We start from the raw sequence: 42,803 nt of genomic DNA on the forward strand, positions 1-42,803 counted from the left end.
CGTAAGTTTTTCAGAGATTTAGAATGGTTGGTTTATTTACGCCGTTCTGTACTAGCAGTGCTTCCTGAATGAATCAGGCATAATTGTATCTTGCAAATTGGCACCATTGAGGTTAGCACCTTGGAGATTTGCACCTCTGAGGTTAGCACGCTGAAGATTTGCACCTGCTAAATTTGCATATCTTAAATTAGTCCAACTTAAATCAGCATTTGTCAAATTAGCTTCACTCAAATTAGCCTTGAATAAGTATGAACTTCCCAAATGGACTCTAGTTAAATTAGCTTTATACAAATTTGCTTTGTAAAGGTAAGCTGTCATTACTTCCGCTTCATACAAATTTGCTTCACTCAGGTCAGTAGCAATTAGATTAGCACCAATCAAGTTAGCAAAACTAAGGTTACTGCGGATGAGTTTGGTTGCTGCTAAATCTGCATCATTTAACATAGCGTTGCTAAAATCAGTACCAATCAAATTAGCATCTGTGATCACAGCACCACTGAGATTGGCATTACTCAAATCAGCACCGATTAAATTTACCTGGCTTAAATCTGCCTGTGTCAGGTCTGCACTGCTGAAATTAGCAATACTCAAGTTAGCCATACTCAGATTAGCTTCAATTAGCTTGGCTTGAGAAAGGTTAGCATTGGTTAAATTTGCACTAATCAAATTTGTTCGTACTAGTACAGCGTGACTTAAATCTACTTTGGTTAAATTGACCCCTTGGAGGTTTGCACCCCGGAGGTTTTCTTTTTGCAGATTAGCGATGCTCAGGTCTATTTCAATTTGGGGATTTTGCTTTCTCCACTCTATCCAGGTAATTGCACCTGCTTGAAGTAAGGCTAAATGCTCTTGAATCGCCATTTTTGCTCCTTTATTCCTGACGCTGACTCTGGGGTGTGCGACCAGGTACATTTTCAATCGCTGTTAAAGCTCCTGCTGCACCGGCTAAGATATCTCGTTCATGTCCACCTAAATAAAGCCTGCCAAAGCTACCTACGGCTTGAACTTCCAAAATGTTAATTGCTGCTGCTTTCTCGGCTTCATTGGCAGCTAGTGCAGCGTAAGCGGCTGGTTCAACTTCTAATACATATAGAGTTTGTCCTGCGAGTAGCAGTTGTCCTCTGCGTGTGCGGTTAATCAGTTGGGTTTGGTAAGCGTCAATGTTGCGAATAATCTGGCTAGAAACTACACGGGGTTTGAGACAGTCTTCTTTTTTGACTCCCAGCATGGCTAAAATGGCTTGGCCTGCGGCTCGTGTTTCCCCTTGAGAGCCAGAATGAATTTCTAAGAGTCCATACAATCTTTCTACAACCTGTACTCCTGGACGGACAGAAGCCGATTTAAGGGCAACATCTGTAATTTTATTGATTTCGATACCTGGTGAAATTTCAATCCACAGGGATGTATCCCCTGGTAATGGCAGGAACCCTTGGGCTACTGTTCCCATATATGCGGCGTGTTGAGGTTGCAGATTGTCTAGAAATACAAAACTGCGTAGTTCTATGCCCAAGGTTTCGCTCTCCAGTCATGAGGGTAAATGTTGTCTATATGCAATATATGAGTTTACCGATAAAAGCTACATGAGCAAAATAGAATCTGAGGTTTAAGATACTGATTAATTATTCTGCTGCTCTGCTTCCTCACCCTTTAGCTTCCCCAGATGTGGCAAAATAAAGAATTGTAATAACAAAAGTATTGTTAAGGTAATTTAGTGACTTCAACTGCTCAAACTACAGTAAGTGCGCGTCGCGCGGTCTTTCCATTTACAGCAATTGTCGGCCAGGAAGAAATGAAACTGGCGTTGTTGTTAAATGTGATTGATCCCAAAATTGGTGGTGTAATGATTATGGGCGATCGCGGCACCGGCAAATCTACAACCATCCGTGCTTTGGCAGACCTGCTGCCAGAAATCCCCGTAGTCGCCAATGACCCCTTCAACAGTGACCCCAATGACCCGGATTTGATGAGTGATGAAGTCCGTCAATTACTAGCAGCAGGGAGGGAAATTCCCATAGATCACAAAAAGGTGCAAATGGTAGATTTACCATTAGGCGCAACAGAAGATCGAGTTTGCGGTACTATCGACATTGAAAAAGCTTTATCTGAAGGTGTGAAAGCTTTTGAACCAGGACTACTGGCTAAAGCTAACAGAGGGATTCTTTATGTTGATGAAGTCAACCTATTAGATGACCACTTGGTAGATGTACTCCTCGACTCTGCTGCTAGTGGTTGGAACACCGTGGAACGGGAAGGTATTTCTATCCGTCACCCAGCGCGGTTTGTGCTGGTTGGTTCGGGAAACCCAGAAGAAGGTGAATTGCGTCCTCAACTACTCGACCGTTTTGGAATGCACGCAGAAATTCACACAGTGAAAGAGCCTGCTTTGCGGGTGCAAATCGTCGAAGAACGGGGAGAATTTGACCAAAATCCTGCTGTATATTTAGAACAACACAAAACTCCCCAGGAAGCATTACAACAGCAAATTGTTAATGCTCAGGAATTATTACCAAAAGTTAATCTTGATTATGACTTGAGGGTGAAAATTTCGGAAGTTTGTTCAGAATTGGATGTAGACGGTTTGCGGGGGGATATTGTCACCAACCGCGCTGCTAAGGCTTTAACCTCATTTGAAGGACGGACAGAAGTTACAGTTGATGATATTCGACGGGTAATTACATTATGTCTGCGTCACCGCCTGCGGAAAGACCCCTTGGAATCCATTGATACTGGCTATAAAGTTGAAAAAGTGTTTTGTCGCGTTTTCGGTGTGGAATTACCAGAAGATTCAGCACAGAAAAACGGCACAGGCATGAAAGCTGGGGCGAGGTAGTCTGAATCAGGATTTTTTGTCTGAATCAGGATTTTTAGGATTTTAGGATTTACAGGATTTATATTATCAGATGTTCAGATATCAGGAAATTCTGTATATTCTCTTATTTATAAATTTGCTGATTTTGATAAAAATACCTGATATGGCTAACGTCATCTTATCGGATACAGTATTTGTTAAATTATCAGGATGAACAGGATTTTTCTTGTCTGAATCAGGATTTCAGGATTTAGAGGATTAAGAAATTTACCAGATATTAGGAAATTCTGTATGTTCTCTTATTTATAAATTTGCTGATTTTGATAAAAATACCTAATATGGCTAACGTCATCTTATCAGATACAGTATTTGTCAAATTATCAGGATGAACAGGATTTTTATTGTCTGAATCAGGATTTTCAGGATTTTGAATTTATGACCTACCTTACCCAAATGTGGCAAAATGAAACTGGGTTTATACTGCAAACGGGTCAAACTTGGACTTATGTCATACTGACCGTAACGTAGTGCAGGGAAGTATCTCGGAGATTCTAGAGCCTACGGCACGCTACGCGAACACTTCGTTCAGAATGACACTTTTAACCCGTTCTTAGTATAAGTAGTTGGTAATGGGTAATTGGTAAAATGTTTACCAGTTCTCAGTTACTTCATGTGACTGGGTATCAGTATTTATGGTTTTGTTGATTTAATTTGGACTCTTGAGAACAAAATCACCCTGTATCAGCCGTAATTATTTGAAAAATATAAGTTATTACTATAAAAAACGATTAACTTATGAAACTAAGCTTGTGCATGATTGTCAAAAATGAGGAAATTAATCTACCCAAATGTTTACAAAGTGTCAAAAATGTGGTAGATGAAATTGTAGTTATCGATACAGGTTCAACTGATCAAACACCTCAAATCGCTGCACAATTCGGCGCAACAGTACATTATTTTCAATGGTGTAATGACTTTAGTGCTGCTCGTAATGAAGCTTTAAAATATGTGACAGGAGACTGGATTTTAGTATTAGATGCTGATGAAAGTATGACACCAGAAATAGCGCCTTATCTGCAAGAAGCTATTAATATAGAAGATTATTTATTAATTAATCTTGTCCGTCAAGAAGTTGGTGCAACTCAATCACCTTATTCTTTGGTTTCTCGTCTATTTCGCAATCATCCAGATATTCGTTTTGAACGCCCTTATCATGCCTTAGTTGATGATAGTATTCAGTCAATTTTAGCTCAAGAAGATGATTGGCAAATTGGCTATTTACCAGGTGTGGCTATTCTTCATGCTGGATATAAAAAAGCTGTAATTAATCAGCAAAATAAATATGCAAAAGCCGCAGCAGCTATGGAAGAATTTTTTGCAGCTAATCCCCATGATGCTTATGTTTGTAGTAAATTGGGAGCTTTGTATGTGGAAATGGGTAAAATTAATGAGGGAATGGAATTATTAAATAATGGGTTAAATCAAGCAATGGGAAAACGCAGTTCCACAGAAAAAACACATTTGCGCTGGCTGAAAGATTCTCAATTAAAGAAAGTTGAAAATTCTATTAATCAAAATATAAATGAAACCAATTATGATATTTTGTATGAATTAAATTATCATTTAGGAATTGCTCATACGCATTTAAAGAATGTACCTCAAGCTATTTTCCATTATCAAGCTGCTGTGAAATTACCAATTTATCCTCTGTTGAAGTTAGGAGGATATAACAATTTAGGCAATTTACTCAAAGCTACGGGAGATTTTCAAGGAGCGAAAATTGCTTATGAAACAGCTATTAAAATTGATCCTAATTTTATAACTGGTTATTATAATTTGGGGATGGTATGTAAAGCCATGAATTTATTTGCTGAGGCGATAGATTGTTATGACCAAGCTATACAATTAAATCCTGATTATGCGGAAGCTTATCAAAATTTAGGGGTAGTGCTGCTGAAAGTCGGCGATGTTGAAAATAGTTTGGCAGCTTTTGAATATGCGATCGCACTCCATGAACCAAAAAACCCCCAGGAAGCGCAAAGATTACGTCAAGGTTTGCAGGAAATGGGAATAATGGGTAATGGGTAATGGGTAATGGGTGATTGGTAATTGGTAATTGGGGAATAGATCATCCTCAACCACCTTGTAACCCGTGACTTTTTTCATACTCAAGTACAAACTAAAGTCATGGTAACACTAGTGACTTTAGTAACTAGTAAATTTACAATTCAACTCATAGGATTGGTGGTATGAGAAGTCAAACAACAACAAGGTTTGATTTACTCAACCGGAAATAAGCTGTTGACAGGAGAATTTTAATGAAAAAAATCATTACTGGTATCATGTTGGCTATACCTTTAGCCATGAGTATTTTACCAGCACCAGCATCAGCAATCGAGATTATCGTCAAACCTCAACGCAATACCAGACAGGTACAAGTTGTTGAACGTCGAGTTCCTAACCGGAGAACAGTTGTTAATACCAGACGACGTAGGGTATGGGTTCCTGCTCATTGGGAACAACAAGGTAGACGCAGAATTAGAGTTCCTGGTCGCTATGAATGGAGAAATTAATTAGTTAATAGTCAGAATTTTTTAATCCCCCTCACCCATCTCATTAATCAGGGTTGGGGGGATCTCGTTTGTCTCATCATTATAGGGAATTGATGAGTTAAATTCGAGAGCGCACAAATTTCTCTAATCTATCCATTCCCTTTTCAATCGTCGCCATATCAGTAGCGTAGGAGAGGCGAATGTTATGATCAGCACCGAAAGCTACACCGGGAATAACTGCAACTTGATGTGCTTCTAATAAAGCGTTGCAAAATTCTAGGGACTTTAACCCGGTTTTGCTGATATCCGGGAACAGGTAAAAAGCACCATCTGGTTTAGCTGTACTCAATCCAGGAATGGCGTTAAGTCTTTCAAACATTACCTGACGACGTTTAGCGAAAGCTTGACGCATTTCTTCCACACAATCTTGGGAACCTTCCAAAGCTGCGATCGCACCATATTGAGCAAAGGTACAGACATTTGATGTACTATGCCCTTGAATGGTACTGGCGGCTTTAATGATTTCCACAGGGCCTGCTAAATATCCCAGTCTCCACCCAGTCATTGAGTAAGCTTTCGCAAACCCGTTACTAATTAAGGTGCGGGCAAAAATTTCCTTGCCGAGAGAACCGATGCTAATATGTTCTACACCGTCATAGAGAATCTTTTCGTAAATCTCATCAGAAACAACTAAGATGTCTGCATCAACTATTACCTGCGCCAAAGCTTTAATTTCTGACGGCGTGTACACCATCCCTGTGGGGTTAGATGGGGAGTTGAGGATGAATAACTTAGTTTTTGGGGTAATGGCGTTTTTGAGTTGTTCCGGGGTAATTTTGTAGCCCGTGGAAGCATCTGTATTCACAATCACTGGTTTCCCAGCCGCCAAAATCACCATTTCGGGATAACTGAGCCAGTATGGTGCGGGAATAATTACCTCATCATCAGGATCAATTAGCGCCATCATCAAATTATACAGAGAATGTTTACCGCCATTAGTGACGATGACATTTTCTGATTTATAATCAAAACCGTGATTATTTTTGAGACTTTGGGCGATCGCTTCCCTTAATTTTGGTTCTCCAGCTGCGGGACCATATTTGGTTTTCCCTTCATCCAAAGCTTTCGCGGCTGCGGCTTTGATATGGGCTGGAGTGTCAAAATCCGGTTCTCCGGCGCTAAAACTACAAACATCTATACCCTCGGCTTTCATAGCCTTAGCTTTAGCTGCGATCGCTAAGGTGATGGAGGGTGTTACCTGACTTACTCTTGCTGCCAGCTTCATTCTACTTTATTCGACAAATCTCTATCCTATCTAAGGATATCTCAGAATCCCGTCCACGATTTGCCTTTTGAGATTTTCGTCATCACAAAATTTAGCAATCAGTAAATTTTTGTAGCCACCGAAGTGATGCAGAGAACACAGAAATTAACGCACTATCAATTAACTCTGTTGAAGAGTTATTTTGAATATTTGGCGTAAAAGATTGTTTGTCTTTTCCTGGTAAATCCTGGTAAATAAGTAATTACACACATAGTTTTTCTGTGCGCTACTGCCTATTCCCTCCACGAATAAATCTAACTAATGATGACGGACGTATAGTTCTAGCATAACTTGAATAAAGATAGTATTATGAAGAACTGTTTCACTGTGCAACATTCCTTCAGGCTGTCAATATGTCAGAAAACCTAGCAGCATCTTTAAACGGTAGTCTTCCGTACCACCACAACAGCCAGAATACTATTCGCATTCGCGGTGCTAGGCAGCATAATCTGAAAAATATTGATTTGGAGTTGCCGCGCGATCGCTTGATTGTCTTTACTGGCGTTTCTGGTTCGGGTAAGTCGTCTTTGGCTTTTGATACCATTTTCGCGGAAGGACAGCGGCGTTATGTGGAATCTCTCAGCGCCTACGCACGGCAATTTTTGGGTCAGTTGGACAAACCGGATGTGGAAGCAATTGAAGGTTTAAGTCCGGCGATTTCTATCGACCAAAAATCAACTTCCCATAACCCCCGTTCTACGGTGGGGACGGTGACGGAAATTTACGATTATATGCGGTTGTTATATGGTCGTGCTGGTGAACCCCATTGTCCGATATGCGATCGCTGTATTGCTCCCCAAACCATTGACCAGATGTGTGATCGGATTATGGAGTTGAGCGATCGTACCCGCTTCCAAATTCTCGCTCCTGTCGTCCGGGGTAAAAAGGGGACTCATCGCAAACTTTTATCTGGTTTAGCCGCGCAAGGATTTGTACGCGTGAGGGTAAATGGAGAGGTGCGAGAACTGTCTGATTCTATTGAATTAGATAAAAATATTACACATACTATAGAACTGGTTATTGATCGCTTAGTCAAAAAAGACGGAATCCAAGAGCGTTTGGTCGATTCTCTTTCTACCTGCCTTAAGCAATCTAACGGAATTGCCATAATTGAGGTATTAAATGAGACATCTGATAAGACAGCGCTGGAGCGACCTGATAGTAAGTATATAGCAACCCCAGGGGAAAATCAAGATATTTCCCAACAAGAATTACCGTTAGAAATGGTGTTTTCCGAAAACTTTGCTTGTCCAGAACATGGTGCAGTAATGGAAGAATTATCACCACGTTTGTTTTCTTTTAACTCACCCTATGGTGCTTGTCCCCATTGTCATGGTATCGGAACTTTAAAAAGATTTTCCTCCGACTTAGTGATACCAAACCCAGATTCGCCCATGTATGCGGCAATTGCCCCTTGGTCAGAAAAAGAAAATTCCTATTATTTAGAGTTACTTTATAGTCTGGGACAGACTTATGGATTTGAATTGCAGACCCAGTGGAGTAAGTTAACCCCAGAACAACAACAGATAGTTTTGTATGGGGAAGAAAAACCTAAACGCACCAACAGTTCACCAGAGGCTAACGCAGAGAAGCAAAAATCTACAAATTTTAAAGGCGTAATTCCGATTTTGCAACGCCAATATGAAGGCGGTTCAGAACTAGTTAAGCAAAAGTTGGAAGAATATTTAATTGATCAACCTTGTGAAGTTTGCGGTGGCAAGCGATTAAAACCAGAAGCTTTAGCAGTGAAATTAGGACAATTTGGAATTTTAGATTTAACCAGCGTCTCAATTCGTGATTGTCGGGAAAGAATAGAAAACTTAAAATTGAGCGACAGACAAACCCAAATTGGTGACTTAGTTCTCAGAGAAATTAAAGCCAGATTGCAATTTTTATTAGATGTGGGTTTAGATTATCTCACCTTAGATCGTCCTGCCATGACTTTATCAGGTGGTGAAGCCCAACGCATTCGGTTAGCCACACAAATCGGTTCCGGACTAACAGGAGTTCTTTACGTTTTAGATGAACCCAGTATTGGTTTACATCAAAGAGATAACAACAGATTACTGAAAACCTTAACCAAATTACGCGATTTAGGAAATACCTTAATAGTCGTTGAACATGATGAAGAAACCATTCGCGCCGCTAACTATATAGTTGATATTGGACCAGGTGCCGGAATTCACGGTGGTCATATAGTTGCCCAAGGTGATTTAGAGGCATTATTAACAGCAGAAGATTCTTTAACTGGTGCTTATTTATCAGGCAGAAGAATAATTAATACTCCAGCTACCAGAAGAGAAGGTAATGGCAGGACTTTAACGATTAAAAATGCTCGTCGCAACAATCTCCAAAATATTGATGTCGAAATTCCCTTAGGAAAACTTGTCTCCGTAACGGGTGTTTCAGGTTCAGGAAAATCTACCTTAATTAACGAATTACTTTATCCAGCCTTACAACACCATTTACTCAAAAAAGCTCCTGCACCAAAGGATATAGACGAAATCAAGGGTTTAAACTGCGTCGATAAAGCGATCGTTATCGACCAATCACCCATTGGCAGAACTCCCCGTTCTAACCCAGCTACCTACACAGGGGTTTTCGATATCATTCGTGATGTCTTTTCCCAAACCATCGAAGCTAAAACCAGAGGTTATAAACCAGGACAATTTTCTTTCAACGTTAAAGGTGGACGTTGTGAAGCTTGTAGCGGACAGGGTGTAAACGTGATTGAAATGAATTTTCTCCCTGATGTTTACGTGCAGTGTGAAATTTGCAAAGGTGCAAGATATAACAGGGAAACATTACAAGTTAAATATAAGGACAAATCAATTTCTGATGTTCTCAACATGACAGTTGAAGAAGCATTAAATTTTTGTCAAAACATTCCCAAAGCTGTAACTAGATTACAAACTTTAGTTGATGTCGGTTTGGGTTATGTGCAGTTAGGACAACCAGCCACAACTTTATCTGGTGGGGAAGCGCAACGAGTGAAATTAGCCACAGAATTATCTCGACGTGCAACAGGGAAGACACTTTATTTAATAGATGAACCAACCACAGGTTTATCTTTTTATGATGTCCACAAATTGTTAGATGTTTTACAAAGATTAGTGGATAAAGGAAATTCAATTTTAGTCATTGAACATAATTTAGATGTAATTCGTTGTTCTGACTGGGTAATAGATTTGGGTCCAGAAGGTGGAGATAAAGGAGGAGAAATTATTGCAGTAGGAACCCCGGAAGATGTAGCAAAAAATAAGAGGTCTTATACTGGGCAGTATTTACAGCAAGTATTAAAGCAGTATCCAGTAGTTGTCTAAATGGAAAAATATCTTCGACTTCTGAAATAATCTATTTAAGAAGGAAGAAGTGGTGGATCTAGTTTTTGAAATTTAAGGATTGACAAGATTACAAAAATGATTTAGGATACAGCACTTTCATGACCAATAAGGACAGGTTTAATATTGATTTTTCAATTTATTTCCTTAATTATTGTACCTAACCGTTATGCAAAGTGTTGTAGTATCATTTATATGATATGGATGAAATTATCAAATAAAATATTTTTATGACTAAAAATAGTATTTCTAAGTCATGGCAATTAGCTGAAAAGGTAATTTTTGCAGCTTTGCAAATTCTCAAAGAAAATGAAGGAGAATTACAAGGTAAGCAAGTAATTGAAGAAGTGGAAAAAAGAGTAAATTTAGATGAATGGGCAAAATATAGATATGAAAAAACTGGTAAAATTCGATGGCAAAGTATTTTACATTTTTATACTATAAGTTGTGACAAAGCTGGTTTCTTACTAAAGAATAAAGGGATTTGGTATTTAACACCAGAGGGAGAAAAAGCTCTGGATTTAGGAGAATCTCAACTTTTAAAAATTGCCAATCAATCCTTTAAAGAATGGCAAATAAAAAAGAAAAATAGTACAATTTTAAATCATGATCCAGAAATAAGTAATGAATTAGAAACAGATAATGAAGTTGATAAAATCAGTGAATTAACTATTAGTGAATATGAAGAAATTGCAGTGGAAGGATTAAAGAAATTTGTGGGAAATTTGAATCCTTATGAATTTCAAGATTTAGTAGCTGCTTTACTAAGAGGAATGGGCTATTATACACCTTTCATTGCACCTAGAGGAAAAGATGGTGGTTTAGATGTAATTGCTTATCAAGACCCATTAGGAACAGTATCACCAAGAATTAAAGTACAAATCAAACATCGAGAATCACCTGCATCAGTAGATGAAATTCGACAATTGAGAGGAGTATTACAAAAAGACGGTGATGTGGGAATTTTTGTTTCTACTGGTGGTTTTACTGGTGATGCTAAAAATGAAACTCGCAGTTCTCATACTCATATTGAATTAATAGATTTTGATAGATTTATTGGTTTATGGCAACAATTTTATGAAAAGTTGCCAGATGAAGATAAGAAAAGATTACCGCTTACTCCTATTTACTTTCTAGGAATAGAGTTTAGGAATTTTTAGGTAATTCAGGCAGCGATGAATTTGATTTTAGAAATAAAAGATATTTAAAAGGAGAAGCTTAATGAATGATCAGGAGTTAGAAATTCTCCTCAATGATATGGAATCAGACCGGGTGGAACGTAAAGCTTCAATATCCGATAGAGGTAAACTTTGTGAAGCAATTTGTGCATTCGCTAATGATTTACCCAATCATCAACAACCAGGAGTTTTATTTATTGGGGTTAATGATAATGGAACTTGTGCAAATCTGACCATAGATGATAAACTTCTGCTGACACTTTCAGGGATGCGAGATGATGGCAACATCTTGCCTTTTCCATCAACGATTGTCCAAAAACGCAATATTGGCGGATGTGAACTAGCAGTTGTAATTGTAGAACCATCGGATGCCCCACCTGTACGTTTTAAAGGACGAGTTTGGATTAGAGTCGGTCCCCGCAGAGCTACTGCAACAGCAGAAGAAGAACGCCGTTTATCTGAAAAAAGACGTTCAAAAGATTTGCCTTTTGATTTACGACCTTTAACATCTGCTAGTTTAGATGATCTCGATTTAGAAATTTTCCGTCGAGTTTATTTACCCTCATCTTTAGCAAATGATGTTTTGCAAGAAAATCAACGTTCAGTTGAACAACAACTCAAATCAATGCGGTTTGCAACAATTGATGCGTTGCCTAAACCAACTATTTTAGGTGTATTAGTTATTGGTAATGATCCTAGACAATTTGTTCCCTGTGCATATATTCAATTTCTCCGCATTGATGGTATTGAGTTAACTGACCCAATTAAAGACCAAAAAGAAATTGGTGGCGCTCTTCCAGATTTGCTGAGGATGCTAGATGAAATTTTTCAAGTTAATATCTCAGTAGCAACAGATATTACTGCCCAACCAATTGAGTTACAACAACCTGATTATCCCATAGTTGCTTTACAACAACTAGGAAGAAATGCCGTCATGCACCGTACCTATGAAGGGACAAATGCACCAGTCAGAATTACATGGTTTAATGACCGGATAGAAATTCAAAATCCTGGTGGACCTTTTGGACAAGTAAATAAACAGAACTTTGGACAATCAGGGATAACTGATTATCGTAATCCTCACCTTGCTGAAGCCATGAAAAACCTTGGTTATGTGCAGAGATTTGGTTTAGGAATTGAACTTGCTCGTCAGCAACTTCTGAAAAATGGTAATCCCCTTCTAGAATTTACTGTGGAAGATGCCCATGTTTTGGTAACACTGAAAAGAAAATCATGAGTGCAAAAATAATTGCTTTCTTTAATAATAAGGGAGGAGTTGGAAAAACTTCCTTAGTCTATCATTTAGCATGGATGTATCAAGACTTAGGACTGCGAGTAGTTGCTGCTGATTTAGATCCCCAAGCTAACCTTACTACTGCTTTTTTAGATGAGGAACGCTTGGAACAAATTTGGTTAGGAAATAGTGAACCAACAACTGTATTTGATTGCGTACAACCATTATTGAAAGGTATTGGTGATATTGATCATCCACATTTAGAATATGTCCAAGAATCTGAAAATTTAGCTCTTTTAGTTGGAGATTTAGCACTTTCTGGTTTTGAAGATGAACTTTCAGCACAGTGGCCTAATTGTCTTGGTGGAGGTGGTCAGGAAAGAGCTTTTCGAGTAATATCTGCTTTTTGGAGAATTCTTCAACAAACAGCCGTTAAACATAAAGCAAACGTAATATTAATGGATTTGGGACCAAATTTAGGAGCAATAAATCGTGCAGCTTTAATTGCTGCTGACTATGTTGTTGTTCCACTTGCACCAGATTTATTTTCTCTCCAAGGTTTGCGTAACCTTGGACCTACATTAAGAACTTGGCGTGCAGAGTGGCAAGAAAGATTATCTAAAACAAATTCTTCAGGTAAAAAGAGTATAGCAAAAGATTTACAACTTCCCAAAGGAACAATGCAACCTATTGGTTACATTGTTTTACAGCATTCAGTCAGATTAGATCGTCCAGTTAAAGCTTACGAACGTTGGATTGCTCGTATTCCCACAGTTTATAGAGAAGATGTTTTAGATCAGCCTGGTGAAAATAATATATCTATCGAAAATGATCCAAACTGTTTAGCCTTACTCAAAAACTACCAAAGCTTGATGCCAATGGCTCAAGAAGCTCATAAACCGATGTTTTACTTAAAACCTGCTGATGGTGCTATTGGCGCTCATACTAAGGTAGTGAGAAACGTTTACGATGACTTTAAAAAACTAGCTTATAAAATAGCCGAAAGAACACAAGTGGATATTCCAGAAATCTTATGAAAATCAATCCTGTTTATCCTTTCATCTTGTAAATCCTGATTCAGATAATGTTGAAGATTTTGAGGGTTCAATTTTGTGGCTGAAATTTCACCAACACAAAATTGAGAACTAACCGAAAAGCGCATTGATATAGATAGTCGTAGACATCGCTCAATCTAATTTAGATAATTGATGCTTTCTACTTCTGTTGATACAATCTTCCAGCGACCATTAGATTTTCTGAGAATATTTTTAGCCACCAACACATTATCTCTAAATGCGGGTCCTTTACTTTTTTTAGTAGTCTGAGTAATTCTAACTATTGCTTTATTATCAGAAATTTCTATGATTTCAAATTTGTTAATTTCGTATTTCAAATCATAGGTATGGAAAAGTTTTTGCGTCAACTGTCTAGTTTGCTCGTAGTCTGGAGAGCTTTCATCAATTGCAGACATAGACAAGTCAACATCTTCTGTGTTCAACCCTCTGAAGTTGTCGTCAAAGACAGCCCTAATTTCTGCTGCATTATTATCTTGCTGAGTAACAGGTGTTATAGAAATAGGTTCTATAGTTTTGGTAGTTGTTGTACTACCACTTAAACTGGAAGATTTATCAGTTGCACTATCAGAATTTATATTGCAACCAGTGATGAATAGTCCTAACACAGCCAGAGAACATAGATACTTACAAATCTGTATATTAAAAGCTAACATCGGGGATAAAACCTATATTTTCAATCAGAACATATTATCAAGTATATTGTAGATTAAATATCTGGTATTGCTAAATTTAGGTATGAATTTCAAAAATTAAATAATTCAAATTCCTATTCTCCACAAATCTGCAACACACAGCGTTGGTGGAGCCTCTTGTAGAGAAGGTGGTTCAATCAATACCCACCCCCAACACCAACGCAAAATTTACAATAACAAAAAACACCAAATCACTCCCCCTGCTGCCAAAACTGCCTTAAAATCTCCCCAGGTTCCCTATCCCAAGTATCAATATGCTCATAAATTAAACCCTGATTATTCAACTGATAAGTCGAATAACCATTAAAAAATAACCGCGCTTTCCAGGGAACACGCAAAATCCCGCGTACCGTCCACTTTGCTAAAATCGTATCTTCCCCCGACTCAGACACATCATGTAAATCAAAAGCAATTTCTGTAAAAAATAATTGAGCATGAAAACGCAGAGTCCAAAAAATAATCCGATAATTAAACTTACCCTTAAATTTATTCACCGGGTCACGAAAAAAGATATCCTGGGTATAGATATCATAAGAAATATCTTTCTTAAACAATGTCGGTAAATCCTGTTTAAGAATTTCAATAGTTTGTTCCATTTGCAATTTCATTGATTTTATCCCTTAAAAATTTTTCTTAACCGTTTTTCTAATCTCTGCAAAATAGAAGTAGACCGGTGATAATTCATGCCAAAATCCTGTAAATCCGCCAATTTAGGAAAAGAAGCCGACTGAGCATAGTGTCCCTTTTTCAAAACCTTCGCTAACTGATCATTATTTTCCTGCAAACCTTCATAAAAAAAGCATACTTCTCCATTAATTCCTAATTGACGATGATATTCAATCACCCGTAATAAGTAATCTGGAGTAATTCTATATCTTCCTAATTTGATTAAAATTCCTGGTGCTAGTTTTGGTAAAATAGTATCTGTAAATTGCTCCTTTACCAACCTATTAAGAATACATTTATAACTGAGAAAGTCACGACGATAAATTTGAGGATGGATAATATCAACAATTCCTCGCTTTAACCAAGTTGGTGAATCTTGCAAATATTCCTGCAATCCCCAATCATAAATATTAGGAGCCATTGAAACTAATAAATCTGAATTTATCGCTTTCACTTCTTGATAAAGCAGTGCCAAAACATCAGTTAAAATATTGGCACGCCACTGTAACCAATTTTTATCCTTGTGGTTTTTGGGTGGATATTTTTGAAACTCTCGGTGGTAGCGGGTTATAGTTCCTTGATCATAGCCTCCTTCAGATGGTAAAGCTGGAAAACGATCATCTCCTTGGACACCATCAACATCATAATTTTTGACCACTTCTAATACTAAATTTAATAAAAATTCTTGCACCTGAAAATCAAAAGCATTCAACCATTCAAAGCCATTTTTTTTTAATAAATTACCCTGGTAATCATAGGCTCCCCATTCTGGTTTTTGTTTTAATAAAATCCCTCCATTTGAATTGTAAGAACTGGCAAAACCATATTCAAACCAAGGTATAACTTTTAAACCCACTCGTCGTGCTTCTGCTACTAATTCTGCTAAAGGATCACGACTAAGGAAATTTGAGTCAATTTCTATACCAAATGTCTTCCACATTGTGGGACTAGGATAAAGGGTGACACCTTTACTCCAAACAACGGGAAACACCACATTAAATCCCGTTTCAGCCAGAAAATTCATCGCTTCAGCAATGCTTTGTTTTGACTTGAGAACTTGACTATCGGTTGCGGTTAACCAGACACCACGTATTTCTACTTTACTCATTTACACCCTAACTTTTAGTAGATGTTTTCCTGAAAAATACTTTGTATGATTCCTCTTACTAATAATTTTCGTAATTTTAACAAAATCAAAATCTATGTCTATTATCGAAGATTCTTGGATACACGCTTATATAAACACCAACGATATTAAACTGCACTATGTCACCCAAGGGGAAGGCCCTTTAATGTTAATGCTGCATGGTTTTCCTGAATTTTGGTATTCTTGGCGATATCAAATTCCTGAATTTGCTCAAAATTTTAAGGTTGTTGCTGTTGATTTACGTGGTTATAACGATAGCGATAAACCCCAAGCGCAATCAGCTTATGTTATGGATGAATTTGTCAAAGATGTTGAGGGAATAGTGCGGGGATTAGGATATGAAAGTTGTATTCTAGTTGCTCATGATTGGGGTGGTGCGATGCCTGCGGCGAGCGAAGCTATCGCTTGGAATTTTGCCTATGCTCACCCAGATATGGTAGAAAAACTAATTATACTCAACCTCCCCCATCCCGCTAAATTTTCCCAAGGCTTAACCACTCCTCAGCAACTCCTACGCAGCTACTACATTTTCTTATTTCAATTCCCTTTGATTCCCGAATTACTCCTCCAAGCCTCAGACTATGAAGCCATAGCCAAAGTTATTCAAGGTACAGCCTTCAATAAAACCGCCTTCACTACAGCAGATATTGAAGCTTATAAAAACGCTGCTGCTAAACGTGGCGCACTCACAGCTATGTTGAACTATTATCGCAATATTTTTCAACAACGCTTCCTCAACAAAAATTGGAGTATTCTCGAAGTCCCCACCTTGATGATTTGGGGAGAACAAGACACCGCACTGGGTAAAGAACTTACCTATGGGACAGAAGAATATGTCAGGAATTTACAAATCAAATATATTCCTAATTCTGGTCATTGGGTTCAGCAAGAACAGCCAGAGTTAGTTACAGAGTATATGCAAGAATTTCTCCTCCAAAAAAATAGTGCCAACTCTTAAATCTACAAGCTTTTCACTAGGATAAAATACTCATTTACTACTCAAGCTAAACTATGCTGGATGATGCAACTTAAAAATATTTAACACTAAATTTAACAGCATTAATTTACCTAATTTCACCACCCAAACATAGTTCAAACCTAATGCTAGTAATAGTTATAGCCTGACTAGCCAATTGCTAAAACATCACATCTGGCTTGTGAGGTAAATCAACATATTCTAGCCATTTAGTGAGATAATGGAGTAGTGAGGGAAAGAACGGATGCTACTCCATTATTAAGGGGGAAATTTTATGAAACGTCAGCTATTAGCGGTTATAGCCTTAGTCACTCCCCTATTTTTAGCTAACTCAGTTCAAGCTGGGAATACACAAGACCTACAAAGGCTATTGTCAACTGGGGAATGTAGAAATTGTCAGCTATCAGGAGTTAACCTCAGTGGTACTCATTTAATTGGTGCAGACTTACGAGGAGCAAATCTCCAAGGAGCTAACCTAAAAGATGCTAACCTTGAAGGTGCTGACCTAACAGGAGCAAATTTAGCAGGTGCTAATTTAACATCAGCTTTTGTCACTAACGTGAATTTGAAGCAAGCTAATCTCAATGGTGCAAACCTCACCAGTGCGACTATTAACGATTCCAATGTGTATCAAGCATCAATGAATGACTTAACTATTACCGATGCGGAAATATATAACACTGGTATCGGTATTGGTGGTGAAGACGTAGAAATACCTGATTGGGATTAAGTTTAGCTGGAACTCCTGGATATTTTAGGGGTGACTAGTACTTAAAAAAGCAATCATCACAGACATACCCGGACAAGTAGAAACGTTCCATAGAACTTCTCTATAAGAGTTCTAGGAAACGCAGATTTAATTTTCACGCTCTTGTCTATTAGAAAACCTCTGCTTTTATAACTATCAAGCAGAGGTTTTTTGGTTTTAGTTGTAATCTCAAATCATCAGATTTTAACTTAATGCCTGAGCAACAACTTCTGAAAGAGACTTATTAGCAGCTTTTTTCAACACATCTACCTTGTCGTTACGTTCCCAAGGTAAATCTAAATCACTACGCCCTAAGTGACCGTAAGCCGCGATGTCCTGATAAAAACGTCCGCCTCTTTCACTTGGTAGGTTGCGTAAATTGAAAGCGTGGATAATTCCTGCTGGACGCAGTTCAAAGTTGTCTTTGACTAGTTCCAGTAAAATTTCATCATCCACTTTACCAGTCCCAAAGGTATCCACAAAAATGCTGACCGGTCGGGCTACACCAATGGCATAACTTAACTGGACTTCACATTTTTCTGCTAACCCAGCCGCCACAATATTTTTTGCTGCATAACGAGCAGCATAAGCAGCAGAACGGTCTACTTTAGTGGGGTCTTTACCAGAAAAAGCACCACCACCATGTCGTGAATAACCACCGTAGGTATCGACAATGATTTTCCGTCCTGTAAGACCAGAGTCGCCTTGAGGTCCACCAATAACAAACTTACCAGTAGGATTAACTAAAAAACGTGTATCCTGATTTGGCTTAATCTCAATATCGCCAAAAACAGGTACTACAACTGCATCCCACAAGTCTTCTTTAATTTTAGCTTGCACCGCAGCATCATCAGTAATATCCCCAATATTAGGTGTATGCTGGGTGGAAATCAAAATCGTATCAATACCTACGGGTTTACCATCCTCATAGACAACGGTAACTTGGGTTTTTCCATCAGGACGCAGGTAAGCTAAATCACCTGTTTTCCTGACTGCTGCCAGTCTCCGGGCAATGCGGTGAGCTAAACTAATAGGCAAAGGCATCAATTCTGGTGTTTCGTTGCAAGCAAAACCAAACATGATACCTTGATCACCAGCACCAATGCGATCGAATAGTTCTTCACTATCCTCAGCGCGAGTTTCTTGAGCAGTATTTACACCTTGAGCAATATCAGGTGATTGTTCATCTAAAGCTACCAAGACGCTGGCACTATCAGCAGAAAAGCCGTTAATTGAATCAGTATAGCCAATTTCAGCAATTTTCTTCCGTGCCAAATTGACAAAATTCACATTGGCTTTGGTGGTAATTTCACCAGTAATCAGCACTAATCCCGTATTAACTACTACTTCAGCAGCAACCCGGCTAGTCGGGTCTTGCGTCAGTAGAGCATCCAGAATGGTATCTGAAATTTGATCACAGATTTTATCTGGATGACCTTCAGTAACAGACTCAGAGGTAAATAAATAGCGACGAGACAATGGAAATTCCTCCTTGAAGAATTTTGATCACTGACTAAAAAAAAGTGTATTTAGTTCAGCTACTAAATACTAATTTATGAAATCATAACAAGATTTACACATTTACAAAAAAAATGGGTTAGTAGAAAGCTACCAAGTATGAGATTGATTTTATATATACAAAAAAAGGGAGTACACCCATAGATGTCCCCCTTTTGTGTTTACAAACATTGTTTGCTTTAGACTTGAACTGCTAACTTTGCTTCTTTAGCTGTCAATCGCTCATAAGCAGCACGCATTTTCAACCCTGTCAGCACTTGGAATAAACCAGTACCGTTATTGGAACCTGGATACTCACGGTGTTGAAGCAATAAGTGTGTCATCTCACCTTGATACGTGGTAGATGTATTGCTCAAATGAGTTTCGATATAAATTACTTCTTCCAAGTTATCAAATTGACCGTCTACTTCTAACACAGAGACGTAACGACCGTAGTAAACATCGGAACCGTAGTATAGTTGCATTCCAGGGTAGGAACAAGTGAGCTTACGTCCACAGGGAGTCCATTGAATCGTTGAACCTTCATCAAAGAGATAGGTTGGCTCAAAGCCTTCTTTACCTTCCCGTTGTAGCATACGTACCCGTAAAACTTTGCGCTCTGTGTCGTTTTTGATTAAGTTTGTGGGTAATACTTGTAAAACTACATCTGCAAATTCTCTTTGTGGTTCGATAAACTTTTCAAAATCAGGTTTACGAGAGTTGATTTGTGCTAAGACATCTTCATAACGATGTCCTCGTTCCGCCATATCTCGCTGAATTTTCCAGGCAATTTTAACTTCATCGCTGATGTCAAAGTAAACACTGAAATCAATTAAGGCTCTGACTCGTTCATCATATAAAGGATGCAGCCCCTCAACTACTATAATGTGGTTTGGCTCAATCCGTTCTGCTGGATCTAGTAGGCCGGTTTCGTGGTTATAAATCGGCTTATCAATTGCTTGACCTTCTTTTAGTGCTTTAATTTGCTCATACATGAGGTCAAAATTGTTAGCCCTGGGGTCAAGTGCAGTTATCCCTGTTTCTTTGCGTTGTTTGCGGTCTAGGCAATGATAATCATCCAAGCAGATGACTGTCATTAGGTCTTCACCAAACAAATCTATCAATCGACGCAAAAATGTAGATTTACCGCATCCAGAGTCTCCAGCTACTCCAATCAGTACCACGCGTTCCGGCTTAGTCATAAATCTCCTCTAAATACTAAATGTCAATCAATATTTTTTTTCACACGGCAGATTTTTGAAGCCAGGTGTTTACCTCAATGATAATGTCCTGTGTTCTTGCTACCCAGCACGAAATTAGTATATTAGGTTAGTTGGCAACAAAGTTATATTTGTTACTTATTGGAACTATCCTGACTCTTGGCTGGTAAGTATTTAATCCTAGTGATATATTAGATTTTAACAGAAAGATGCATTCTGTAACAAGATTTGCTGTTAAAAATAATCTATTGGTGTACCAATTCAGAATGAATAATTTTTTCTGGGTTGATTTTTAACTCATTGAGATTGTGCAACTTTTGTCAATAAGTAATAATACTGTAAATATTGCATCAAGGGTGTAGAAAGACAAGTTTGTAGGGAGATAAATATAGGTATACCTTTGGACACAGATATGGGTCTGACGGGGCATAATTTTGTGATAAAACCTGTTATATTAATCAGGTGTAAAATTATATGTATTACGGTGAACTAACTTCCCAATAGATTATGGCTAGAAGCGGATAAATCTGATTGACTGGATATTTATCTAGAAAAGATAGTTCACGAAAAAAAGATTAAATTGATTCACTATTAACATTCTGTCCAAGACTTATCCTCTACTTTAGAAGGTGAACAGGTGTGTTTTTTACCATACCCATATGTCTTGGCCGAGTGTACTTAGCAAGGCATCATTTAATGATGCCGTTTTCCCAGACGGCCAGTTTTGTGCAACAAAAATCCGGTAAACTAAAGCTGGCATAGGATGGGAATGTTTTTTTGATAAACGGTTAAGTAAATATCGGAGTGGTAGAAAGAATGTACAATCAAGGTGCTGTTGAGGGTGCTGCCAATATAGAATCAGGTAGCCGCGTCTTCGTTTACGAAGTGGTTGGTTTGCGTCAGAGCGAGGAAACTGATCAAACGGACTACCCAATTCGTAAAAGTGGCAGTGTGTTCATCAGAGTGCCTTACAACCGCATGAATCAAGAAATGCGACGGATCACTCGGCTAGGCGGCAAAATTGTTAGTATTCACCCTATAACAGTTCTAGAACCAGTCAATGGTAAAGCTGCTGTGGAAAGTGCTAACAGCGAAGTAAGCGAGTTAGTCACACCAGTGAATGCTGAGAATGCTGACAGTGAGGAAAATGGTAAAGCCACACCTGTGAATGCTAATAGTGAAGTCAAAGGCTTCGCTAAATCACCTGCTAAGGATAAAAAAGGCAACACCATGACTCAAGGGAAAGCCAAACACGCTGATGTTCCTGTAAACACTTACCGTCCTAACGCTCCGTTTATTGGTAAGTGTATCTCCAATGAACCGTTAGTTAAAAAAGACGGTATCGGTATTGTTCAGCACTTAAAGTTTGACCTTTCTACTGGTAATTTGAAGTATATCGAAGGTCAAAGTATCGGTATTATTCCTCCAGGTGTTGACAAAAACGGTAAGCCTGAAAAGCTCAGACTGTACTCGATTGCTTCAACTCGTCATGGCGATGATGTAGATGATAAGACAATTTCACTATGTGTTCGCCAATTAGAGTATAAACACCCAGAAAGTGGCGAAACAATCTACGGTGTTTGCTCTACTTATCTGACTCAGCTAAAACCAGGTGATGATGTAAAAATCACAGGGCCTGTAGGTAAAGAAATGTTGTTACCTGAAGATCCTGAAGCTAATGTAATTATGTTAGCAACGGGAACAGGTATCGCTCCTATGCGGGCTTATCTGTGGCGGATGTTTAAGGATAATGAAAGAGCAGCTAACCCTGAATACAAGTTTAAGGGATTCTCTTGGTTGTTGTTTGGAGTACCCACAACTCCCAACGTTCTTTACAAGGAAGAACTGGAAGAAATGCAACAAAAGTATCCAGATAATTTCCGCCTCACCTATGCTATCAGCCGGGAACAGAAAAATCCTGAAGGTGGCAGAATGTACATCCAAGATCGTGTGGCAGAACACGCTGATGAACTGTGGCAATTGATTAAAAAGGAAAAAACCCACACTTACATTTGCGGTTTACGCGGTATGGAAGATGGTATTGATGCAGCTTTGACTGCTGCTGCTGCGAAGGAAGGTGTGACTTGGAGTAGTTACCAGAAGGATCTCAAGAAAGCACACCGCTGGCACGTAGAAACGTACTAAGTACTGAGTACCGAGTGCTGAGTTTTGAGTTCTCAGTTCTAAGTTATAAATGAGTAGGGTGGGCAGTGCCTACCCTACAATTGTTTTATATAAATGGTTGGGTTGAGGAAAGAGGACTCAGTTCTGGGGGGTAAAGTATTAAATACTTATTACTACTCAGCACTCAGCACTCATCACTCAGCACTTAAAAATGAATTGGGTGCAAAATCTGTGGGTGTAAAACTAGGAATATTAGGTTTAGGGACTGTGGGAACGGGTACTGTAAAATTGTTGCAAGATACAGCAGGTCGTCATCCACTGTTAAAAGAGTTAGAAATATATCGAGTGGGAGTGCGATCGCTCTCCAAACCCCGTCCAGTAGAATTGTCTCCAGGGGTAGTGACTACGGATTTAGAAGCGATCGTCAATGATCCAGAGATAGATATAATTGTTGAAGTGATGGGCGGATTAGAACCAGCCAGAACACTCATCCTTACCGCTATTAAAAATGGTAAACACGTAGTCACCGCCAATAAAGCCGCAATCTCCCGATTTGGGGCAGAAATATTTACTGCTGCTAATGCAGCTGGGGTATATGTAATGCTAGAAGCCACTGTCGGTGGTGGTATCCCTGTCATTCAACCCCTCAAACAGTCTTTAAGTGTCAACCGCATTCATACCGTCACTGGGATTGTCAACGGTACAACTAACTACATCCTGACAAGGATGCAAACAGAAGGTAGCGATTTCAATGATGTCTTAGCTGATGCTCAACAACTAGGCTATGCTGAAGCTGACCCAACGGCTGATGTCGATGGCTTAGATGCCGCAGATAAAATTGCGATCTTGGCATCCTTAGGCTTTGGTGGCAGGATTAATTTACCAGATGTCTATTGTGAAGGCATTAGGCAGGTTACTAAAACAGATATTGCCTACGCTGCCAAATTAGGGTTTGTAATTAAATTATTAGCCATAGCCAAAGGTCAAACTAGTGATAACTCTCAACTATCAGTCAGAGTTCATCCTACCCTAGTTCCGCAAACTCATCCTTTAGCTAGTATTAACGGTGTTTATAATGCCATTCTTGTCGAAGGGGAACCCATTGGCCAAGTAATGTTTTTTGGACCTGGTGCCGGTGCCGGCGCGACTGCTAGTGCTGTTTGTTCTGATATCTTGAATCTTGTCGCTACTTTAAAAAGTAATACGCCCAAACCAAATCCCCTACTAGCTTGTAGACATCAATATTACTGTCAAATTTCCCCAATTTCTGAACTCGTAACCCGATTTTATACTCGGTTTTTAACAAAAGACCAACCAGGTGTCATTGGTAAATTGGGTACTTGCTTTGGTAAATATGGCGTGAGCTTAGAGTCAGTAGTACAAACAGGCTTTCAGGAAAATCTAGCAGAGATTGTGGTTGTCACCCACGATGTCCGAGAAGGAGACTTTAGACAAGCTTTAGCCGAAATTCAAACTCTGGAAGCAATAGATAGTATTCCTAGCATCTTACGGGTGCTTTGAGGAGAAGAGGAGAAGAGGCGCAGGGTGCAGGGTGCAGGGGGAGAAAAATTAATTCTTTCTCCTGATAGCGTGGCGCAGGTAAGGGTATATTGTAATACGCCCCTACTCCTGAACTCCTGAACTCCTGAACTCCTGAACTCCTGACTCCCGACTCCTCAAAGAATTAAGATTTTGAAGTTTCTTTGCCTACAACTTGCGACTTGAGGGTTGTAATTTCACTACTTAACTCTTGCCGAGTTGAAGCTTTGAGTAAATAGCGATAAACAAACCAGGCAGAGTAACCAATACCGATTAACTCAAAGGTTGGTGCTACCAAAGGAATACCATTGAGAGAATCTAGTACAGCCAATAGTACCTTAACTGTAATAATTGCTGTGATAACTAACCCTACACTAACTATAGGCTGCTTGTACTGATTAAAGAATTTGCCTGCATAGTCAGGTAATGTGCCTAAGAAGCCAGAAATTTGTTGCCCGTATTTCATCCATTGTTCTTGAGATTGTACGGGAGGCTGGAGTTTGGTAATGCTTCCTATTTGGTTGTTGATATCTGGAATTGTTGTCTCTTTTGACTTGGTTTCTGTATATTCTGGTTCTTGCATTTTCACTCCTATAATTTTGACAGTCAAGTTTTCTTAATCTGCGTAATTCTAACCACAAGGCTGTTGAGTAGGCAATGTATTCCTGCATCAGCACTGTTGTCTTGAGGCTACAAAGGGTTTTTAGTATCCTATAACCATAATTGTCTTGTTACCGATACTGCATCAACTACAAGGTAGAAAATGAGTAGAGGGATAGAAGTCAAAAGGCGACAGGATATATTAAAATCAGCTTTCTGAGTTCTGTCTTGTAAATGAACTGGAATTCTCAGGTTGTGATCATCCCATGCCTAGTCAGTTACTCATCATCGTACTCATCGAAGCACAAATTATGCAAAAACTTAGTCTACCTCTGATGCATACAAGTTTAAACGCTGATTTTATCTGATATTAAAGCTATCTTCAGCCGCATTCGTCAATTAACTTATTCAGATTGATATTAATATGTAACAATTCTTTTGTCTGTTCAGATAGACTAGACATGAAAGGCATTTTATGATATGCATTCATTCTGATGAAAGCATAAGCATGAATAATCAGTTTTGCTATAAGTCTAAACTATTTCTTTGCGAAAAATGATTTATTCCTGTTATCAAAGAGGATAATGTTAATGTTAATCATATTCCCACTGATTATAAAAGCTAGACTGGGTTGGTAATATTTGTGAGAGGGTAAAAAAATTGCCGGGATGCCAGATGAAAAACCAACCCTTGTTGGCAAAAATTTACAAATCAAAAAAGTGTCAATTGAAGAGCCAAAAATAGAAGAACTCCCAACTATAGAATTTCCCTCCCGTGGAAAACTTAAAGCCAGTTCTTGGCGTATCCATCAAAAAATTGGTTATGGTTACTTTTTAGCTATTGCAATTGGCTTTTTTGGTTCCCTGATTGGATTAGTACTGGCTAACTATTACCGGGGAAGAGAGGTCAGGCAATTTAACCAGGCTTATCAACAAGAACAATTATTAAATAATTATAAAGATGCCGTAATTGAGGCACAATTACACAGTTCTAACTTAGTTGCGGTGTTGGGAGATGCACGGAAGCTCAACAATAAAAAAAGTGAATTTATTGAGTCTATTGCTCAAGCACAGAAAATTGAAAAAAACATCGCTCTATATATAGATAGTAATCCTCAGATATTAGCAGCGAACAGAACTACTTTACAGAATTTATTAGTCAATTATTCAACCAACTTAGAAGAATATATTCGGCAAATAGATGATATTCTACTGCGATTTGATATGCAAAGCGCAGAGCCACAACGACTGGATATAGCGCGAGAGAAGTTGCTGGCTATTATGGATAGTCCAATAGTTGATGATTTGAAGAGTTTATCAGATCAATTAACTAAGATTTTACAAACTGCTCAATCACAAGAGCGGGAGAGACGGGGAGATGTAGAGCAAGCTAGATTTGTCGAGAGATTTATTGCCATAGCCAGTATGCTCCTATCTGTAGCGATCGCTGCTATTATGGCATGGCGTACTAGTCGAGCGATCGCAGAACCAGTCATTACCGTAACTCAAGTAGCTGAACAGGTAGCTAGAAAATCTAACTTTGATTTACGCGCTCCAGTCACTACCGATGATGAAATCGGTTTACTTGCTAAATCTTTGAATCGCTTAATTGAGCGAGTATCTGAGCGAACAAAACAGCTACAACAGGCTAAAGAATTAGCGGAAGCAGCCAGTAAAGCCAAAAGCCAATTTTTAGCAAATGTTAGCCACGAATTACGCACACCATTAAATGCAGTAATTGGTTTAAGTCAACTACTACAAGATGATGCGATTGATGTTGGTGTGTCCCCAGATTTTATCGCTGATTTAGAAACTATCAACTCTGCTGGGAGACATTTATTAGAACTGATTAACGACATCCTCGATTTGTCAAAAATTGAAGCCGGGAAAATGACTCTCTACCCAGAGACATTTGAAATTATAAATTTGATTAATAATGTTATTCTCACTGTTAAACCAGCAATTGAAAAAAATGGCAATACATTAGTCTTGAATTGTGATATTCCACTAGGAACAATGTATGCAGACCAAACGAGAATGCGACAGGTATTATTAAATATACTCAGCAATGCGGCCAAATTTACTACCAACGGCGAAGTAATGCTGGTTGTCAAGAATGAGAACACAAACGTATTAAAAGAAGCTCCTTTGGGTGTGATTACTTTTACTGTGATTGATACAGGTATTGGAATGTCACCCAGTCAACAGCAGCAGTTATTTAAACCCTTTACACAAGGGGATGCCTCAACTACCAAGAAATATGGTGGTACTGGCTTAGGATTAGCCATTAGCCGTCATTTTTGCCAAATGATGGGAGGAGAGATTATTGTCAGCAGTCAGCTTGGTGTTGGTTCTACTTTTAAGGTAAGTTTACCATTGACAGTGCAACAATAATAAGCAGGTTTGAGAGCGATATCCATGACGACAAACATTGATTTCCTTAGCCACCTCAACCCTAGCCAACGTCAAGCCGTAGAACATTACTGCGGCCCGTTGCTAGTGGTTGCTGGTGCTGGTTCCGGTAAAACCCGTGCGCTTACCTATCGGATTGCAAACTTAATTCTCAAACACCGTGTTAATCCTGAAAACATCCTTGCAGTGACATTCACTAACAAAGCTGCACGGGAAATGAAGGATAGAATTCAAAGAATATTTGCTGAACAATTAGCAATTACTCAACACGGTAAAAAGTTTGATTTATTACCAGAATATGAACAAACCCAGTTAAAATCAAAAGTCTACCGCACCATCATCAAAGATATGTGGTGTGGCACTTTTCACAGTTTATTTTCTCGGATTCTCCGCTGGGATATCGAAAAATATCAAGATGAAAAAAGACGAACTTGGAATAAAAACTTTTCCATTTTTGATGAATCTGACGTGCAGAGTTTAATCAAAGAAATAGTTACTAAAGATTTAAATCTAGATAATAAAAAATTTGAACCTAAATCAGTTCGCTACGCTATTAGTAACGCCAAAAATCAAGGATTTTCACCCCAAGAATTTGAGCGTGAACAACCTAATTATCGCGGACGGGTAATAGCTGATGTTTACAATCGCTATCAAGATAAATTATCACAAAATAACGCCCTTGATTTTGATGACTTAATCCTCGTTCCCACTAGATTATTTCAGCAAAATGAGCAAGTATTAGCTTATTGGCATCGCAAATTCTGCCATATTCTTGTCGATGAATATCAAGATACAAACCGCACCCAATATGATTTAATTCAGCTTTTGGTGACAAATGGTGAAGAGCGTAAAAATGAATGGAAATGGGAAAATCGCTCAGTCTTTGTCGTGGGTGATGCTGATCAGTCAATTTACAGCTTTAGAATGGCAGATTTCACCATTTTGTTAGAATTTCAGGAAAACTTTGGCGATGGTTTAGCAGATGATGATACTCGCTCAATGGTGAAGTTAGAAGAGAATTATCGCTCTTGTGAAAATATCCTCCAAGCTGCTAACGAACTGATTGAAAATAATACCCAACGCATTGATAAAATTCTCAAAGCCACAAGAGATCCAGGTGAAGAAATTTATTGTCATAAAGCTGATGACGAAATGGCAGAAGCAGCTTTTGTTATTAATCAAATTCGGACTTTAGAACATCAAAATCCTGAATTAAACTGGGGTAATTTTGCCATTCTTTATCGGACTAATGCTCAATCTCGACCATTTGAAGAATTGTTAGTTAAATATCAAATTCCTTATACAGTTGTAGGAGGAATGAAATTTTATGACCGCAAAGAAATTAAAGATTCTGTAGCTTATTTAAGAGCAATTAATAATCCAGCCGATACAGTTAGTTTGTTAAGAGTTATTAACACTCCCCGACGTGGAATTGGTAAAGCTACTATTGATGCTTTGGTGAATGCTTCCCAGCAATTAAGTACAACACTGTGGGAAATATTAAGTGATCAAACATCAGTGAATACCTTGGCTGGACGTTCTGCAAAAGCCGTGAATAATTTTGCAGCGATGATTCAAAAAGGTCAAGAACAAATCACAAAAGTTCCTGGTTCGGAAATTTTGCAAGGAATTTTAGAAGACTCTGGTTATATTGAAGATTTGCAAAATCAAGGTACAGATGAAGCTGATAATAGAATTAGCAACGTCAATGAATTGTATAACGCCATTTTACAATTTCAAGAAGAAAATGAAGGTGAAGATATTTCCTTACAAGCATTTTTACAAAGTGCTGCACTGAGTTCAGATTTAGATAATTTAAAAGAAGGACAAACAGCAGTTTCTTTAATGACATTACACGCTTCCAAAGGGTTAGAATTTCCGGTAGTCTTTTTAGTGGGGTTAGAACAAGGATTATTTCCTGGGTATCGTTCGTTAAATGACCCCTCAGCGTTGGAAGAAGAACGCCGTTTGTGTTATGTAGGTATTACCCGCGCTCAAGAACGCTTATTTTTATCCCATGCGAGAGAGCGGCGTTTATATGGTTCCAGAGAACCGGCAGTGCGATCGCAATTTTTAGATGAATTACCAGAAGAATTATTAACCACTAGAAACAAAGTTAGTCGCTCTTTTACAAAAAAAACATCTGCAAAAGCTGGTAATCAGGAAACAATCGAAAATTGGCAAGTAGGGGAAAAAGTATTACACAAATCCTTTGGAATTGGGGAAATAACCCACATTTTTGGGGAAGGGAATAAAGTGACTGTAGCGATTAAATTCGCCAGTTTAGGACAGAAAATTATTGACCCCAGAGTAGCAAAATTGCAAAGAGTAGAAGCGTAAATAACTACCAAGTAAATTTATGAACTCAAATATTTCGCCCAAACTAAAACGTCGCCAGTTTTTATTACAAGCAGCAATGACTAGCGGTAGCATTGTAGCGACAAATCTGTGGTCACAATCTGGTTCAGCACAGACACCTGGGTTTATCACTTTGGATAAAAATCGCCCAGCCATACCTTATGGTGTTGCTAGTGGGGATATTAACGGTAATAGTGCAGTGATTTGGAGTCAGAGTGACCGCACATCGAGAATGATTGTAGAATATGCGACTGATGATAACTTCCGCAATAGCCGCCGAATATTGGGACAAGTTGCTGTGGCAAAAACTAATTTCACAACCCGGACTTATTTGGAGAATTTACCACCAGGTCAGGACATATTTTACCGTGTTACCTTTGAAGATTTAACAGATACTAAAATTTACAGCGCCCCAGTGATTGGACATTTGAAAACTGCGCCCCAAGGAAAAGGAAAAGATATATTTTTTGCTTGGTCTGGAGACACAGCAGGTCAAGGTTGGGGAATTAATTCCGATTGGGGAGGTATGAAAATTTACGAATCTATTCGCCAACTCAATCCTGACTTTTTTATCCATTCAGGTGATAATATTTATGCTGATAATCCGATTAAATCGGAAGTCAATTTGGACGACGGCAGCATTTGGAAAAATATCACCACTGAGGAAAAATCAAAAATTGCGGAAACCTTAAAAGAGTTTCGTGGTAATTATATTTATAATCTGTTAGATGAAAATGTCCGCCGCTTTAATGCTCAAGTTCCTCAATTGGTGCAATGGGATGACCACGAAGTCAGAAATAATTGGTATCCTGGGCAAATATTAGATGATGAAAGATATACAGTTAAGGATATTTCTGTATTAGCTTCAAGGGCAAAACAAGCATTTTTAGAATACACTCCTATCCGATTTAATTCTCAAGATCCAAATCAGATTTATCGCTCTTTTAATTATGGTTCACTGCTCGATATATTCATGCTAGATGAACGTAGTTATCGTGGTAAAAATTCTCCTAATAACCAAACAGTAGCAAGTGCAGAAACAGCATTTTTAGGTAATTCTCAAATACGTTGGCTCAAGAATAAACTTAAAAGCTCTAAAGCAAGGTGGAAAGTAATTGCCAGTGATATGCCTATTGGGTTAATAATTCGTGATGGTGAAACCAACTTTGAAAATGCTGCCAATGGAGATGGAAAAGCATTAGGAAGAGAGTTGGAATTTGCTGAATTGTTCCGTTTTATTAAAAACAATAATATCCAAAATATTATTTGGTTGACTGCTGATGTACATTATGCCGCAGCGCACTATTATGACCCAAATAAAGCTCAATTTACTGACTTTAAACCCTTTTGGGAATTTGTGGCTGGACCTCTCAATGCTGGGAATTTTGGTCCGGCTGAATTAGATAACACCTTCGGTCCAGAGGTGAAATTTCAAACTGCATCTCCAGAAATTAAACTCAATCAACCACCAAGTTCAGGTTTGCAATTTTTTGGTACTGTCAAAATTGACGGAAAAACTGAAGTTTTAACAGTTACTTTGCATAATTTGGCAGGTCAAAAAATTTATAGTTTAGATTTACCCCCAGAGCAAGGGGCGCATCAAAATACACCCCGATATTAGTAATAACACTTGAAAGTATTCGTTCTATCTTGGTCTTCCCAAAGTCGTGATATAGAGAACAGCTTCATCACTAGGAATACCTAAAACATCATTGACTTGTTCATCAAAAAAGCCACCAATACCGCTGACACCTAGATTGAGGCGAATTGCTGCTAAATTAAGCTTTTGTCCCAAATGCCCAGCATCCATGTGTAAATAACGGTAAACGCGATCGCCATATTGAGCGATCGCTGATTTCAAATCAGCAGTATGAAATAACACCGCAGCCGCATCCCGTCCTAAATCCTGTCCTAAACAAAGAAAATGTAACTCACGTCGAAAATTCTTAAAGCGAATTTGCCTTAATTCCTGTGCTTTAGGTGCATAATAATAACAGCCCGAATCTAATCCTGTTACTCCTGAAACTGCAATAAATGTTTCAATTAAATTTAAATCAAAGTAATCAGGAGCAGTATCTAAACCTTGGTCAAGATAATTTTGCGCCTGGTAGGTAAAATCGAGTAAAGCTTTGAGTTCATCAAAATTTAAATTATCGCCACTATAAGCACGAGTAGAACGTCGCTTATAGATAGTATTTTCTAAACCTGAAAGATTCTCCCCCCAGTTAATTGGTGTAGTGACAGTAGAAACTTTCTCACAAAAAGGAAAATTATATTTATCCTCTAATGACCTTTCTGATTGTACCGTTGGTAAATTCATCTTGCCAGTTGTACTAGATTGAATTTGGGTACTAAGATGAAAATATTTCAACAGTTCACCATCAGGAATAGCCGGATAATTAATTTCGGTACTTGAAGGTAAAGCCGTTTTTCCCAAAGGTAAATTTTGTTGGACATCTAACAAATCTGCCAACGCAATGACAGCAGTTGCACCTTCTTGTTGAGGATCAATATAAAGTAGATCATTAACAGCTTCATCTACAAAACCGCCGATTAAATGGGGACGATAATCAGTAATTCCACAAGCCAATTCAATATTGCTTAAAAGATGTCCTGTATCCAGAAAAATCCGACGGTAAGCTCTATCTTCATAACGCCACACTGAACGATAAAAGACCGCAGTAGTGATAATAGCTAGTTGAGTATGTTCTAAAGTGGGATGCCATAAACAAGCTGTTTGTAATGATTGCCAAACATCATTTTCCCAATATTGCATCAAGGAATGAGTCCGACATTGATAGTTATACAGTCCAGGTGGTAGTAATGGTGTACCACGGGACACCAAATATACTTCTGCTGGATATAAACCCCCAGCACTGGGAGCAGAGCGCAAATATACCGCACTACCCATAGAAGGCATTTTTGCCGTTAGTCCGTAGCTGTGAAATAGCAGTTGCGAAAGTCTCCGCCACCATTTAGCATCTGGGTTATGGGCAAAAGTCTCTGGTTCTTCTTGCAAATAGGGTTTAAGGTCAAAATCAGAGCCAATTTTGTACTCTTTAAACGGTACTGGTTGCTTAGACCAGTCTAAGGTCTGACCTTTAGAAGCAAGGGTCTCTGGGTCATATTTAGTTCGCTCGTGGTAGTGCTGGGCAATTGATTGGTGTATTTCTGGCATAGTAATTTTAATACCCTAGAGGGGAGTTCTGTTTCTTGATCTTGACATTCATCAGCCTCATTATTTCGTGTTAATGAGTACAATCTTTTGAAGATTGAGAGACTGGGAAGATGGGGAGGTTAATAACCATCACTAATCACCAATTACGTTGGCAGCAGACTGCCGTAGGCTCTATTACAAATTATCAAATGATACCTGTACGTCAAACTTTGTCAAAGACCGATATTCAACTGTCTTACCTGGAATGGAACCAAGGTGAAAAACCATTACTGTTATTACATGGTATGGCTGATAACGCCTTAGTGTGGTCTAGCTTAGGAAATTATTTAGCGGCTGATTACCATATAATTGCACCAGATATGCGTGGTCATGGTGAGAGTAGCAAGCCAGAGAAGGATTATAGTTTTGAAAGTGCGATCGCTGATTTGGAAACATTAATGGATAAACTGGGATGGTCTACTGCTCATATCGTCAGTCACTCCTGGACAGGTAAATTAGCCGCTATTTGGGCTAGACAAAACCCAGAACGCCTACGGAGTATTACCCTAGTAGATCCAATTTTCATTTGGAAAATGCCCAATTTCCTCAAATTAACTTTTCCTCTCTTGTACAGCGTTTTACCATTCCTAAAAAGCATGGGACCCTTTACCAGTTATGAAGAAGCTGAACAAAAAATCAAACAACTCAGCCAATATCAAAACTGGACTTCCATACAACAGCAAATCTTCCAAGCTGGAATAGAACAAAAACCCGATAAAACTTGGGGTAGCAAATTTACAATCGCTGCCCGTGACGGAATTTTTGCAGCAGTCATGGAAGTACCAGGTTTTATCAACCCAATTGATACTCCTGCTCTCTTTATACAACCAGAAAAAGGTGTAAACCGCCAAAATTGGCAAATTCAACCTTACAAAACCAACCTCAAAAATCTCACCCTAAAAAAAGTTCCTGGCAATCATTGGCCATTTTTAACCCAACCAGAAGAATTTAACCAAACAGTAGCCATATTCTTAGCCCAACAAAACTAAAACTCCGCGTTACTCAGCGTTAACCTCAGCGTCCCTCTGCGTTTTAAACCTCCCCAAATTATGAGCCTTTGTATCAACCCAGTTTGTCCTCAACCCAATCACCCCGACAACGACGAAAACCGCTTTTGTCAAACCTGTGGTTCCCAATTAGAACTATTAGGACGTTATCGAGTCATGCGCTTAATAAGTGATAAAACTGGGTTTAGCAAAGTCTATGAAGCATACCAACAAGACACCCCAAAAATCCTCAAAATCCTCAAAGAAGAATTAGCCAGTGACTCCAAAGCAATATCACTATTTCAACAAGAAGTAAGCGTACTAGAACAGTTAAATCATCCGGGAATTCCTCAAGCAGAAGGATACTTTCAATATCAAACCAGATTAGGTTTAATATTGCATTGTCTAGCTATGGAAAAAATTGATAGCCTTAACTTAGAACAATGGCTAAAACAACAACAAAACCGCCCCATTTCTGAAGCACAAGCAATAGCTTGGTTAAAACAGTTAGCCGCAATTTTAGCTTTAGTTCATGACAAACAATATTTACATCGAGATATTAAACCAGCCAATATCATGATTCGTCCTGATGGACAATTAGTATTAATTGACTTTGGTACAGCTAGGGAACTTACCAAAACCTATCTAGCAAATGGTGGGGGAATCACAGCAATTACATCATCTGGTTATAGCCCTCCAGAACAAATGAATGGTCAAGCCATACCACAATCAGATTTTTTTGCATTAGGACGCACATTTGTATTTTTACTGACTGGATCTCATCCTTTAGACTTTTATGATCCTCACTTGAATACATTGCAATGGCGAAATCATGCCAATCATGTTTCACCTCCATTATTAAACTTTATTGATTGGTTAATGTCTCCAGAAGTAGATAAACGTCCCAGAAATGCTCAAGAAATTTTGCAGCGTTTAGTAGAAAATGAAAATCAACTCACAGGAAGTAATCTAGCAACGGTAAATTTAGTAGGTGGTCTAAAAACCTCACAATTACCCAAAAATACTACTAATAAAACTATTATTTCCCAACCCAGTCAGCCAGATAAAATGCCTTTGTTAGCACTAATATTAGCCATGCTAATATCATTATGCTCACTTGGCTTAATAGCTTTAGCAACACGTTCATCCAAATTGGTTCTAACAGCTAATTATGGACAAGCCCCCGAAAAAAAAGGCAAAGTAGATTATTTCCCCTACGAAGAAGGAAAAGATAGTCAAGGTAGAATAGCTGAATTTAATATTGCAGTTCTATCAGTTGAATATAAATGGCTATTAGGCAGCAATTTTCAAATTAAATATAATGATCAAGTTATTAGTCTTGAACTTCTAAAAATGAATTTAGAACAAGAAGGTATACAAAAAATAATGGAAAATCCTAGCGAGATTATCTCCGTAGGTACTGCTTCTTGTGAGGGTAATGTTACAGTTGAACAAAGTCGGGCATTAGAACGTGCTAAACAAATTCAACTGTTAGGAAAAAAGTTATTTAGTAAGACAGCTAGTGTTAAAGGTTATCGCTTATTAAATTTGGGACAATTTCAGAGAAAAGATTGTCAAGCAAATCAAGATTCAACAGCTTACCAACGTAGTATTATTATCATTGGGGTGAAAAAACAAGCTGAAGGAGTAATCTTAGATGAAGCCTTAAGAAACAGATTAGAAAAAAAACCATTTGCTGATTTTAAACTAGAAGATTATTCATTAGGTTCAGTCGATAAATTTCAAACAATACCAAGTAACTTATAATATCTCTCCTCCTCTGCGTGAAATAAATCTTAATCCCCTTATGGTCAAAAAAGCAGACATCAGCACCAAAAAATTAATCAGCCTTGCCCCCGAAAATTGGATAAAATGGGTGACACAAATACCCGATATTATACTGCCAACGGGTGAAATTGGGACTTATGTCATACTGAGCGTAACGTAGTGCAGCGAAGTATCTCGGAGATTCTTCACTTCGTTCAGAATGACACTTTTAACCCGTTTTTAGTATACCACTGGAGAAATCCTCAACTCAGAATTCCAATGGATAAGCCGGGAAAGCGACGTATTAGTTAAAGCTACAAGTCCGCAGTACGGTGAATTTCTTGTACTCAACGAGTTACAATTAAGATATAAGCTGGAGATGCCCAAACGAGTGCGGGCTTATGCGGCATTAGCGGAGGAAAAATATAACCTTCCCACTTACCCGGTATTAATTAACATTCTCAAAGAAAGCGAAGCAGAAATTCCTACCCGCTACGAATCAGAATTTGCTGGTTTACAAGCGCGTCAAGACTACAGAGTGATCAATCTTTGGGAAGTTGATGTTGAAATTGCTTTGAGTCAACCCATTCCCTCGCTGCTTCCCTTTGTACCAATTCTGAAAGGTGGTGGAGAAGAATCAACAGTCAGACAAGCATTACAAATGCTCCGTGCAGATGAGCAATTGAGCCAATTAGAAACAGTTATGGCTTTTTTTGCTACTTTCGTATTAGATAGCGTTTTAGTTCAACAAATCATGAGGTGGGATATGGCAGTATTACAGGAGTCTCCCTGGTATCAGCAGATTTTCAAAGAAGGTGAAAAAAGAGGTGAAAACCGGGGTATAGTGACAGCAATTGAACTAAGTTTAGAAGTAAAATTGGGTACTGAGGGTTTACGACTAATGCCTATAATCTCCCAAATTACCGATTTAGAACAATTAAAAACTATTCAAAGAGGCATTATGACTGTAAATAGTCTTGATGAGTTGCGGGAATTTATACGGAGAAATTAAACTTCTGCAATTTATTTATCCTATTTGATTTATGAAAATTGAAATGGTGAAATTCCCAACTTTTTAAAAGAGTAGGAATTTGTGAAAATCCTAACTGTAAATACTCTCGATTAAATACGGTAGTTTATCGGAAAAATTCAAACTCACTCAAGTTAGATTTAGATAAATGATTTAGGTGGAGGATAACGGTGTTAGAAAAATCATTCTTCTATCAGGAAATTCTGCACAAAGGTATAGAAGAAGGACGGCTCAAAGAAAGGCTGTCAGGGATTGAGTTGGCTTTAGATATCAAATTCGGTGCTGAAGCTGTAGAATTAATGCCAGAGATATCACAATTTTCTGATTTAGAACTATTAAGGACTATTCAGAAAGGTGTTCTCACTGTAAATACTCTAAAAGAATTACAAGAAATTCTTCAAAGTATTCAGAAATCACTAAATGAAGTCATTTAACCTGATAATTCTTAATTATGAATTATTCATGCTCCCATTCCTGAATACCTCTTTAATCCTGCACGCCATAACAAGCGATTTGCACCCAAAAATACTAGCAACCAACCCAAAATTGATAAAAATCCTCTTGTTAAGTCAACAGGTAAACCTACGAGAATACTTGCAGGAAAATGAATTAAATAGGGAAAAGGTGTAAACATTACTACGTTTCGCACAGTTTCAGGAAAAACTTCTAAAGGTGCAATCATACCTGACAAAAATAGAAAAAACAAAAACCAGAAACTTTCTAAAGCCGTGGCTCTTTCTGTCCAAAAAGAGAACATTGCAAAAGTGTACTGAATTAAAAATCTAAGAGCAAATGCCAGTATCGCAGCTAAAGTAAACAACAATAAATTAGGTAAACTCGGCAACCAAAAAGCCTGGGGATATAGTAAAAAAAAGAATCCTATTAATAGAAATACAAAAGGCATTCTGGCAAATCTTTCAGCAACATGGGTGGCGAGATGATGAAATCCAGGATCTATAGGTTGTAATAATCGTGGTGAAAGTTTACCTTCTATTACCTCTCTTTCAAAGTCAAAAATTACCCAAACAACTGTCATTTGTCTGACTAAAAAAACAGCAAAAAAGTAACGTGCAAAATCTATAGAGGTGATACTAAATTTGCCTCCTTCAGCCGCTTTTATCCATACGCCCATGAGAATAATTGGTAAAGAACCAGACAAGATCCATAATATTAGTTCCGAGCGATACTCAAGCATATAGGCATAGTAGACTGAAAGCAAAGTTAAGGTTTTTTTAAGAGGATGTTTCATGATTTGTAATTTACAGGAATAGGGACGTATTGCAATATTTCCCTACTAAATTTTGGAATTTAAGTTGAAATTTTGTCAATTAAGATGGTGATGAAAGCTATTAGTTTATCCGTAAGGATTCAGTATACAAAATATTTGATATAGCAAGGAACAGGGAACAGAGAACAGAAGAGAAAAATATTCTTCTGACTTCTGACTTCTGACTTCTGACTTCTGACTCCTGACTCCTGACTCCTGACTCCTAACTCCTGACTTCTGACTCCTGAATTCTTACATTTATCCATCATTTTTTTAATCAAAATAGACTATACAAAACCATTTTGAAAAACTCGTCCAATTACTTCTTCTACAGGTGGTTCAGTTACTGTTAAATCAATAACCTCCAAATCAGCTAAAATCTGTGAAACTGTGCGGGTTAGTTCTTCTCTCTGGACTATAAACCGCACGGTACGTCCTTCTAAAAGTTGGATATCTCCATAAGACATAAGTTTTTCGGCTGGTAGTGGTTGAGCTAATTCAACATAAATTTCTCGGTAAGGTGCAAAGTTTTCTAAAAGTTCATCTAAACTGCCATCATACATCAGCTTTCCTTGGTGAATTAATAGCACCCGTTGACATAAAGCTGTGATATCTGCCATGTAATGACTTGTCAATAATACTGTTGCTTGATAAAGCTGATTGTAATCTCTTAAAAAATCACGTACACTCACTTGAGCATTTACATCTAGTCCTAAAGTTGGTTCATCTAAAAATAAAACTTGGGGACGGTGTAAAAGCGCTGCTAATAGTTCGGCTTTCATGCGTTCACCGAGTGAAAGCTTGCGGACTGGTTGGTTAAGCTTACCTTCTAAAGAAAGCATTTCTGTTAATTCACCAACTCGACGCTGAAACTCTTTGTCTGAAATATTATAAACTGCGGCGTTAATTCTTAAGGAATCTAAGGCTGGTAAGTCCCAAATTAATTGTTGTTTTTGCCCCATTACTAGGGTGATTTTTTGCAAAAATGCTTCTTGGCGACGAAAAGGAATATGTCCGGCAACTTTGACTTTACCGCTAGAAGGATGAATTAAGCCTGTGAGCATTTTCAAAGTGGTAGTTTTACCGGCACCGTTGGGGCCTAAAAAACCAACTACTTCACCGGGAGCAATTTCAAAGGAAACATCTTGAACGGCTTGAATTGAACGATAAGTCCGCTGAAAAAAGTGGGTAAGGGTTCCGCGAATACCAGGCTCTTTAATAGCTACTGGGTAGTATTTACCTAGATTTTCTGCTATGATAATTGACATAAAAAATTATTTCCTTTTACCTTGTGCCTTCTGCTTTTTAGTTTCTGCCTCCTATTAAGGATCGCACAGATGGTGTTCAGTAAGCTTCGCTCTAGGGGAATCGTTTTTTACTAATTCCTGATTATACTGTAAATAATCTCTCAACCAATTATAAACAGAGTCTGATTAATGACATCCGAGGGGCGTGGGGTTTCCCATAAATAAAAATAATATAGAAGTATCATTTATAACCTAGATTGCAATAACAAAATTGTGAACTCAAAATAGTGCGATCGCGCCCCACTTGCTTGGCTTGATATAGTGCTTGATCGGCTTCTTCAAATAATTCCTTTAAACCAAGAGAGGCTTGAGGGATAATACAGGCAACACCTAAACTAATTGTTACTTTAGCTGCATTTGTTTCTTGACTATATTTAGTGAAGTTAGGAATTTTAATTTCCCGTGATTTGACTTTTTCTCTAATTTCTTCCGCAATTATTATCGCTCCTTTAGCATCAGTCTGTGGTAAAATCACAACAAATTCTTCACCACCATAACGAGCCACTAAATCATCTGGTCGTTTAATTACTGAATTAATTGCTTGAGCGACTTGACTTAAACAGTCATCTCCAGCTTGATGTCCATAGGTGTCATTAAAAAGTTTAAATTTATCTATATCTGCTAATATCAAGGCTATGGGTTCTTGGGTCTGTTCCATCCTTTCCCATTCTAATTGGAAGCGATTATCAAAATATCTCCGGTTAGCAATTTGGGTTAGTGTATCAATATTCAATAAAAGTTTTAATTTTTCATTTTCTTCTTCTAGTTTTTCTAAACGAATAGAAGTATTATTTTCTGCTATTAAGTTTTCTTTTTGAAAAAATAAACGATACATTTCACAAGCAGGTTGAAAATTATCACTTCCTAATTGTTTAATTAATCCTAAACTATCTAATTTATAAATTAAATTCGCAGATATATGGGTAGGTTTTTGGGAATTTATGATTTTATCAAAAGCTACGGATAGTTCTTCATTACTTTGTAAAATAGTCAATAAATACCTTAAATGATGACTATAAATGCCGTTGTAGCTGATAGCAGTTGCTAGTAGTTCTGGAAAAGAAATTTTTTGTTGCTGGATATGATATAAAGCTAAATGAATTAAATAAGGATGTCCACCAATAAAGTCCATTAATTGTTTTACAGAATTAGTATCGAACCAATTTAGTTCATGTCGTCTAGCGAATTCTGTTACTTGCTCTGCATTGAATTCTGGTATTTTTAAGCATAACCCCACATTAAATGGAGATTGATTTACATTTAAAGGAATATAAATTTCTGTAGTGTGAATTACTACCAGACGCAATTTTTGCCAAATTTTAGTTTGTTTAGCTCTTTCATGCCAACTTCTTAACAAAGGCAAAAAATCCTTAGCAATGTGCAGATGTTCAAAAATATAATTGACTTCATTCAAAACTAAAACTAATGGACTCTGAATTTGTTTTAATAAATAGCCCTCAAAATAAATTGAAGCACTAACTTTACTGCCGATGTCCTCATCCCAATAATCATTTAGATTTGGTGTTAGGGACAACTGACGAGCAACATTCATACAAAACCAGCGTAAAAATTTGTTAAGACTAGTAAAAATTTGGCTATCTGCCTGTTGAAAGTCTATATTCGCTATGATGTATCCTTGATTCATAGCTTGGTGAATTAACCGCAACATCAAGGAACTTTTGCCCATATTATAAGATGCTTTAATGCGTAGTAATCCTCCTGGTTTGGTCAACTCTGTATAAGCATCTCTTTCAATTGGCGGACGTTCAATATAAAATCGGGAATTGAATGGTAGAGGATCACCAGGGACAAGGATATTTTCCTCCATCTAGAACATACCTTTTTGATTTAACATGAATTTTTATTTTTCAACTTAAACTAATGTGATGTTATGTATATTAACTCGAAATAATGCTTTAAGTGTAATTATGTAAGTAATCTGAGCTTACATAAGCCCCTTGTGCAAATTATATATAAAAGTTAACATTTGCCATCTGTACTGCTCACTGTAGCTGAGTTAATTAAATTACCTTAAACGCCCTGAGCGTAAAATACTGATAATTAACCACAGTCCTAATAGACTGGCAGCAGCAAATAAGACGCTACTGACATAAGATAGCTGAGATGTCTGTGCTTTACTAGAAATCATGGCTGCACCCATAATCAGGGAACCTACTAAGATGCTAAAAGACAGACGGTTAGCTGCGTCGTCCATTGTCCGACGTACACCATCTAGCCCTTTTAGTGATAAGTTCCACTGTAGGGTTTCTGATGTGACACGATCTAATAAGAGTTCAATTTGTCTGGGAGATTGTAAGGCGAGACTTTTGATATCTAAAGCAGTGCGTAAGAGCGATCGCACTGGACTCTCTCCTAATAACTGACGACTAAACAAATCTGTGATTAATGGCTTGATTTCATCAAATAAGTTCACCTCTGGGTTGAAGGTACGCGCTACCCCTTCTAAATTAGCTAAGGTTTTGGCATATAAACCCATATTGCTGGGTAAGCGAATTTTATTATTGCGGGCAATTTGCAAAATTTCATAAATGACTTCACTAAAATTGATATCCGTCAAGCTGGCATTGTAATACTTCCGCAACATCTGGTCATAGTCATTTTCTAATTTCGCTAAAATTACTGGTTGGGCAGAATCTGATAGTTGCAAAGTTAACTGAGCGCACCTCTGACCATCTAAATCTACGATCGCTAACAACATTTCTGTTAGAATTTGCTGGGTGCGAGGATCAATTCGTCCCACCATGCCACAGTCTAAGAGCGCAATACGCCCATCAATGAGATAAAACAAGTTACCTGGATGGGGATCAGCATGAAAGAAACCATCAATATATATCTGTTGAAAAAATATCCGAAACAGTAAAGTAGTGATCGCTTTTCGTGCGGGAATTAAATCTTGATCGTTTTGATTGATAATCAAATCGGCTGATAATATGGGAACACCATCTAACCATTCCATCACTAGTAACTTTTCTGTAGTTAAATCCCAGTTAATTTCCGCAACTACTACTTGTGTGGGATCATACCAACTACTAGCCGATAAGTTACGCCGCAATTGGTCTGTAAAACCTGCTTCTCGTTTAAAATCTAACTCGGCTTCTAGAGCTTTGGTAAATTCTTCTGCAATAGATTTGATATCGTAAGTTTGCCCAAAATCAGTCCGTGCTACCAAATCCGCGATGCCTTGAATTAAAGCAATATCTTGGGCAATGGTGAGATCGATCCCCGGTCTTTGCACTTTCAGAGCTACTTCTTTACCGTCTACTAAAGTAGCACGATGGGTTTGGGCAATTGATCCCGCAGCCACAGGAACATGATTAACTGTGCGGAAAGTTTCCTCTAATGAGTGTTTTAGCTGTTTACGAATGACTATTTCTATCTCAGACCAAGGAACTGAGGGTACTTCATCCTGTAGAGTTGACAGTTCTTCAATGTAAGCAGCACTCAGTAAATCGGGACGGGTAGAAAGCAGCTGACCAAGTTTGACATAAACTGGTCCCAAATCCACCAAAATATTTTTTAATACCGCAGGTGTAGGTAGTTGGGGTTCATCGGTTTTGCCACCAGTCAGCAAACTTCGCATATAGTCCCAGCCATTACGGAAGACTACTTCAATAATTTCTCGTTGTCGGGGTACGGTTTGGGTTAAAAACATTATTTTCTAGGGATTGGGGACTGGGGATTGGGGATTGGGGATTGGGGAATTGGGGACTGGGGAC

General features: G+C 38.2%; 31 protein-coding genes and 2 pseudogenes. 19 read left to right on the forward strand and 14 right to left on the reverse strand.

Features of this window, described 5'->3' with window-relative positions; translation table 11 throughout:
• Positions 1-51: 51 nt before the first annotated feature.
• Together VB713_RS09625 and VB713_RS09630 are read right to left on the reverse strand one after the other, a co-directional pair.
• Entirely contained in the window at positions 52-861 is an 810-nt protein-coding gene (locus VB713_RS09625) for a pentapeptide repeat-containing protein (protein ID WP_323311341.1), read from the reverse strand.
• Between the two features lie 10 nt (positions 862-871).
• Positions 872-1,510, reverse strand: coding sequence for a microcompartments protein (locus VB713_RS09630; RefSeq protein WP_015214441.1), 639 nt, complete (start codon positions 1,508-1,510; stop codon positions 872-874).
• Between the two features lie 201 nt (positions 1,511-1,711).
• Here VB713_RS09630 and bchI point away from each other — a divergent pair, with 201 nt between their 5' ends.
• The 3 genes from bchI to VB713_RS09645 all read left to right on the forward strand — a co-directional run bounded on the left by bchI (position 1,712) and on the right by VB713_RS09645 (position 5,382).
• Positions 1,712-2,830, forward strand: a complete 1,119-nt coding sequence (gene bchI / locus VB713_RS09635) for a magnesium chelatase ATPase subunit I (RefSeq protein ID WP_323311342.1) — start codon at positions 1,712-1,714, stop codon at positions 2,828-2,830.
• Between the two features lie 774 nt (positions 2,831-3,604).
• Positions 3,605-4,897 (forward strand): tetratricopeptide repeat protein, encoded by a 1,293-nt coding sequence (locus VB713_RS09640; protein WP_323311343.1) that lies wholly within the window; start codon positions 3,605-3,607, stop codon positions 4,895-4,897.
• 230 nt (positions 4,898-5,127) lie between these two features.
• Positions 5,128-5,382: a hypothetical protein gene (locus VB713_RS09645; RefSeq protein WP_323311344.1), complete on the forward strand. Its 255-nt coding sequence runs from the start codon at positions 5,128-5,130 to the stop codon at positions 5,380-5,382.
• A gap of 97 nt (positions 5,383-5,479) precedes the next feature.
• On the opposite strand, the gene VB713_RS09650 is transcribed toward VB713_RS09645, so the two are convergent.
• Entirely contained in the window at positions 5,480-6,646 is a 1,167-nt protein-coding gene (locus VB713_RS09650; protein WP_323311345.1) for a pyridoxal phosphate-dependent aminotransferase, read from the reverse strand.
• A 392-nt stretch (positions 6,647-7,038) separates the two neighbouring features.
• On the opposite strand from VB713_RS09650, the gene uvrA reads away from it, so the two are divergent.
• The 4 genes from uvrA (at position 7,039) to VB713_RS09670 (ending at position 13,475) form a co-directional block, all read left to right on the forward strand.
• Positions 7,039-10,008 (forward strand): excinuclease ABC subunit UvrA, encoded by a 2,970-nt coding sequence (gene uvrA / locus VB713_RS09655; protein WP_323311346.1) that lies wholly within the window; start codon positions 7,039-7,041, stop codon positions 10,006-10,008.
• A 248-nt stretch (positions 10,009-10,256) separates the two neighbouring features.
• Positions 10,257-11,186: a restriction endonuclease gene (locus VB713_RS09660; RefSeq protein WP_323311347.1), complete on the forward strand. Its 930-nt coding sequence runs from the start codon at positions 10,257-10,259 to the stop codon at positions 11,184-11,186.
• A 61-nt stretch (positions 11,187-11,247) separates the two neighbouring features.
• Positions 11,248-12,441, forward strand: coding sequence for an ATP-binding protein (locus tag VB713_RS09665; protein ID WP_323311348.1), 1,194 nt, complete (start codon positions 11,248-11,250; stop codon positions 12,439-12,441).
• The gene (locus VB713_RS09670) at positions 12,438-13,475 is read left to right on the forward strand and encodes a ParA family protein (protein WP_323311349.1); all 1,038 of its coding nucleotides are present in this window, start codon (positions 12,438-12,440) and stop codon (positions 13,473-13,475) included. Before VB713_RS09665 ends, VB713_RS09670 begins: the two co-directional genes overlap by 4 nt.
• 155 nt (positions 13,476-13,630) lie before the next feature.
• Here the strand turns inward: VB713_RS09670 and VB713_RS09675 are convergent, their stop codons facing one another.
• From VB713_RS09675 to VB713_RS09685, 3 genes are all read right to left on the reverse strand, one after another.
• Positions 13,631-14,167 (reverse strand): hypothetical protein, encoded by a 537-nt coding sequence (locus VB713_RS09675; RefSeq protein ID WP_323311350.1) that lies wholly within the window; start codon positions 14,165-14,167, stop codon positions 13,631-13,633.
• A gap of 230 nt (positions 14,168-14,397) precedes the next feature.
• Positions 14,398-14,814 carry a DUF2358 domain-containing protein gene (locus VB713_RS09680; protein ID WP_323311351.1) on the reverse strand — a complete coding sequence of 139 codons (417 nt, stop codon included), beginning with the start codon at positions 14,812-14,814 and terminating at the stop codon, positions 14,398-14,400.
• Positions 14,815-14,819: 5 nt separating this feature from the next.
• On the reverse strand, positions 14,820-15,980 hold the full coding sequence (locus VB713_RS09685) for a glycoside hydrolase family 10 protein (RefSeq protein WP_323311352.1): 1,161 nt from the start codon (positions 15,978-15,980) through the stop codon (positions 14,820-14,822).
• 94 nt (positions 15,981-16,074) lie between these two features.
• Here VB713_RS09685 and VB713_RS09690 point away from each other — a divergent pair, with 94 nt between their 5' ends.
• Both VB713_RS09690 and VB713_RS09695 read left to right on the forward strand, forming a co-directional pair.
• Complete coding sequence (locus VB713_RS09690) at positions 16,075-16,977, forward strand: alpha/beta hydrolase (RefSeq protein WP_323311353.1); 903 nt, start codon at positions 16,075-16,077, stop codon at positions 16,975-16,977.
• Between the two features lie 292 nt (positions 16,978-17,269).
• On the forward strand, positions 17,270-17,725 hold the full coding sequence (locus tag VB713_RS09695) for a pentapeptide repeat-containing protein (protein ID WP_323311354.1): 456 nt from the start codon (positions 17,270-17,272) through the stop codon (positions 17,723-17,725).
• 222 nt (positions 17,726-17,947) lie between these two features.
• Here VB713_RS09695 and metK read toward each other — a convergent pair whose 3' ends face one another.
• Together metK and VB713_RS09705 are read right to left on the reverse strand one after the other, a co-directional pair.
• The gene (gene metK / locus VB713_RS09700; RefSeq protein ID WP_323311355.1) at positions 17,948-19,222 is read right to left on the reverse strand and encodes a methionine adenosyltransferase; all 1,275 of its coding nucleotides are present in this window, start codon (positions 19,220-19,222) and stop codon (positions 17,948-17,950) included.
• A 218-nt stretch (positions 19,223-19,440) separates the two neighbouring features.
• Positions 19,441-20,442: a phosphoribulokinase gene (locus tag VB713_RS09705; protein ID WP_015214457.1), complete on the reverse strand. Its 1,002-nt coding sequence runs from the start codon at positions 20,440-20,442 to the stop codon at positions 19,441-19,443.
• 834 nt (positions 20,443-21,276) lie between these two features.
• Here VB713_RS09705 and petH point away from each other — a divergent pair.
• Together petH and VB713_RS09715 are read left to right on the forward strand one after the other, a co-directional pair.
• Positions 21,277-22,605, forward strand: coding sequence for a ferredoxin--NADP reductase (gene petH / locus VB713_RS09710; protein WP_323311356.1), 1,329 nt, complete (start codon positions 21,277-21,279; stop codon positions 22,603-22,605).
• A gap of 210 nt (positions 22,606-22,815) precedes the next feature.
• Positions 22,816-24,105 (forward strand): homoserine dehydrogenase, encoded by a 1,290-nt coding sequence (locus VB713_RS09715; protein ID WP_323311368.1) that lies wholly within the window; start codon positions 22,816-22,818, stop codon positions 24,103-24,105.
• A 163-nt stretch (positions 24,106-24,268) separates the two neighbouring features.
• Here the strand turns inward: VB713_RS09715 and VB713_RS09720 are convergent, their stop codons facing one another.
• A complete protein-coding gene (locus tag VB713_RS09720) occupies positions 24,269-24,706 on the reverse strand; it encodes a CAAD domain-containing protein (protein ID WP_323311357.1) in 438 nt (145 codons plus the stop codon).
• A gap of 685 nt (positions 24,707-25,391) precedes the next feature.
• Here VB713_RS09720 and VB713_RS09725 point away from each other — a divergent pair.
• From VB713_RS09725 to VB713_RS09735, 3 genes are read left to right on the forward strand one after another with little or no spacing between them, the layout of a single operon-like run.
• Positions 25,392-27,116, forward strand: a complete 1,725-nt coding sequence (locus tag VB713_RS09725) for a sensor histidine kinase (RefSeq protein ID WP_323311358.1) — start codon at positions 25,392-25,394, stop codon at positions 27,114-27,116.
• Positions 27,117-27,140: 24 nt separating this feature from the next.
• Entirely contained in the window at positions 27,141-29,474 is a 2,334-nt protein-coding gene (gene pcrA, locus VB713_RS09730) for a DNA helicase PcrA (protein ID WP_323311359.1), read from the forward strand.
• 19 nt (positions 29,475-29,493) lie between these two features.
• Positions 29,494-31,113 carry an alkaline phosphatase D family protein gene (locus tag VB713_RS09735; protein WP_323311360.1) on the forward strand — a complete coding sequence of 540 codons (1,620 nt, stop codon included), beginning with the start codon at positions 29,494-29,496 and terminating at the stop codon, positions 31,111-31,113.
• Between the two features lie 24 nt (positions 31,114-31,137).
• Here the strand turns inward: VB713_RS09735 and VB713_RS09740 are convergent, their stop codons facing one another.
• On the reverse strand, positions 31,138-32,670 hold the full coding sequence (locus tag VB713_RS09740) for a SagB/ThcOx family dehydrogenase (protein ID WP_323311361.1): 1,533 nt from the start codon (positions 32,668-32,670) through the stop codon (positions 31,138-31,140).
• A gap of 188 nt (positions 32,671-32,858) precedes the next feature.
• Between VB713_RS09740 and VB713_RS09745 the strand changes: the two genes are divergently transcribed.
• From VB713_RS09745 to VB713_RS09765, 5 genes and pseudogenes are all read left to right on the forward strand, one after another.
• Complete coding sequence (locus VB713_RS09745) at positions 32,859-33,698, forward strand: alpha/beta hydrolase (protein WP_323311369.1); 840 nt, start codon at positions 32,859-32,861, stop codon at positions 33,696-33,698.
• A gap of 60 nt (positions 33,699-33,758) precedes the next feature.
• Positions 33,759-35,462 carry a serine/threonine-protein kinase gene (locus VB713_RS09750; protein WP_323311362.1) on the forward strand — a complete coding sequence of 568 codons (1,704 nt, stop codon included), beginning with the start codon at positions 33,759-33,761 and terminating at the stop codon, positions 35,460-35,462.
• Positions 35,463-35,502: 40 nt separating this feature from the next.
• Positions 35,503-35,595: pseudogene (locus VB713_RS09755) on the forward strand (transposase); the annotation flags it as partial.
• 117 nt (positions 35,596-35,712) lie between these two features.
• Positions 35,713-36,474: pseudogene (locus VB713_RS09760) on the forward strand (Rpn family recombination-promoting nuclease/putative transposase); the annotation flags it as partial.
• A 188-nt stretch (positions 36,475-36,662) separates the two neighbouring features.
• Complete coding sequence (locus VB713_RS09765) at positions 36,663-36,926, forward strand: hypothetical protein (protein ID WP_323311363.1); 264 nt, start codon at positions 36,663-36,665, stop codon at positions 36,924-36,926.
• 26 nt (positions 36,927-36,952) lie between these two features.
• Here the strand turns inward: VB713_RS09765 and VB713_RS09770 are convergent, their stop codons facing one another.
• The 4 genes from VB713_RS09770 to VB713_RS09785 all read right to left on the reverse strand — a co-directional run bounded on the left by VB713_RS09770 (position 36,953) and on the right by VB713_RS09785 (position 42,739).
• Positions 36,953-37,741 (reverse strand): ABC transporter permease, encoded by a 789-nt coding sequence (locus tag VB713_RS09770; protein WP_323311364.1) that lies wholly within the window; start codon positions 37,739-37,741, stop codon positions 36,953-36,955.
• 305 nt (positions 37,742-38,046) lie between these two features.
• A complete protein-coding gene (locus VB713_RS09775) occupies positions 38,047-39,027 on the reverse strand; it encodes an ATP-binding cassette domain-containing protein (RefSeq protein ID WP_323311365.1) in 981 nt (326 codons plus the stop codon).
• A 220-nt stretch (positions 39,028-39,247) separates the two neighbouring features.
• On the reverse strand, positions 39,248-40,894 hold the full coding sequence (locus tag VB713_RS09780; protein WP_323311366.1) for an AAA-like domain-containing protein: 1,647 nt from the start codon (positions 40,892-40,894) through the stop codon (positions 39,248-39,250).
• A 198-nt stretch (positions 40,895-41,092) separates the two neighbouring features.
• The gene (locus tag VB713_RS09785; RefSeq protein WP_323311367.1) at positions 41,093-42,739 is read right to left on the reverse strand and encodes an AarF/ABC1/UbiB kinase family protein; all 1,647 of its coding nucleotides are present in this window, start codon (positions 42,737-42,739) and stop codon (positions 41,093-41,095) included.
• Between the last annotated feature and the right edge of the window lie 64 nt (positions 42,740-42,803).

This window comes from Anabaena cylindrica UHCC 0172, assembly GCF_034931625.1.
Taxonomy (GTDB): Bacteria; Cyanobacteriota; Cyanobacteriia; order Cyanobacteriales; family Nostocaceae; genus Anabaena; species Anabaena cylindrica_A.

Excerpts from the sequence above, each read along its gene's own strand:
- VB713_RS09625 (WP_323311341.1), bottom strand. The coding sequence starts at position 861 with ATGGCGATTCAAGAGCATTTAGCCTTACTTCAAGCAGGTGCAATTACC.
- VB713_RS09640 (WP_323311343.1), top strand. The coding sequence starts at position 3,605 with ATGAAACTAAGCTTGTGCATGATTGTCAAAAATGAGGAAATTAATCTA.
- VB713_RS09645 (WP_323311344.1), top strand. The coding sequence starts at position 5,128 with ATGAAAAAAATCATTACTGGTATCATGTTGGCTATACCTTTAGCCATG.
- VB713_RS09650 (WP_323311345.1), bottom strand. The coding sequence starts at position 6,646 with ATGAAGCTGGCAGCAAGAGTAAGTCAGGTAACACCCTCCATCACCTTA.
- uvrA (WP_323311346.1), top strand. The coding sequence starts at position 7,039 with ATGTCAGAAAACCTAGCAGCATCTTTAAACGGTAGTCTTCCGTACCAC.
- VB713_RS09660 (WP_323311347.1), top strand. The coding sequence starts at position 10,257 with ATGACTAAAAATAGTATTTCTAAGTCATGGCAATTAGCTGAAAAGGTA.
- VB713_RS09665 (WP_323311348.1), top strand. The coding sequence starts at position 11,248 with ATGAATGATCAGGAGTTAGAAATTCTCCTCAATGATATGGAATCAGAC.
- VB713_RS09670 (WP_323311349.1), top strand. The coding sequence starts at position 12,438 with ATGAGTGCAAAAATAATTGCTTTCTTTAATAATAAGGGAGGAGTTGGA.
- VB713_RS09675 (WP_323311350.1), bottom strand. The coding sequence starts at position 14,167 with ATGTTAGCTTTTAATATACAGATTTGTAAGTATCTATGTTCTCTGGCT.
- VB713_RS09680 (WP_323311351.1), bottom strand. The coding sequence starts at position 14,814 with ATGAAATTGCAAATGGAACAAACTATTGAAATTCTTAAACAGGATTTA.
- VB713_RS09685 (WP_323311352.1), bottom strand. The coding sequence starts at position 15,980 with ATGAGTAAAGTAGAAATACGTGGTGTCTGGTTAACCGCAACCGATAGT.
- VB713_RS09690 (WP_323311353.1), top strand. The coding sequence starts at position 16,075 with ATGTCTATTATCGAAGATTCTTGGATACACGCTTATATAAACACCAAC.
- VB713_RS09695 (WP_323311354.1), top strand. The coding sequence starts at position 17,270 with ATGAAACGTCAGCTATTAGCGGTTATAGCCTTAGTCACTCCCCTATTT.
- VB713_RS09705 (WP_015214457.1), bottom strand. The coding sequence starts at position 20,442 with ATGACTAAGCCGGAACGCGTGGTACTGATTGGAGTAGCTGGAGACTCT.
- petH (WP_323311356.1), top strand. The coding sequence starts at position 21,277 with ATGTACAATCAAGGTGCTGTTGAGGGTGCTGCCAATATAGAATCAGGT.
- VB713_RS09720 (WP_323311357.1), bottom strand. The coding sequence starts at position 24,706 with ATGCAAGAACCAGAATATACAGAAACCAAGTCAAAAGAGACAACAATT.
- VB713_RS09725 (WP_323311358.1), top strand. The coding sequence starts at position 25,392 with ATGCCAGATGAAAAACCAACCCTTGTTGGCAAAAATTTACAAATCAAA.
- pcrA (WP_323311359.1), top strand. The coding sequence starts at position 27,141 with ATGACGACAAACATTGATTTCCTTAGCCACCTCAACCCTAGCCAACGT.
- VB713_RS09735 (WP_323311360.1), top strand. The coding sequence starts at position 29,494 with ATGAACTCAAATATTTCGCCCAAACTAAAACGTCGCCAGTTTTTATTA.
- VB713_RS09740 (WP_323311361.1), bottom strand. The coding sequence starts at position 32,670 with ATGCCAGAAATACACCAATCAATTGCCCAGCACTACCACGAGCGAACT.
- VB713_RS09745 (WP_323311369.1), top strand. The coding sequence starts at position 32,859 with ATGATACCTGTACGTCAAACTTTGTCAAAGACCGATATTCAACTGTCT.
- VB713_RS09750 (WP_323311362.1), top strand. The coding sequence starts at position 33,759 with ATGAGCCTTTGTATCAACCCAGTTTGTCCTCAACCCAATCACCCCGAC.
- VB713_RS09770 (WP_323311364.1), bottom strand. The coding sequence starts at position 37,741 with ATGAAACATCCTCTTAAAAAAACCTTAACTTTGCTTTCAGTCTACTAT.
- VB713_RS09775 (WP_323311365.1), bottom strand. The coding sequence starts at position 39,027 with ATGTCAATTATCATAGCAGAAAATCTAGGTAAATACTACCCAGTAGCT.
- VB713_RS09780 (WP_323311366.1), bottom strand. The coding sequence starts at position 40,894 with ATGGAGGAAAATATCCTTGTCCCTGGTGATCCTCTACCATTCAATTCC.
- VB713_RS09785 (WP_323311367.1), bottom strand. The coding sequence starts at position 42,739 with ATGTTTTTAACCCAAACCGTACCCCGACAACGAGAAATTATTGAAGTA.